At 69.3% G+C, this 54,691-nt stretch carries 63 protein-coding genes and 1 tRNA gene (1 of these 64 running past the window's edge); 50 read left to right on the top strand and 14 right to left on the bottom strand.

Annotation, left to right across the window (positions count from 1 at the left end):
* Positions 1-42 precede the first annotated feature (42 nt).
* From G5B56_RS16870 to miaB, 17 genes are all read left to right on the top strand, one after another.
* Positions 43-2,727, top strand: coding sequence for a VapE domain-containing protein (locus tag G5B56_RS16870; RefSeq protein ID WP_164963968.1), 2,685 nt, complete (start codon positions 43-45; stop codon positions 2,725-2,727).
* Positions 2,728-3,002: 275 nt separating this feature from the next.
* Positions 3,003-3,290, top strand: coding sequence for a hypothetical protein (locus G5B56_RS16865; RefSeq protein ID WP_164963967.1), 288 nt, complete (start codon positions 3,003-3,005; stop codon positions 3,288-3,290).
* Entirely contained in the window at positions 3,287-4,081 is a 795-nt protein-coding gene (locus G5B56_RS16860; RefSeq protein WP_164963966.1) for a hypothetical protein, read from the top strand. Before G5B56_RS16865 ends, G5B56_RS16860 begins: the two co-directional genes overlap by 4 nt.
* A 148-nt stretch (positions 4,082-4,229) precedes the next feature.
* Positions 4,230-4,703 (top strand): terminase small subunit, encoded by a 474-nt coding sequence (locus G5B56_RS16855; RefSeq protein ID WP_164963965.1) that lies wholly within the window; start codon positions 4,230-4,232, stop codon positions 4,701-4,703.
* Between the two features lie 5 nt (positions 4,704-4,708).
* The gene (locus G5B56_RS16850; RefSeq protein ID WP_164963964.1) at positions 4,709-6,847 is read left to right on the top strand and encodes a phage terminase large subunit family protein; all 2,139 of its coding nucleotides are present in this window, start codon (positions 4,709-4,711) and stop codon (positions 6,845-6,847) included.
* The gene (locus G5B56_RS16845) at positions 6,844-7,236 is read left to right on the top strand and encodes a Mor transcription activator family protein (protein ID WP_164963963.1); all 393 of its coding nucleotides are present in this window, start codon (positions 6,844-6,846) and stop codon (positions 7,234-7,236) included. The genes G5B56_RS16850 and G5B56_RS16845 overlap by 4 nt, the downstream gene beginning before the upstream one ends.
* Before the next feature lie 145 nt (positions 7,237-7,381).
* Positions 7,382-7,834, top strand: coding sequence for a hypothetical protein (locus G5B56_RS16840; RefSeq protein WP_164963962.1), 453 nt, complete (start codon positions 7,382-7,384; stop codon positions 7,832-7,834).
* A gap of 13 nt (positions 7,835-7,847) precedes the next feature.
* Positions 7,848-8,948, top strand: a complete 1,101-nt coding sequence (locus tag G5B56_RS16835) for a hypothetical protein (protein WP_164963961.1) — start codon at positions 7,848-7,850, stop codon at positions 8,946-8,948.
* A 12-nt stretch (positions 8,949-8,960) separates the two neighbouring features.
* On the top strand, positions 8,961-9,188 hold the full coding sequence (locus tag G5B56_RS20150) for a helix-turn-helix domain-containing protein (RefSeq protein WP_164963960.1): 228 nt from the start codon (positions 8,961-8,963) through the stop codon (positions 9,186-9,188).
* Between the two features lie 345 nt (positions 9,189-9,533).
* Complete coding sequence (locus tag G5B56_RS16825; protein ID WP_164963959.1) at positions 9,534-9,830, top strand: hypothetical protein; 297 nt, start codon at positions 9,534-9,536, stop codon at positions 9,828-9,830.
* Positions 9,823-10,158, top strand: coding sequence for a hypothetical protein (locus G5B56_RS16820; protein WP_164963958.1), 336 nt, complete (start codon positions 9,823-9,825; stop codon positions 10,156-10,158). Before G5B56_RS16825 ends, G5B56_RS16820 begins: the two co-directional genes overlap by 8 nt.
* A gap of 16 nt (positions 10,159-10,174) precedes the next feature.
* A complete protein-coding gene (locus tag G5B56_RS16815) occupies positions 10,175-12,553 on the top strand; it encodes a hypothetical protein (RefSeq protein ID WP_164963957.1) in 2,379 nt (792 codons plus the stop codon).
* A gap of 140 nt (positions 12,554-12,693) precedes the next feature.
* Entirely contained in the window at positions 12,694-12,861 is a 168-nt protein-coding gene (locus G5B56_RS16810; protein WP_164963956.1) for a hypothetical protein, read from the top strand.
* Positions 12,862-12,952: 91 nt separating this feature from the next.
* Complete coding sequence (locus tag G5B56_RS16805; protein WP_164963955.1) at positions 12,953-13,336, top strand: hypothetical protein; 384 nt, start codon at positions 12,953-12,955, stop codon at positions 13,334-13,336.
* 71 nt (positions 13,337-13,407) lie between these two features.
* On the top strand, positions 13,408-13,752 hold the full coding sequence (locus tag G5B56_RS16800; protein ID WP_164963954.1) for a hypothetical protein: 345 nt from the start codon (positions 13,408-13,410) through the stop codon (positions 13,750-13,752).
* 286 nt (positions 13,753-14,038) lie between these two features.
* A complete protein-coding gene (locus G5B56_RS16795) occupies positions 14,039-14,419 on the top strand; it encodes a hypothetical protein (protein WP_164963953.1) in 381 nt (126 codons plus the stop codon).
* A gap of 1 nt (position 14,420) precedes the next feature.
* The gene (miaB, locus tag G5B56_RS16790) at positions 14,421-15,755 is read left to right on the top strand and encodes a tRNA (N6-isopentenyl adenosine(37)-C2)-methylthiotransferase MiaB (RefSeq protein ID WP_164963952.1); all 1,335 of its coding nucleotides are present in this window, start codon (positions 14,421-14,423) and stop codon (positions 15,753-15,755) included.
* A gap of 12 nt (positions 15,756-15,767) precedes the next feature.
* Here the strand turns inward: miaB and G5B56_RS16785 are convergent, their stop codons facing one another.
* Positions 15,768-16,049: a hypothetical protein gene (locus G5B56_RS16785; protein WP_009857549.1), complete on the bottom strand. Its 282-nt coding sequence runs from the start codon at positions 16,047-16,049 to the stop codon at positions 15,768-15,770.
* Between the two features lie 89 nt (positions 16,050-16,138).
* Between G5B56_RS16785 and hemA the strand changes: the two genes are divergently transcribed.
* From hemA to G5B56_RS16755, 6 genes are all read left to right on the top strand, one after another.
* A complete protein-coding gene (hemA, locus tag G5B56_RS16780) occupies positions 16,139-17,434 on the top strand; it encodes a glutamyl-tRNA reductase (protein WP_029718539.1) in 1,296 nt (431 codons plus the stop codon).
* Between the two features lie 64 nt (positions 17,435-17,498).
* On the top strand, positions 17,499-18,593 hold the full coding sequence (gene prfA, locus G5B56_RS16775; RefSeq protein ID WP_029718540.1) for a peptide chain release factor 1: 1,095 nt from the start codon (positions 17,499-17,501) through the stop codon (positions 18,591-18,593).
* Positions 18,593-19,402, top strand: a complete 810-nt coding sequence (gene prmC / locus G5B56_RS16770; RefSeq protein WP_164963951.1) for a peptide chain release factor N(5)-glutamine methyltransferase — start codon at positions 18,593-18,595, stop codon at positions 19,400-19,402. The genes prfA and prmC overlap by 1 nt, the downstream gene beginning before the upstream one ends.
* 118 nt (positions 19,403-19,520) lie before the next feature.
* Entirely contained in the window at positions 19,521-20,078 is a 558-nt protein-coding gene (locus tag G5B56_RS16765; RefSeq protein WP_230269363.1) for a hypothetical protein, read from the top strand.
* 91 nt (positions 20,079-20,169) lie between these two features.
* On the top strand, positions 20,170-20,484 hold the full coding sequence (grxD, locus tag G5B56_RS16760; protein ID WP_009857544.1) for a Grx4 family monothiol glutaredoxin: 315 nt from the start codon (positions 20,170-20,172) through the stop codon (positions 20,482-20,484).
* On the top strand, positions 20,484-21,050 hold the full coding sequence (locus G5B56_RS16755; protein WP_009857543.1) for a UbiX family flavin prenyltransferase: 567 nt from the start codon (positions 20,484-20,486) through the stop codon (positions 21,048-21,050). Before grxD ends, G5B56_RS16755 begins: the two co-directional genes overlap by 1 nt.
* Position 21,051: 1 nt before the next feature.
* On the opposite strand, the gene G5B56_RS16750 is transcribed toward G5B56_RS16755, so the two are convergent.
* A complete protein-coding gene (locus G5B56_RS16750; protein WP_009857542.1) occupies positions 21,052-21,654 on the bottom strand; it encodes a lytic transglycosylase domain-containing protein in 603 nt (200 codons plus the stop codon).
* Positions 21,651-23,399, bottom strand: a complete 1,749-nt coding sequence (locus tag G5B56_RS16745; protein ID WP_164963950.1) for a proline--tRNA ligase — start codon at positions 23,397-23,399, stop codon at positions 21,651-21,653. The genes G5B56_RS16750 and G5B56_RS16745 overlap by 4 nt, the downstream gene beginning before the upstream one ends.
* 115 nt (positions 23,400-23,514) lie before the next feature.
* Between G5B56_RS16745 and G5B56_RS16740 the strand changes: the two genes are divergently transcribed.
* Positions 23,515-24,081: an RNA pyrophosphohydrolase gene (locus G5B56_RS16740; protein WP_009857540.1), complete on the top strand. Its 567-nt coding sequence runs from the start codon at positions 23,515-23,517 to the stop codon at positions 24,079-24,081.
* 4 nt (positions 24,082-24,085) lie between these two features.
* Here G5B56_RS16740 and proB read toward each other — a convergent pair whose 3' ends face one another.
* From proB to rplU, 4 genes are all read right to left on the bottom strand, one after another.
* Positions 24,086-25,204 carry a glutamate 5-kinase gene (gene proB / locus G5B56_RS16735; protein WP_009857539.1) on the bottom strand — a complete coding sequence of 373 codons (1,119 nt, stop codon included), beginning with the start codon at positions 25,202-25,204 and terminating at the stop codon, positions 24,086-24,088.
* A complete protein-coding gene (cgtA, locus tag G5B56_RS16730) occupies positions 25,201-26,262 on the bottom strand; it encodes an Obg family GTPase CgtA (protein WP_009857538.1) in 1,062 nt (353 codons plus the stop codon). The genes proB and cgtA overlap by 4 nt, the downstream gene beginning before the upstream one ends.
* Positions 26,263-26,328: 66 nt before the next feature.
* The gene (rpmA, locus tag G5B56_RS16725) at positions 26,329-26,586 is read right to left on the bottom strand and encodes a 50S ribosomal protein L27 (RefSeq protein ID WP_009857537.1); all 258 of its coding nucleotides are present in this window, start codon (positions 26,584-26,586) and stop codon (positions 26,329-26,331) included.
* A gap of 14 nt (positions 26,587-26,600) precedes the next feature.
* Positions 26,601-26,912 carry a 50S ribosomal protein L21 gene (rplU, locus tag G5B56_RS16720; RefSeq protein ID WP_009857536.1) on the bottom strand — a complete coding sequence of 104 codons (312 nt, stop codon included), beginning with the start codon at positions 26,910-26,912 and terminating at the stop codon, positions 26,601-26,603.
* Between the two features lie 256 nt (positions 26,913-27,168).
* Between rplU and G5B56_RS16715 the strand changes: the two genes are divergently transcribed.
* The 23 genes from G5B56_RS16715 (at position 27,169) to G5B56_RS16605 (ending at position 45,264) form a co-directional block, all read left to right on the top strand.
* On the top strand, positions 27,169-28,110 hold the full coding sequence (locus tag G5B56_RS16715) for a polyprenyl synthetase family protein (RefSeq protein ID WP_009857535.1): 942 nt from the start codon (positions 27,169-27,171) through the stop codon (positions 28,108-28,110).
* Positions 28,111-28,169: 59 nt separating this feature from the next.
* Positions 28,170-28,246: transfer RNA gene (locus G5B56_RS16710), tRNA-Pro, on the top strand.
* Positions 28,247-29,012: 766 nt separating this feature from the next.
* Positions 29,013-29,534: a hypothetical protein gene (locus G5B56_RS16705; RefSeq protein WP_230246495.1), complete on the top strand. Its 522-nt coding sequence runs from the start codon at positions 29,013-29,015 to the stop codon at positions 29,532-29,534.
* A 65-nt stretch (positions 29,535-29,599) separates the two neighbouring features.
* The gene (locus G5B56_RS16700; protein WP_164963949.1) at positions 29,600-31,147 is read left to right on the top strand and encodes a methyl-accepting chemotaxis protein; all 1,548 of its coding nucleotides are present in this window, start codon (positions 29,600-29,602) and stop codon (positions 31,145-31,147) included.
* Between the two features lie 85 nt (positions 31,148-31,232).
* A complete protein-coding gene (locus G5B56_RS16695) occupies positions 31,233-32,243 on the top strand; it encodes a sulfotransferase (RefSeq protein WP_164963948.1) in 1,011 nt (336 codons plus the stop codon).
* A complete protein-coding gene (chrA, locus tag G5B56_RS16690) occupies positions 32,243-33,460 on the top strand; it encodes a chromate efflux transporter (RefSeq protein WP_164963947.1) in 1,218 nt (405 codons plus the stop codon). The genes G5B56_RS16695 and chrA overlap by 1 nt, the downstream gene beginning before the upstream one ends.
* Positions 33,461-33,566: 106 nt before the next feature.
* On the top strand, positions 33,567-35,288 hold the full coding sequence (pilB, locus tag G5B56_RS16685; protein WP_164963946.1) for a type IV-A pilus assembly ATPase PilB: 1,722 nt from the start codon (positions 33,567-33,569) through the stop codon (positions 35,286-35,288).
* A 16-nt stretch (positions 35,289-35,304) separates the two neighbouring features.
* A complete protein-coding gene (locus G5B56_RS16680; RefSeq protein WP_009857529.1) occupies positions 35,305-36,537 on the top strand; it encodes a type II secretion system F family protein in 1,233 nt (410 codons plus the stop codon).
* The gene (locus G5B56_RS16675) at positions 36,534-37,484 is read left to right on the top strand and encodes an A24 family peptidase (protein WP_009857528.1); all 951 of its coding nucleotides are present in this window, start codon (positions 36,534-36,536) and stop codon (positions 37,482-37,484) included. The genes G5B56_RS16680 and G5B56_RS16675 overlap by 4 nt, the downstream gene beginning before the upstream one ends.
* Entirely contained in the window at positions 37,466-38,092 is a 627-nt protein-coding gene (coaE, locus tag G5B56_RS16670; protein ID WP_164963945.1) for a dephospho-CoA kinase, read from the top strand. Before G5B56_RS16675 ends, coaE begins: the two co-directional genes overlap by 19 nt.
* 24 nt (positions 38,093-38,116) lie before the next feature.
* Positions 38,117-38,872, top strand: a complete 756-nt coding sequence (gene zapD / locus G5B56_RS16665) for a cell division protein ZapD (RefSeq protein WP_009857526.1) — start codon at positions 38,117-38,119, stop codon at positions 38,870-38,872.
* 22 nt (positions 38,873-38,894) lie between these two features.
* Positions 38,895-39,095 (top strand): DNA gyrase inhibitor YacG, encoded by a 201-nt coding sequence (locus tag G5B56_RS16660; RefSeq protein WP_164963944.1) that lies wholly within the window; start codon positions 38,895-38,897, stop codon positions 39,093-39,095.
* 140 nt (positions 39,096-39,235) lie between these two features.
* Positions 39,236-40,810: a nitrogenase cofactor biosynthesis protein NifB gene (gene nifB / locus G5B56_RS16655; RefSeq protein WP_164963943.1), complete on the top strand. Its 1,575-nt coding sequence runs from the start codon at positions 39,236-39,238 to the stop codon at positions 40,808-40,810.
* Positions 40,811-40,845: 35 nt separating this feature from the next.
* Positions 40,846-41,040, top strand: a complete 195-nt coding sequence (locus G5B56_RS16650; RefSeq protein WP_009857523.1) for a 4Fe-4S binding protein — start codon at positions 40,846-40,848, stop codon at positions 41,038-41,040.
* A gap of 2 nt (positions 41,041-41,042) precedes the next feature.
* Positions 41,043-41,429 carry an iron-sulfur cluster assembly accessory protein gene (locus G5B56_RS16645; RefSeq protein WP_164963942.1) on the top strand — a complete coding sequence of 129 codons (387 nt, stop codon included), beginning with the start codon at positions 41,043-41,045 and terminating at the stop codon, positions 41,427-41,429.
* Positions 41,430-41,439: 10 nt separating this feature from the next.
* Positions 41,440-41,775, top strand: a complete 336-nt coding sequence (locus tag G5B56_RS16640; RefSeq protein WP_164963941.1) for a nitrogen fixation protein NifZ — start codon at positions 41,440-41,442, stop codon at positions 41,773-41,775.
* 9 nt (positions 41,776-41,784) lie between these two features.
* Complete coding sequence (locus tag G5B56_RS16635) at positions 41,785-42,042, top strand: nitrogen fixation protein NifZ (protein ID WP_009857520.1); 258 nt, start codon at positions 41,785-41,787, stop codon at positions 42,040-42,042.
* 8 nt (positions 42,043-42,050) lie between these two features.
* The gene (locus G5B56_RS16630; RefSeq protein ID WP_404947963.1) at positions 42,051-42,398 is read left to right on the top strand and encodes a hypothetical protein; all 348 of its coding nucleotides are present in this window, start codon (positions 42,051-42,053) and stop codon (positions 42,396-42,398) included.
* Entirely contained in the window at positions 42,395-43,552 is a 1,158-nt protein-coding gene (locus G5B56_RS16625; protein ID WP_164963939.1) for a cysteine desulfurase family protein, read from the top strand. Before G5B56_RS16630 ends, G5B56_RS16625 begins: the two co-directional genes overlap by 4 nt.
* A gap of 28 nt (positions 43,553-43,580) precedes the next feature.
* Positions 43,581-43,793: a putative nitrogen fixation protein NifT gene (nifT, locus tag G5B56_RS16620; RefSeq protein WP_029718542.1), complete on the top strand. Its 213-nt coding sequence runs from the start codon at positions 43,581-43,583 to the stop codon at positions 43,791-43,793.
* Complete coding sequence (locus G5B56_RS16615) at positions 43,793-44,050, top strand: hypothetical protein (RefSeq protein ID WP_009857516.1); 258 nt, start codon at positions 43,793-43,795, stop codon at positions 44,048-44,050. The genes nifT and G5B56_RS16615 overlap by 1 nt, the downstream gene beginning before the upstream one ends.
* A 14-nt stretch (positions 44,051-44,064) precedes the next feature.
* Complete coding sequence (locus G5B56_RS16610; protein ID WP_164963938.1) at positions 44,065-44,904, top strand: SIR2 family protein; 840 nt, start codon at positions 44,065-44,067, stop codon at positions 44,902-44,904.
* Between the two features lie 3 nt (positions 44,905-44,907).
* Positions 44,908-45,264 (top strand): hypothetical protein, encoded by a 357-nt coding sequence (locus tag G5B56_RS16605; RefSeq protein ID WP_164963937.1) that lies wholly within the window; start codon positions 44,908-44,910, stop codon positions 45,262-45,264.
* Positions 45,265-45,306: 42 nt separating this feature from the next.
* Here G5B56_RS16605 and G5B56_RS16600 read toward each other — a convergent pair whose 3' ends face one another.
* The 7 genes from G5B56_RS16600 to G5B56_RS16570 form a co-directional block, all read right to left on the bottom strand.
* On the bottom strand, positions 45,307-46,665 hold the full coding sequence (locus G5B56_RS16600) for a HipA domain-containing protein (RefSeq protein ID WP_164963936.1): 1,359 nt from the start codon (positions 46,663-46,665) through the stop codon (positions 45,307-45,309).
* Between the two features lie 10 nt (positions 46,666-46,675).
* On the bottom strand, positions 46,676-46,978 hold the full coding sequence (locus tag G5B56_RS16595; protein ID WP_164963935.1) for a helix-turn-helix domain-containing protein: 303 nt from the start codon (positions 46,976-46,978) through the stop codon (positions 46,676-46,678).
* Positions 46,979-47,222: 244 nt separating this feature from the next.
* Positions 47,223-47,459, bottom strand: coding sequence for a zinc ribbon domain-containing protein (locus tag G5B56_RS16590; protein WP_009857511.1), 237 nt, complete (start codon positions 47,457-47,459; stop codon positions 47,223-47,225).
* Positions 47,460-47,473: 14 nt separating this feature from the next.
* Positions 47,474-47,896 carry an ArsC/Spx/MgsR family protein gene (locus tag G5B56_RS16585; protein ID WP_164963934.1) on the bottom strand — a complete coding sequence of 141 codons (423 nt, stop codon included), beginning with the start codon at positions 47,894-47,896 and terminating at the stop codon, positions 47,474-47,476.
* 15 nt (positions 47,897-47,911) lie between these two features.
* Positions 47,912-48,850 (bottom strand): ADP-ribosyl-[dinitrogen reductase] hydrolase, encoded by a 939-nt coding sequence (gene draG / locus G5B56_RS16580; RefSeq protein ID WP_164963933.1) that lies wholly within the window; start codon positions 48,848-48,850, stop codon positions 47,912-47,914.
* Positions 48,843-49,673 carry an NAD(+)--dinitrogen-reductase ADP-D-ribosyltransferase gene (locus G5B56_RS16575; RefSeq protein ID WP_164963932.1) on the bottom strand — a complete coding sequence of 277 codons (831 nt, stop codon included), beginning with the start codon at positions 49,671-49,673 and terminating at the stop codon, positions 48,843-48,845. The genes draG and G5B56_RS16575 overlap by 8 nt, the downstream gene beginning before the upstream one ends.
* Positions 49,674-49,684: 11 nt before the next feature.
* On the bottom strand, positions 49,685-50,278 hold the full coding sequence (locus tag G5B56_RS16570; RefSeq protein WP_164963931.1) for a hypothetical protein: 594 nt from the start codon (positions 50,276-50,278) through the stop codon (positions 49,685-49,687).
* A gap of 445 nt (positions 50,279-50,723) precedes the next feature.
* On the opposite strand from G5B56_RS16570, the gene nifH reads away from it, so the two are divergent.
* The 3 genes from nifH to nifK form a co-directional block, all read left to right on the top strand.
* Positions 50,724-51,605, top strand: a complete 882-nt coding sequence (gene nifH, locus G5B56_RS16565) for a nitrogenase iron protein (protein ID WP_009857506.1) — start codon at positions 50,724-50,726, stop codon at positions 51,603-51,605.
* A gap of 67 nt (positions 51,606-51,672) precedes the next feature.
* Positions 51,673-53,139: a nitrogenase molybdenum-iron protein alpha chain gene (nifD, locus tag G5B56_RS16560; protein ID WP_009857505.1), complete on the top strand. Its 1,467-nt coding sequence runs from the start codon at positions 51,673-51,675 to the stop codon at positions 53,137-53,139.
* A 27-nt stretch (positions 53,140-53,166) separates the two neighbouring features.
* Positions 53,167-54,691, top strand: the 5' portion of a protein-coding gene (gene nifK / locus G5B56_RS16555; RefSeq protein WP_009857504.1) for a nitrogenase molybdenum-iron protein subunit beta. It continues 35 nt past the right edge of the window; 1,525 of the gene's 1,560 nt are visible here — the first part of the coding sequence; its start codon is at positions 53,167-53,169; its stop codon lies off the right edge, out of view.

The following is a 54,691-nucleotide window of genomic DNA, read 5'->3' as shown; positions in this document are numbered from 1 at the left end:
CGCCTGGCGATTCTGGCTAGGCAGGGGAAGCGGTAGCCGCAGATGATCGACTTCGCCGGCCTCTCACGGGCGCTGCTCGAGCGCGCGCACGAGCTCGTGCCGCGCTGGCTGCCCAACGGCGTCGAGCGCAACGGGCGCTGGTACATCGGCGACTTCGACGGTGCCGATGGCGAGAGCGCGAACGTCAACCTGCGCACCGGGCAGTGGATCGACAACGCCGCGCCCGATGACGAGGTCGGTGGTGACCTGGTGAGCCTGTACGCGCGGGTGCGCAACCTGGGCAACCGCGAGGCAGCGCTGGAGCTGATCGAGCAGTTCCGATGGGAGCGCGACTTCCTGCGCGACGAGCGCCGGCGCGAGCCCGAGCAGCGCCAGGCCGCGCAGACGCCTGCACCGACGCCTGACCCCGCCGAGCCGCCGCCGCAGCGGGCCGCCGAGACGGCCAAGCCCGGCGCCGGCGAGCGCTGGCGCTCCATCCTGCCCGTGCCCAAGCACGCGCCGGAGCCCAAGCGCTTCCGCTTCGGCTTCGTGGTCGACCGAAAGACCAACGAACGCATCGAGCTCGATGCCGTGCGAGTGTGGCGTTACGTCTTCGAGGGTGAGCTGCTCGGCTTCGTGGCGCGATTCGAGCGGATCAACAGCAAAGGCAAGCTCGTCAAGGACGCGGTGCCTTTGACCTGGTGCGAAGACACCCAAGACGACAGGCGCGGCGCCAGGTGGCACTGGAAGCAATGGGCGGCCCCGAGACCTCTGTATGTTCCCGCCACGGTCCTGAGCGGCTCACCGGCCGACGTGCCGGTGGTCTTGGTAGAGGGCGAAAAGTGCGCCGAAGCTGGCCACCTGCTGCTGGGCCACGAGTTTGACTTTGTCAGCTGGCCGGGCGGCGGCAAGGCCTGGCCGCTGGCGCGATGGTCGCTGTTGATGGGCCGAACGGTTTACCTGTGGCCTGACGCGGATGCCAAGCGGGTGGGGCTGACGGCGCAAGACCGTGAGCAAGGTGTCAGCGAAGAGAGTAAGCCGATCCTGCCGCTGGAGAAGCAGCCCGGCTATCAGGCGATGGTGGGCATTGGCCAGCAGCTGCAGGCCGACCACGGCTGCACGGTCTACATGGTGGGCATGCTGAAGCCCGGCGAGCGTCCTGACGGCTGGGACATCGCCGACGCGATCGCCGAGGGCTGGGACGCTGCCCGCGTGCGCGACTACATCCGCGGCGCACGGCCGTTCGTCGGGCCCGACGCGGCGCCACGGGCTGCTGCGGGCCAGGCGGGCGGATCTACCCCTCCACCGGCTGGCGCGAGCACGGAGGACGACGGCGAGGACCCGGCACGGCGCTGGGTGCGCTTCCTGCTGACCAGCGCGAAGGGCGCCATCACGGCATGCCGTGAGAACGTCGTCACGGCTCTCGATGGCCGGCCTGACCGCAACGTGCCGGGCATCCCGGAAGTGTCTGGGCTGATCCGCTTCAACGCTTTCACCAACAACGTCGAGAAGACCCGGGCCGCGCCGTGGGGCTCGCCGCCGGGGGATTGGCTGGAGGCCGACGAGCTGATGATGGGCGACTGGCTGGTGCGCGAGCACTGGCTGCCCAGCATGAGTCGCCAGGCGCTGGAAGAGGCCGTGATGATCGTGGCGCGCCGGCATGCGTACCACCCGCTGCGGGAGCGTGTGCTCGCCCTGCGCGGCACCTGGGACGGGCAGCCTCGCCTTGACCGCTGGCTGGAGCGCGTCTGTCTCGAGGAGGACGAGCACGAGGCCGACCTGCAGGAGTACCTACGCCTGGCCGGCCGCTTCTTCCTGATGGCCATGGTGGCCCGCGTGCTGCCTGAGGTGCGCCGCGGCGGCCACGTCGTCATTGGCCCCGGTTGCAAGTTCGACTACATGCTGATCCTCGAAGGTCCGCAGGGCATGGGGAAGTCGACCTTCGCGCGCATCCTCGGCGGCGACTACTTCGCCGACACCGGCCTGGACATCCAGCACAAGGACAGCCTCATGAACATCCAGGGCGTCTGGGTGTACGAGTGGTCCGAGCTGGAGAGCCTGACGAAGCAGGAGGTCGGCGCGGTCAAGCGCTTCATCTCGTCGTGCGAGGACCGTTTCCGCGCCACCTTTGACCGGCGGCCGGCGAAGTACCCGCGTCAGGTCGTGTTCATCGGCACGACGAACGAGGCGCACTACCTGACCGACACGACGGGCAACCGGCGCTTCTGGCCGCTGCGGGTGACGCGGCCGCTGGATACCGACTGGCTGCGCGACCACGTCGAGCAGCTGCTGGCCGAGGCCCTGCACTACGTAGACGCCGGCGAGCGCTTCTATCCCGACCGAGCCGAGCAGGCCCGGTACTTCGACCTCCAGCAGCGCCAGCGCACGGTCGAAAGCTCGATCGAGGCCGCGATTCGGACGTATCTCTATGACCCCCATCAGCGCGTCGCGGTCGGCGAACTGAGCGGCTGGTTGGTCGACGAGATCGGCATGACCGAACTGCTGGGCCGGATCGGCTACTCGGTCGACAAGCAGACCGACGCCGTGGTCAAGCGTGCCGGCTCGGTGCTGAACGCGCTGGGCTGGACGACGAGGCGCCTGAGTGCCGACGACGAAGGTCGTAGGCCTCGGGTGTACGTACGCCCTGCTCAGCGCAGCGCGAAGCCGGCACGGGCCGGCGCGAGCCAATCCACCGGGGTGACGCAGCCCCAATCCGAAACGGAGGCCCTCGATGCCCCGCCGTTCTGACCAGAGAGCGCGTGCGTACGCGGAAAAGGTCGGGCGGGGCGAGGCGCTGACGGCCATGTAGACCACCGCGACCCGGCGCACCGGGATCTGTCCGCGTTGTCCACGTTCGTTTCACTGAGTCCTGGCTTATCGGCAAACCACCGGCCAGGGCTCGCGGGCGGAGCTTTGCGCGGCGGATCCGGGTGCATCCAGATGCGCACGCCGCGTGGCGTGCAGACGCCCGCACGCGGGCGGGCGCAAGCACCCAACCACCTACACCTCTCATCAGAAAGAACATGGACAACTCGGACAAGGGGCAGCAGAAGAGCCGCTGGGACTGGCTCCCGAAGGCCATGCCGAACGTCGCGCGTCTCATGGCCGAGAAGCGCAAGGAGTTCGGCGACGCGCACGTCAACGAGTGCTGGAAGCGCGGCGTCGTCCAGCAGGAACCGGGCTGGCTGTTCGCGCGCGAAGGCGGCATCTCCATCGGCATGCCCTGGGACGCGATGGCCGACATCGCGCTGTGGCAGATCACCAGGACGCAGGGCCTGCTCGTCATGCGCCCGCCGGAGGCCAAGCCGTGATCGCCATCCGCGTGCGCTCCGACATGTCGGCCGCGCTGTCGGCGCTGCAGGACGTCGACCGCCAGGCCGATTACGCGCTGGCCAGGGCGATGACCAAGACCGGCGTGGACGTCAAGGCTGCCGAGGTCGAGCTGATCAAGAAGGCGATCGACAAGCCGACGCCGTACAGCCTGAACGCGGTCTTCCTGCAGCCGGCGACCAAGAGCCGCCTGCAGGCCCGCGTCTGGCTGAAGGACACGCCATCGGGCAAGGACAACCACATGCTGCCCCTGATCGAAGGCGGCGGCCGTCCGCTCAAGCGCTTCGAGCAGCGCCTGCGCATGACGGGCTACATGGCTGCAGACGAGCGCGCCGTGCCGGGCACTGCGGCCCAGCTCGACGCCTACGGGAACATGAGCCGCGGGCAGATCACCAAGATCCTGTCGCAGCTGCGGACCGCCGTCGTGCAGGGCGACTTCTCGAACGCGAGCTGGAGCAAGCGCTCGATGGCCAAGCGCTCGACGGTCGCCTACTTCTGCACTCGCGCCGCAGACGGGCAGCGCTCTGGCGTCGCTGGCCGCGGCCGGGCGCAGTACCCCCAGCACCTGCCCCGTGGCGTCTGGGAGCGCCGGCAGCACGCATGGGGCTCGTCGGTGCGGCCGGTGCTCTTCTTCGTGAAGTCGACGCGCTACTCCAAGGCGCTTGACTTCTTCGGCGTGGGCGAGCGCTTGGTGCGCGATCGCTTCCCGCAGCACCTGGACGACAGCGTGCGCGCCATCAACGCCGCCTTCTTCCTGCGGGGCAGCCGATGACCCGCGCGATCGACCGTGCGGACGTCTGCACGCCCCAGGCAGGGGTGCCTGCCCATGTGGTCAACGGGTCCTCCCGGGGACCTGCCCGCAGGGGTAATTCGAGGCCCGCACTCAGCCTAGTCACAGGGCTCTATAGGGGGGTTATGTCGTGCTAGACCAAGTTCTGACCCAGTCTCAGTTCGCCGAGCTAGTCGGTATCACGCAACCTGCAGTCAGCGACCTGCAGAAGCGCGGCGTGCTGAAGGCAAACGCCACCGGCCGCACCTGGCTGCTCGCGTACTGCGGGCAGCTGCGCGAGGAAGCGGCAGGCCGTGCCGGCCGCCTGGCCGAAGCTCGCGCTGCGCTGGACGAAGAGCGCCGGCGCGAGATCGCGATGCGCAACGCCGTGAAGGCGAAAGAGTACGCGCCTGTCGGCCTGATCGAGCAGGTGATCGCGAAGGTCGGCCGCCAGGCTGCCGGCGTGCTCGAAGGCATCGTGCCGGCTCTGGTGCTGCGCTGGCCGGAGATCACCGCCGAGCAGCGCCAGCTGGTCGAGAAGGCTGTCAATTCCGCGAGGAACATGGCTGCTGCGATGTCGCTGGCCGACCTGGTCGACGCGGAAGACGAGGCCGACGACCAATGAGCCGTATGCCGCCCGCCCTGACGCTAGAACTGCAGGCCGCGATCGGGTTGGCAGCGCGCCGCGGCCTCGAAGCGCTTGCGGCGCCCGAGCCGATGCGCGTCAGCGAGTGGGCGGCAAAGCACTATTACCTGTCGGCCGAGAGCAGCTACGTCGAGCAGCGCTGGCAGGCCTGGCCGTTCCAGACGGCCATCCTCGACTGCATGGGCCACGACGACATCCGCAGCGTCACGGTCCGCAAGAGCGCGCGTATCGGCTACACCAAGATGCTCGGCGCCGCGCTGGGGTACTTCGCCCAGCACAAGCGCCGCAACCAGGTCGTCTACCAGCCGACGGACGAGGACGCCGAGGACTGGTGCAAGACCGAGCTCGACACGATGCTGCGCGACGTCGGCGTCATGTCGAAGATCTTCCCGGCTTTCATGCGCCGGTCGAAGGACAACACCCTTCGGCAGAAGACCTTCCTTGGCTCGAAGCTCTACATCCGCGGCGGCAAGGCCGCCAAGAACTACCGCCGCCTGACGGTCGACGTCGTCGTGCTGGACGAGGTCGACGGCTTCGACCGCGACATCGAGCGCGAGGGCTCGCCGACGCGTCTGTCCGCCAAGCGCCTCGAAGGCGCGCTGTTCCCCAAGCACATCAAGGGCAGCACGCCCAAGCTCGCCGGCCACAGCCTGACCGACGAGGAGCACGACGCCGCCGCGCTGCAGATGCGCTTCTGCGTGCCGTGCCCGACCTGCAGCCACGAGCAGCCGCTGGAGTGGGGCGGCAAGGACGTGCGCTTCGGCTTCAAGTGGTCGGTCGGCGACGCCTCCACCGTCGTGCACATGTGCTCGGGCTGCGGCGTCGGCTTCACCCAGGGCGAGTACCTGGCGGTGTGGCACCGGGGCCGCTGGGTCTCGCGCGACGGCGGCGTGTACATCGACGCTGAATGCCGCTTCCGCCGCACCGTCGACGACGTCGAGGTGCCGGCGCCGGTGTCGATCGGCTTCTCGATCTGGACGGCGTACTCGCCCCAGGCGACCTGGCAGGCCATCGTCGAGGAGTTCCTCGCCGCGCGCGAGCTGCAGAAGCGCGGCGACCACACGGCGATGAAGACCTGGACGAACACCACGCTCGGCCAGAGCTTCAAGTTCGAGGGCGCGAAGACCAGCGCCGACGTGCTGATCGCCCGTGCCAAGGGCGAGACCTACCGGCTCCGCCTAGTGCCGCGTGCGGGCCTGGTGCTGGCCGCCGGCGTGGACGTGCAGGACAACCGGCTGGAGGCCGTCGTCTGGGCCGCCGGCCGCGACGACGAACGCTGGTGCATCGACTACCGCGTCATCTGGGGCAGCCCGGGCCTGTGGACCACGTGGATGGGGCTCGACGCCTACCTGGCCACCCGGTGGCCCCACGAGGGCGGCCAGTCGCTGGCGCTGGACGGTGTCGGCATCGACACGCAGGGCCACTTCACACACCAGGTCTACCGCTACTGCATGCTGCGCCAGGCTCGGCGCGTGTACGCCACCCGTGGCTCGACGCTCGACGGCCAGCCCATCGTGGCGGGCGCGCCGCGTGCGATGGACGTCAACGTCGACGACCGCATCGTGAAGGCCGGTGTGAAGCTGTGGCACATCGGCACCGGCACCGCCAAGGACCTGATCCACAGCCGGCTGCAGATCATCGCGCCGGGCCCGGGCTACATGCACATGTGCGCCGAGCTGCCCGACGTCTTCTTTGGCCAGCTGACGTCCGAAGAGCGCGTCCAGCAGCGCACCGCGCGCGGCCTGGTCTGGCGCTGGCAGAAGCCGACCGAGGCGACCCGCAACGAGGTGCTCGACTGCACCGTCGGCGCTGAGTTCGTCTTCGCGCGCATGAAGCTGCACCAGTACACCGACGCCGAATGGTCGCGCCTGGAGCGCGCGCTGTGCCCGCCGGCCGACCTCTTCAGCGGCGCGGCGCCGGTTGTCGAGCCGCTGCCGCCACCGGCTGAGATGCCGGAACCACCCCCAAGGCTCGAGGACATCCGTGTCGCGAGCGAAGAAGACACGATGCAGGCGTCTGCACCACGCGCTGGCGCAACGCCGATCCATACCCAATCGGTTCCCGCGTCGTCGCCGTTGTGGGCGATGCCGCGACCCCGCCGCGTCAGGGGCTCCATCACATGACAAGGCAAATTGCTGCAGACGACAGCCCACGCGCCGTTATCGCTCGTGTCCTGAGTCGCGCCGGTCTTCCGGAAGACATCGCCGCCGGCTATGCCGAAATGATCTGCACCGAGTTCGCGGGCGAGGATGTCTATTTCGCACTACGTCGCTGGCAGACGCTGGAGGACCGTAACGCCGAGATCCGGGCCGCCGTGCGCGCCGGCCGCAGCCTCCGCCTGGTCGCGCGCGAACACTCGCTGAGTAAGAGCCAGGTGCAGCGCATCGTGGGCTCTGGGTCCGCGTCGAGCAATCCGAACTCGGAATCGACAGCCAAGAAGCACGGGCCGGAAGACGCGGATAAGCCCACAGGGTTATCGCCGGCTTGGTGGACGACTTCAAGTAGCACCTGAGTTTTCGATGTTGCCGCCGCCTGCCGTGCCGGTTCGTGAGACTGCATTGAACGCGTGTCCCGCCATTTCCTAGAAGCGGGACACCCATAAAGCGCACCGTGTGGCTCCATTCACTCAGGAAGGCCTCCTCGGCACAGCAACACCGATGGCCACAACTCTGTTTCGCGGCGCACCTGCGCGCCGCTCGCTGACGCCTGCTGAGCAGGAGATCAAACGTCTGCAACAGCAGATGGGCTATGACCCCATCGCGGCTCACAACGCTTGGCTTGCGCAGCAGACCAACGAGGCTCGCCTGACTCGCCTCCGGGTAGGCAGTCAGAACGCCAAAGCGCGGCAAGCACTCGTTACATCGAAGTCCTTGGATCTTCGAGGCCTGCTTGCAGAAGCGAAGGCGCTCGGGGTGCCTTTGAGCATGTCGGAGGCCGAATGCCTCGTGTTCCCGGCTCGCAGGGCGTCACTGAGCTTCGCGAACCGGAGCGCGCTCGACGCCAGGGAAAGCGCACTTCGCATCGCTCGCGAGAGGCGCCGCGCCGCCGGCCTGGGCGTCACCCTTCACCACGACTTGGCCCATGCCATGACCCGCAACTCCCAACGCTGACCGTACTACCACGATGAACCAGATCCTCAAGTTCCTCGGCATCGGCGAGAAGTCGACCGACCCGGACCACACCCTTCGAACGATCGCCGATCGTGTGCTGCCAGCCGGCATGCCTGGTCACCTTGCAACGGCGGATGCGGCGAGCAAGACCGACATCGCGCTGCAGGAGCGCGAAGACTCGCTGCCGCTGAGTGGCCCGGAAAAGGCGACGCTGCGCCAGCACCGCCAGATCGTCCGGGACTGCATCAGCCGGCACATGCTGCGCGAGAGCATCGCGCGCGCTCTCTCCGTTCAGGCCTCCGACTTGGCCGACGCGGAAACCGAACGCAAGGCCGCGGGTAAGGCGATCGAGCGACTGCAGGGCGAGGCCACGAAGGTGCAGGCCGAGCTCACCAAGACGCGCGACCGCCTGGAAGCCCTCGAGCAGGCGCGGGCCAGTGCTGATGCCACCCTCGATGCCCAGATCTCGGCAGCGCAGGGCGCGCTGCGCGAGGTCATTGCGCGCGGCGGCAGCGAAGCAGAGGAGGACGCTGCGGCGGAGCAAGTGCAAAGGCTCGCCGACGAACGGGTCGCCAGCAAGGGCCGCAACGAAGCCGAGACGTTGCGTCTGCAGCAGTATCGGGAACTCGTCGAGGCCGCGCAGGCGAAGATCGATCAGTTGCAAGCGCAGCTGGTCGAGCAGGAACAGCGCTTGGCGAAGGCCATCACGACCATGCACGAGGTCGAGATCGACCGAGCTGCGGGCGACTACCTGATGCGACTTGCCGAGATGGCCTTCGCCGCCGGCAATGGGCATGCGGCGGCGTCGAGTCTGCTGCAGGCGGTCGGGAACCTGAATGTGGCCGTCGGCGATGCGCGGCGCCTGTGGGTGATGGTCGGCAAGAGTGGCCAGCCGGGACAGCCCGGGCTCATGTCCGTCGGACGTCACCTGGTTGAAGCGGTGCGCCTGCTGTGCACTGCTCCTCCTTCCGTCGAGACGCTGCGGTCTGTGCCGAAGCCGGACGCCTGGGGCCTCGTGCCCCTCGTTGCGTCCCTCTCGGCCGCCGCGCAACCGGCCATGCCGGAGGCCACGCAGCTCGCTCCGGACCGCAAGGTTCTCGGCCGCACCAACTGACCTGGGGGAACCATGCACCAATCTGCACAGTCCTCGATCGCGCCTGTTCTGCTCACTTGGCCGGAAGTTCTGAAGGCCACACGTTTGAGCGAGCGCATGGCACGCCGCCTGATCGCGGATGGCAAGTTTCCAGCCCCTCTCCGCATCGGGGAGCGCCGTGTCCGGTTCCGCGCGGAAGACGTACAGGCATGGGCGCGCTCGTACCCAACCGCCGCAACGGGTGGGGGCAATGCGAGCTGACGCGGCCCCTGTTCCGCCGACACCGACGGCCGTACACCAAGCGTTCGCGCCGGCCTGCGCTGGCCACGCTGGGGCAGTGCTGTTCCCGACCACGCCAGTCGAGAGCCTCTCCCCGTTCCTCTACACCCTGACGCCGTACCAGCAGCGGATCTACTGGTCGATCCTCGTGACGCGCGTCCGTTTCCAGAGTGCGCCTCTTCCCATTCCGTTCGGGGCGCATGCCGCTGGACGCGAAGCATCGGCTCGACTGTCTTGGGCCCGCCCGCCCAGTCTTGCCCTCGACGCATCGATCCTCGGCAAGTGCCGCGGTCATTGAACAACCGACCACAGGAAAGGAAGCAAACCATGCTTCGAAATCTTCGCTCCGACCCGTCGCAACTGAAAGAACGGCTCGGCCCCCTGATGACTCAGGTCGCCGACAACATCGCCAAGGAGGCGGCGCGCCTGGGCGCCACGCTGGCGCAGGCGCAGAACGACATGCAAGCGCACGGTCGCCGCATGTTGTCGGAACTCGAGCAGACTCAGCGCGCCGGCGGCGAGACGATGGCCGCGGCCACAGAGAAACTGCGTACCCACCTCGTCGCGAGCGGCGTCGACGTGCCGGAACTCGACGAGGTGAGCGAGGAGGTCCGCCATGCCTGAGCGCCAGAGCATCAACTTCGGCGGTCGGGAGTTCGCCATCCAGGCACTGCCGCTGAAACGCGTCACCAAGCTGGTGAGCCACTTCAACCGCGTCGTAGCGGCGATGGAGGGCGGACGGATGACTGACGCCTCTCTCGACGCGATGATCGACGCGATCTCGGTAGGCCTCGATGTCCCGCGCGAGGGACTCGATGAACTGCCGACGACCATTCCCGAGATCGCCGAGGCGCTCGCTGTTCTGGTGCGGGTCTCCGGCTACGACGAGGCGATGAGGCAGGAGCTGTCCGGCGTCGCGGCGGCCTCGGTCGCGGCGGCAACCTCGACGTGAGCAGGCGGGCTGAACGATGAACGCTCCCAGAGCTCAGATCGTCCTGGATGGCGATGTCGGCCCACTGCGGCAGAAGCTTCGTGAGGCGACGGCGCATATCACGAACTTCGGCAGGGACAGTTCCAGCGCGCTGGGCGACACCCTCGCCCCTGCCGCTGCATTCCAGACCAAGATCGCCGGCCTGGTGGCGGCGCTGAGTAGCGGAGCATTCGCGGCTTTCTTGAAAAGTTCGATCGACATGCAGGACAGCATGTCGAAGGCCGCCCAGCGCGCCGGCGTGACCACCGAGCAGTTCTCCAGCATGGCCTACGCGGCCAAGCTGGCAGATGTCGACGTCACTGATCTGGGCAAGGCCTACGCAAAGTTGGGCGTGCTGCTGACCGAAGCGCAGCGCGGACAGAAGGAAGCAGTCGCGACGCTCTCGCGGCTGAAGATCGATCCCAAGGGCATTGCCGACGCCGACGAACTGCTGCTGCAGCTGGCCGATCGATTCGCGTCGATGGACGACGGCGCCCGCAAGACGGCTCTGGCCGTCGACGTCTTCGGCGAGAAGGCCGGCCCCAAGCTGCTGCCGTTGCTCAATGCCGGCCGTGCGGGCATTGAAGAGCTGCGCGAAGAAGCCGCACGCCTAGGAGTCGTCATCAGTACCGAAGCCGGTCGCCAGGCGGAAGAGTTCAACGACCAGATGACGAAAGTGCAGACGGCTGTACAGGGCGCCGGCCTGCGGATCGCGACGTCACTGGTTCCCTACCTTGAGTCTGCATCCTCCTACTTCGTGCAGGCCACGAAAGACGCCGGCCTCCTGGAAGGCACGCTGATTTCGATTGGCGCCCTAATGGCCAAAGCTCTGGGCATCGACGAAGTCGGAAGGGCCGAGAGTCGCTACAAGGGCCTGCAGGCCGAAGTCGAACGACTTCAGAACATCATTGTTGGTGTCGAGAACACCCTGCGCATGGACCCCGACAACGCGATGGCGTTGCGCCGGCTACATACTCTGCAGGCCAAGTTGGTCGACGTCCAGCGTCAGGCGGCCGAGGCTGGCGCTGAACTGGATCGCATCACCTCGAATGGCAGTAAGGCCGGCGATGGCACCCGAGGCAAGCCTGGTCGCGGCATCCCGGATCGGGATCCGCCGCTTCCCGTCACCGAGAAAAGCCAGATGGCCGCGCTCGAAGGCCGGCTCGCCGAAGAACGCCGCGTCGCCGCGATCCTCGACCAGGGCCGCGAGTACAGCAAGGAGCGGGAGCTGGCCTTCTGGCGCGACATCCTCGCGACCGTGAAGCTGTCCAGCGCCGACCGCGTGGCGGTGATGCGCAAGACGGCGACGCTGGAAGTCGACATCGCACAGAAGGTGGCCAACGACCAGAAGGCGCTGACCGAGGAACAGCTGGCCGGCAGCGAGCGCCTGGCGCTGGCCAAGGTGGATGCCGAGCAAGCCGCGGCCAAGCAGCTGGAGGACCTGGGCCAGATCAGCACTCTGCAGCTCCTGCAGCTTGAACAGCAGTACGAAACGCAGCGCTACGAGATCCAGCGCGCCGCCCTGGCCCAGCGCCTGCAGCTTCTGGCCGATGACCCGACCACGACGCCCGCGGCCAAGGAGCGGCTGAACATGCAGCTGCTTCTGCTCGAGCAGCAGCACCAGCAGCGCATGGCTGAGTTGCAAGGCAAGCAGGCCGCGAAAGGGGCCGGCTCGACGATCTTCGGCGGCGATGCGGCAAACATCTTCGGGTCGTTCCAGAACAGCCTCGACCAAAACATGAACGCCATGCTCACCCGCACGCAGAGCTGGGGCCAGGCGGTTCAAGGGATCTACCGACAGACGGGTGCCGTCTTCCTGGCGGAAATGGTCACTAAGCCGATGGCGCAGTACCTCGCCGCGATGGCTCGACAGTTCGCGGCCAAGATGGGATTCCTGTCGGCAGAGACCACCGCGCAGACCACGGCCAGCACGGCGATCACCGGCGCCAAGGGCGTCGAGACCGAGGCCGTCACGATGATGAACGCCACGCAAGCCGGCACCGGCGCCGCGGCGGCAGTAGCGCCCACGCCTTTCGTCGGCCCGATGATGGCCTTGGCCGCGATGGCCGCCATCTTCGCCGCCGTGTCGGCCATGGGCCGCAAGTCCGCCGCCCGCGGCTACGACATCCCCAGCGGCGTCAACCCCATGACGCAGCTGCACGAAGAGGAGATGGTGCTGCCCGCGCACATCGCCAACCCGCTGCGGGCCGCGCTCGCGGGCGGCGGGTTCGGCGGCGGTGACCAGGCGGCCGGCGGCGCCGAACCGATGGTCATCAAGGCCCGCAGCATGAACGACCTGATCACCGTGCACGACTTGGTCAAGACGATGCGCAAGGCCAAGCGCGACTTCGTCATCACGCGCGGCGACCTCCGGTGAGATCCGCACACAAACGTCCAGGCGGAGCAACCAGCACGGACGTCTGCGCAAAGCGTGTGGTCGGCGCGCGCGCCAAGTGGATGGCACGTTGACTTGAACATGGGGGTTGACGGCTCTATTTTTTGATTGACAATAAATACATGGAGAAACAGCCCCGTGGTCGTCCAAAGCTGCCGACGGAGAAAAGCCTGTCCAAGCCTGTAATGGTCAGGCTCTCGCTTGAGCTGCTGCACAAGTACCGCGAACTCGGCGGTGCGCGCTGGATTCGCGAGCAGATCCGCGAAGCGGTTCTGCCTACAAAGAAGTGACACCGGCGCCGCAGCGGCCCTGCGGTGGAGCCTGTTGCATCACGCTGCAACGTGATGCAACAGCCACTTGATTCGTGAAGGGAAACAAGTCATGGAGAGTGAAGATAAGGGTCCAAAGCCCCTGTTTAGAGCGTTCTCCTGGCACAACGACGACGGTGCGCCTGTCTGTTGGAGTGTCGATGGGCGCGACGCACGCAATCTTGCTGAAGAGGTTCGTGACGTGGCCGCGGGCGCCAAGGTGGTTATGGAGATCGTCGAGCAGGACGCGCTAGACGAGACGTTCGTTGACGAGCGGGGCGAACCGCTGCCGAAGCTTCTGAGCACTCAGGATCTGGCAGCTCTCCAGCGGCTCTCCATCCTCGCCCTGAAGCAGCTTACGGAGAAGGCGGAGAAGCTCGCGGGGCGCTGGGACGACCAGAAGCACCCGCAGCAACCCCAGGCCGGTATCGGCAGGCGAACTCGGGGAGTGCATTAGTAGGCGGCCGGCGCCGTGCTGCAACACGACGACCGGCCTAACACCCACATCGATTCGTGAAGGGAATCAACATGAGTGCTCAATCCACTGTAACGCGGCTGCGCAAGGAACGCGTGCACACCCCCTTGCCCCAGACCAAGGCCAAGGACAGGGGGCCGCGGGAACTGGCGGACGAGCTCCGAACCTCGATCATGACCCTGCTACACCTGATCGACGCGGCATTCCATGAAACCGCTGGCGACGATCCCCGTACATCGGCGCTACTGCTCGCGGCGAGGTCACACAGCGAGCTGATGGGGCTCACGGTCGACAAGCTCTCCGAGCAAGTGGGTGACACGCCTTTCTACGGCAGCATCGAAGGCTGGCAGGGCTTTCTTGACGAGGAGTACGCCCACAAGACCCGCTCGGCCGCCTAGCTGACGCACAGGCTAACGGCCCGCCGCGATCGCCCCTCTCAGGGGTGCTCCGGCGGGCCTTTTCACATCCAGACGTCTGCACTGATGCCGCCGAGCCAAGCGCGTCACTCGTGCACTCCTCCGCTTTGGCATGGTGCCTGATGGTGTACGATGCGCGGTTGAAGGTGTTTCGTGGGGAATCATAATCCGCAGGTCCGGGGTTCAAGTCCCTGAAGCGCCACCAGATACCGGCCCGAGGTTCACCGCCTCGGGCCGTTTTACGTTTCACGGCCACTGGATCCACACCATGCTCCGCTGTGTCACGCTGGCAACGCTGGTCGCTGCCGTCTCCCTGCCCGCCAGCGCGCAGATCGTCGTGCAGCGCAAGCTGGCACCGAACTCGCTGCGCGGCGAGCTCGTGGTCACCCAGGCCCCCGCGGTGCTGCTCAACGGGCAGCCAGCGCTGCTCGCGCCGGGCGCGCGCATCCGCGGCGAGAACAACCTGATCGTGCTGTCGGCCAGCCTCACCGGCCAGAAGCTCGTCGTGAACTACACGCGGGAGCTGCACGGCCAGCTGCTCGACGTCTGGATCCTCAACGCCAGCGAACGCGCCAAGCGCTGGCCGAAGACCGCCGAGGAAGCCGCCAAGTGGCGCTTCGAGCCCCAGTCCCAGACCTGGACCCAGTGACATGAAAAAGGTCTACATCCGCACCTTCGGCTGCCAGATGAACGAGTACGACTCGGCCAAGATGGCCGACGTGCTCAACGCCGCCGGCGGCTACGAGCCCACCGACGACCCCGAGCAGGCCGACCTCGTGCTGTTCAACACCTGCTCGGTGCGCGAGAAGGCGCAGGAGAAGGTCTTCAGCGACCTCGGCCGCGTCAAGCACCTGAAGAAGAAAGGCGTGCTGATCGGCGTCGGCGGCTGCGTCGCCAGCCAGGAAGGCGCGGCGATCATCGAGCGCGCGCCCTACGTCGACATGGTCTTCGGCCCGCAGACGCTGCACCGGCTGCCGCAGATGATCGCCGCGCGCAGCAACGAGCGCCGGCCGCAGGTCGACATCAGCTTCCCGGAGATCGAGAAGTTCGACCACCTGCCGCCGCCGCGCATCGAAGGTGCCAGCGCCTTCGTCTCGATCATGGAAGGCTGCTCCAAGTACTGCACCTACTGCGTCGTGCCCTACACGCGCGGCGAGGAAGTGAGCCGGCCGTTCGAGGACGTGCTGACCGAAGTCGCCGACCTCGCCGACCGCGGCGTCAAGGAAGTGACGCTGCTGGGCCAGAACGTCAACGCCTACCGCGGCGCGATGGGCGGCTCCGGCGAGATCGCCGACCTGGCGCTGCTGCTGGAGTACGTGGCCGAGGTGCCGGGCATCGAGCGCATCCGCTTCACGACCAGCCACCCGAACGAGTTCACGCAGCGCCTGATCGAGGCCTACGGCCGCATCCCGAAGCTGGTCTCGCACCTGCACCTGCCGGTGCAGCACGGCAGCGACCGCATCCTCTCGGCGATGAAACGCGGCTACACCGCGCTCGAATACAAGAGCACGATCCGCAAGCTGCGCGAGCAGCGCCCCGGCATCAGCCTGTCGTCGGACTTCATCGTCGGCTTCCCCGGCGAGACCGAGGACGACTTCGCGAAGACGATGAAGCTGATCGACGACGTCGGCTACGACGCCAGCTTCAGCTTCGTCTACAGCCAGCGCCCGGGCACGCCGGCCGCGGCGCTGGACGACGACACGCCGCAGGAACTCAAGCTCGCGCGGCTGCAGACGCTGCAGGCGGCGATCGAGGCCAACGTGCGCCGCATCAGCGCCTCGCGTGTCGGCACGCGCCAGACCATCCTCGTCGAAGGCCCGTCGAAGAAGAACCCGCAGGAGCTGATGGGCCGCACCGAGTGCAACCGCATCGTCAACTTCGACGGCGGCCCGACCCCGTCGCGACTGATCGGCCAGATGCTGGACGTGACGATCACCGAGGCGCTGCCGCACTCGCTGCGCGGCACGCCGGTGCTGGCGGACTGAGCGCGATGCGGCTCAGCGGCGCCCCGGGCCGAAACCGCGCCACCACAGCGTGGCGGCGCAGGCCAGCACCATCGCGCCGTAGGTCAGCATGCGCCCGTCGTGCCGCGTGAGCAGCAGGCCGGCCAAGAGCACGGCGAGGTTGGCGAGCGAGGCGTCGCGCGCCAGCCGGGCCCAGGACACTGTGTTCAGTTCGCGACGCCAGAGCAGTTTTGCCGCGCCGGCCGCCAACGAGGCGACGGCCAGCGCCGGCAGAACGAAGTTGAGCACGTGCCAGAAAGCGTCCAGGGGTCCCATCGGACTCGATTCTGCCCCGGACGCTCGCTTTGACCCTGCTCAAGCCTGACCCCTCGCTTCCTGTCGGCCGCCTCCTACAATCCTGCTCCGTGAGCGTCTTCACCCTCGGCCTCAATCACCACTCCGCCCCGCTGGATCTTCGCGGGCGGCTCGCATTCGCGCCGGAACAGATGCCGTCGGCGTTGCGTGCTCTGCGTGAACGCCTGCACATCGCGACGCCCGAAGCCGCGCTGGTGTCGACGTGCAACCGCACCGAGCTGTACGTCGCAGCCGATCCGAAGACCGTGCACGAGCTGGTGCGGCCGACGATGGACTGGCTGGCCGAACAAGGCGGCGTCAGCGGCGGCCACCTGCAGTCGCACACCTACGTGCGCGAGAACCGTGACGCCGCGCGCCACGCCTTCCGCGTCGCCTCCGGCCTGGACTCGATGGTGCTGGGCGAGCCCCAGATCCTCGGCCAGATGAAGCAGGCCGTGCGCCAGGCCGACGAAGCCGGCACGCTGGGCACGACGCTGCACCAGCTGTTCCAGCGCTCGTTCTCGGTCGCCAAGGAAGTGCGCACCGCCACCGAGATCGGCTCGCACTCGATCAGCATGGCCGCCGCGGCCGTGCGCCTGGCCTCGCAGATCTTCGAGGACCTGGCCGACATCCATGTGCTGTTCGTCGGCGCCGGCGAGATGATCGAGCTGGTGGCCACGCACTTCTCGGCGCGCACGCCGCGCAGCATGGCGATCGCCAACCGCACGCTGGAACGCGGCGAGCATCTCGCCAGCCGCTTCGGCGCCCAGGCGCTGCGCCTGGCCGACCTGCCGCAGCGCCTGCACGAGTTCGACGCCGTCATCTCCTGCACCGCCAGTTCGCTGCCGATCATCGGCCTGGGCGCGGTCGAGAGCGCGCTGAAGCAGCGCCGCCATCGCCCGATGTTCATGGTCGACCTGGCCGTGCCGCGCGACATCGAGCCCGAGGTCGCCAAGCTGCGCGACGTCTACATGTACACGGTCGACGACCTGTCGGCCGTCGTCCAGTCCGCCGGCGAGAAGCGCCAGGCCGCCGTCCAGCAGGCCGAGGCCATCATCGACGCCGGCGTGCAGAGCTTCGCGCACTGGCTGGACCAGCGCGCCGCGGTGCCGCTGATCCAGGCCCTGAACCGCCAGGCCGAGGACTGGACCGCCATCGAGATGCAGCGTGCGCGCCGCCTGCTGGCGCGCGGCGAGCCGATCGACAGCGTGCTCGAAGCGCTGTCGCGCGGCCTGACGCACAAGATGCTGCACGGCACGCTGGCCGAGTTGCACGCCGCCGACGGCAGCGAGCGTGAGCATCTCGCCGAGACCGTCTCGCGCCTGTTCCTGCGCCAGAGTTCGCGCGCCACCAGCGCCGAACGCTAGAGCCCCCTCCCCGTCGCCCGGGCCCGCTGTCCGCGGGCCCGGGCGTTTTCACGTTGGAACGACGATGAACGATTCGCTTCGGCAACGGTTCGAGCGCCTGGGGATGCGTCTCGCCGAACTCGACGCCCTGCTGGCCGACCCGCAGGTCGCCGCCGACGTCAAGCGGCTGCGCACGCTGTCGCGCGAGCAGTCCGAGGTCGCCGACGTCGTCGGCCGCTGGCGGCGCTACCTGCAGCGCGAACAGGATCTGGCTGCGGCGCGCGAGATGCTCGTCGCCGAAAGCGACGCCGAGATGGCGGCGATGGCCGAGCAGGAAGTCGTCGACGCCGAAGCCGACCTCGCGCGCCTGGAGCACGAGCTGCAACTGGCGCTGATCCCGCGCGACCCCGACGACGCACGCAACGCCTTCGTCGAGATCCGCGCCGGCACCGGCGGCGACGAGTCGGCGCTGTTCGCCGGCGACCTGGCGCGCATGTACCTGCGTTATTTCGAGCGCCAGGGCTGGCGTGTCGAGGTGATGAGCGCCAGCGAATCCGAGCTCGGCGGCTACAAGGAGCTGGTGCTGAAAGTCGACGGCACCGACGTCTTCGGCACCCTGCGTTTCGAGTCCGGCGGCCACCGCGTGCAGCGTGTGCCGGCCACCGAGGCCCAGGGCCGCATCCACACCAGCGCCTGCACGGTGGCCGTGATGCCCGAGCCCGACGAGGCCGAGGAGGTTCAGCTGAACCCGGCCGAGCTGCGCATCGACACCTTCCGCGCCAGCGGCGCCGGCGGCCAGCACGTCAACAAGACCGACAGCGCGATCCGCATCACCCACCTGCCCACCGGCATCGTCGCCGAGTGCCAGGACGACCGCTCGCAGCACCGCAACAAGGCCAAGGCGATGGCGGTGCTGGCCGCGCGCCTGCGCGAGAAGGACCGCGCCGAACGCGCCGCCAAGGAAGCCGCGACGCGCAAGAGCCTGGTCGGCAGCGGCGACCGCAGCGACCGCATCCGCACCTACAACTTCCCGCAAGGGCGGCTGACCGACCACCGCATCAACCTGACGCTGTACAAGCTCGGCCAGATCATGGACGGCGAGCTCGACGACGTCGTCGCGGCGCTGAAGGCCGCCCGCGCGGCCGAGCAGCTCGCGCAGCTCGAGACCGGGGAGCGCTGATGCGCATCGCCGACGCGCTGGCCGCCGGACGTGAACTCGGCGTCGACCGGCTGGACACCCAGCTGCTGCTGGCGCACCGCCTCGGGCGCTCTCGCGCCTGGCTGCTGGCCCACGACGAAGACCTGCTGAGCGCAGCGACGGCAACCGCCTTCACCGCGGACCTCGCCCGACGTGCCGCCGGCGTGCCGTTCGCCTATCTCGTCGGCGAACGCGAGTTCCACGGCCTGACCTTGCGCGTCACGCCCGACGTGCTGGTGCCGCGGCCGGACACCGAGGTGCTGGTCGACTGGGCGCTGGAGCTGCTGCCGCCCGGCGCGCCGGCACGCGTGGCCGACCTGGGCACCGGCAGCGGCGCGATCGCGCTGGCGGTGAAAAACGCGCGTCCGCAGGCCAGCCTGACCGCCACCGACCGCAGCGCCGAGGCGCTGGCCGTCGCCGCAGACAATGCCGGCCGCCTCGGTCTGGAAATCGAGTTCGTGCATGGCGAATGGTGGTCGCCGCTGGCCGGCCGGCGCTTCGACCTCGTGCTGTCCAACCCGCCCTACATCGCCGGCGCCGACCCGCACCTGACGGCGCTTCAGCACGAGCCGCGTGGCGCGCTGACGCCGGAGGGCGACGGGCTGGACGCGCTGCGCGCGATCGTCAGCGCTGCGCAGGCGCATCTGGAGCCCGGCGGCTGGCTGCTGCTGGAACACGGTTACGACCAGGCCGACGCGGTGCAGGCGTTGCTCGCCGAAGCGGGTTTCACCCAGGTGTCGACACGCCGCGACCTCGGCGACCAGCCGCGCTGCACCGGCGGGCGTCGCTGAAACGCCGCACCGCGCGCGGCACACGGCGCGCATGTCACGATTCGTCGCGTGGATTCCTGCTGCGGCGGGCGCATCGGAGCATGATGAAGTCTTCTGCACGAGGAGTCCTGCCATGCGCATGCGATCCGCTCCCGTGACGGTCGCGGGCTTTGCCCTCGCCGGTTTCGCCGTGGCCGCCGACGGCCTGAACCCACCCGACAGCGACCAGGTGTGGCCCCGCTGGCAGGCCCGTGCGCAACTCGGCGCGACGACGCTGGCCCCGGTGACGCTCGCCGGAGGCATGCGCGAGGCGGGCTCGCTGCTCGGCGACTACTACTTCGACACGCCCGGCCTGCGCATCCGGTCCTGGACCGGCGGGCTGCGCGCCACGGGCGGCGTGGCCTTCAGCGGCCGCGGGCTGCCGCTCGGGCCGCCGTCGACGCCTCGGCTCGGGTTGGCGGCTCCGCCGCCGGGGCTGGCCGACGATACCGAGACGATGCCCTACCTCGGGCTCGGCTACAGCGCCGGCCCGCGCGACGGCGCCTGGGCCTTCAGTGCCGACATCGGGCTTGTCGCCGACCGGCCCGGCAGCCTGCGCCCCGGGCGTGTGCTGCTCGGCGAGCAGGCGCTGGACGGCGCGCTGCGCGAGATGCAGCTCGCGCCGGTGCTCCAGCTGGGGCTGCGCTACTCGTTCTGAGTCGCGTGCGGGCTTCGCGGGGCCGGCCCGAGGCCGGCGCCGTGATCGCTTATCCTTGCCGCCTTTCCAAGACAGACGGCGGCAGACAGCCATGAGCGACGTTCAACAACGCATCGACGAACTGGTCAAGGGCAACCGCGTGATGCTCTTCATGAAGGGCACGGCCCAGTTCCCGATGTGCGGCTTCTCGGGCCGCGCGGTGCAGGTGCTGAAGGCCTGCGGCGTGGAAGAGTTCAAGACCTTCAACGTCCTCGAGGACGAGGAAGTGCGCCAGGGCATCAAGGACTATGCCCAGTGGCCGACGATCCCGCAGCTCTACGTCGACGGCGAGTTCGTCGGCGGCTCGGACATCATGATGGAGATGTACCAGTCGGGCGAGCTGCAGCAGCTGCTGGCCAAGGCCTGATGCCGCACCAGCGGCTCGTCGTCGGCATCACCGGCGCCAGCGGCGCCGTCTACGGCGTGCGGCTGCTGGAGCGCGCGCGGGCGCTGGGCGTCGAGACCCACCTGGTGGCGACGCCGGCCGGCGTGCTCAACGCCCACCACGAGCTGGGCCTGTCGCGCGGCGACCTCGAGGCGCTGGCCGACCACTCGTACGCGCCCGGCGACGTCGGCGCCTGTGTCGCCAGCGGCAGCTTCGGCACCTCGGCGATGGTCGTCGCGCCGTGCTCGATGAAGACGCTGGCCGCGGTCGCCCACGGCCTGGCCGACAACCTGCTGACACGTGCCGCCGACGTCGCGCTGAAGGAGCGCCGGCGCCTCGTGCTGATGGTGCGCGAGACGCCGCTGAACCTGGCGCACCTGCGCAACATGACGGCCGCCACCGAGATGGGCGCGATCGTCTTCCCGCCGCTGCCGGCCTTCTACCACCGGCCGCAGACGGTGGCCGAGATCGTCGACGACGGCGTCGAGCGCGTGCTCTCGCTGCTGCAGCTCGACGGCGCGACACCGCGCGAGTGGCGCGGCCTGTAGATCAGGCCTTGATGTCCCAGGCGCGGCGCGCGCCGAACACCATGTTCGGGTACTCGGCCCGGCCACGGCTGCCGTTGTAGCGGCCCAGCGCCATGAACAGGTCGCCACGCTCGACGTCGAGGTAGTGGCGCAGGATCACGCAGCCGAAACGCAGGTTGGTCTGCATGTGGAACAGCCGGCTGGCGTCGCCGTCGCCGATCAGGCGCGCCCAGAACGGCATCACCTGCATGTAGCCGCGTGCGCCGGCGCGGCTGATCGCGTACTTGCGGAAGCCGCTCTCGACCTGCACCAGGCCGAGCACCAGCGAGGTCTCCAGCCCGGCGCGCCGGCTCTCGTACCAGACGGTCTCGAGGAACTCGACACGCGTGCGGTTCTCGCTCTTGCGGCGCTTGAGCTTCTCGCTCGCCGCGCTCAGCCAGCGCAGGTAGGCGAGTCGGTCCTCGACGCGGGCGAAACTCGGCTTGGGCGGGGCACCGTCGGCCACGGCCGCGGCCAGCGCGCTGCGCACCGAGTCGGCCAGCGGCTCCTCGACCTGCGCGCCGGCCCGCGCCGCGCCGCAGGCCGCCGCCAGCGGCAGGGCCAGCAGCGCGCGGCGGCCGATCATGCCTTCAGGCGGCCCTTCACGAACGCGACGGCCTCGGCCAGCGGCACCGTGTGGGCCGCCGTCTCGCGCCGGCCCTGGACCTCGACCGTGCCGGCCTTCAGGCCGCGGTCGGAGACGACGACGCGGTGCGGCACGCCGATCAGCTCCCAGTCGGCGAACATCGCGCCGGGGCGCTCGCCACGGTCGTCGAGCACGACGTCGATGCCCAGCGCCGCGAGCTCGTCGTGCAACTGGTCGGCAGCGGCCTTCACGTCGGCGCTGCGGTCGTAGCCGATCGGGCAGACGGCCACCGTGAACGGCGCGATCGCGTCCGGCCAGATGATCCCGCGCTCGTCGTGGTTCTGCTCGATCGCGGCACCCAGGATGCGCGTCACGCCGATGCCGTAGCAGCCCATCTCGAAGGGCTGCGGCTTGCCGTTCTCGTCGAGATAGGTCGCGCCCATCGGCTCGCTGTACTTCTTCGTGCCGAGGTAGAAGACGTGGCCGACCTCGATGCCGCGCTGGATCGCGAGCACACCCTGGCCGTCCGGCGACGGATCGCCGGCCACGACGTTGCGGATGTCGGCGACGAGGTCCGGCTCGGGCAGGTCGCGGCCCCAGTTGACGCCAGCGATGTGGAAGTCGGGCTCGTTGGCGCCGCAGACGAAGTCGCTCATGTTCGCGACGGTTCGGTCGGCAACCACCTTGACCGGCTTCTTCAGCCCGATCGGGCCGAGGTAACCCGGCTTGCAGCCGAAGTGGTCCTCGATCTCGGCGACGGTGGCAAAGCGGAAGCCGGCCTTCAGGCCCGGCAGCTTGCCGGCCTTGATCTCGTTGAGCGCGTGGTCGCCACGGACGAGCAGCAGCCAGACCGTCGTCTTGACGATGTCGCCGGCCTCGTCCTTCTCGTCGGTGGCCAGCACCAGCGACTTGACGGTGTTCTGCAGCGCAATGCCGAGCAGCGCCGCGACGTCCTCGCAGGTGCTCTTGCCCGGTGTCGGCGTCTTGGCCATCGTTTGCGTCGGCGCCGCGCGTTCGGCGATCAGCGAAACCGCCTCGGCGAGCTCGATGTTGGCGGCGTAGTCGCTGGTCGGGCAGTAGACGATCGCGTCCTCGCCGGTGTCGGCGATGACCTGGAACTCGTGCGAGGCGTCGCCGCCGATGGCGCCGGTGTCGGCCGCCACCGCGCGGTAGGTCAGGCCGAAGCGGTCGAAGATCGCGCAGTAGGCGCGGTACATCGTGTCGTAGCTCTTCAGCGCCGAAGCCTTGTCGCGGTCGAAGGAGTAGGCGTCCTTCATCGTGAACTCGCGGCCGCGCATGACGCCGAAGCGCGGACGGCGCTCGTCGCGGAACTTGGTCTGCACGTGATAGAAGGTGCGTGGCAGCTGCTTGTAGCTGCGCAGCTCCTGGCGCGCGATGTCGGTGATGACCTCTTCGCTCGTCGGCTGGATGACGAAGTCGCGGTCGTGGCGGTCCTTCACGCGCAGCAGCTCGGGGCCGTAGGCCTGGAAGCGGCCGGTCTCCATCCAGAGCTCGGCCGGCTGCACCACCGGCATCAGCAGCTCGACGGCGCCGGCGCGGTTCATCTCCTCGCGGATGATGGCCTCGACCTTGCGGATGACCCGCAAGCCCATCGGCATGTAGTTGTAGATGCCGGCGCCGAGGCGCTTGATCATGCCCGCGCGCATCATCAGCTTGTGGCTGACGATTTCCGCGTCGGCGGGAGCTTCCTTGAGGGTGGAGATGAAGGTCTGGGAGGCTTTCATGGGCGCGGCCCGGACCGTGCGGTTCGGCTGCCGCCCGCGTGCGGGAAACCGAGAGCCTTTGTGCCGCACCTGCCCGGTGCAATAATGATCTGAGTCACAGATTCGGGGTCCGATTATGCTCGACCGGGAGGGCTTCCGGCCCAACGTCGGCATCGTGCTGCTGAATGCGAAAAACCAGGTTTTCTGGGGCAAGCGCTTGCGCACCCACTCCTGGCAGTTTCCGCAGGGCGGCATCAAGCACGGGGAGTCGCCCGAGCAGGCGATGTTCCGTGAGTTGCATGAAGAGGTGGGCCTCAAGCCCGAGCACGTGCAGATCATGGGTCGCACGCGCGACTGGCTGCGCTACGAGGTGCCCGAGCACTACATCCGCCGCGACGCGCGCGGCCACTACCGCGGCCAGAAGCAGATCTGGTTCCTGCTGCGCCTGGTCGGGCGCGACAGCGACATGAACCTGCGCGCCACCGATCACCCGGAGTTCGACGCCTGGCGCTGGAACGACTACTGGGTGCCGCTGGACGTCGTCATCGAGTTCAAGCGCGGCGTCTACGAGATGGCGTTGACCGAGCTCGCGCGCTACCTACCGCGCCAGAACACGCACAACCGCTACCTGCGCGCCGGGCTGCGCACGCACCGCGACGACGAGGCGCCGCGCGCGGCGCCGGAGCCGGCCGCCCCGCGCTGAACGATCAGACCAGGACCAGGTTGGTCCGGTGGATCATCTCGGGCTCGTTGGCGTAGCCCAGCAGAGACTCGATCTGCGACGACGCATGGCGCGCGATGAGCCGCGCCTCGGCTGACGAGTAGTTGGCCAGACCGCGCGCGATCACCTCGCCGGCAGGCGCCAGCACCGCGATGACGTCGCCACGCGCGAACTCGCCCTGGACCTCGACGACGCCGATCGGCAGCAGGCTCTTGCCGTCCTCGCGCAGCTTCAGCGCCGCGCCGGCGTCGACGACGACCGCACCGCGCAGTTGCAGGTGGTCGATCATCCACTGCTTGCGCGCCGCGAACTTCGGCGTCCCGGCGACCAGCGCGCTGCCGATCGCCTCGCCGCGCGCCAGGCGCAGCAGCACCTCGGGCTCGCGGCCCCAGGCGATGACGGTGGAGGCGCCACTGCCGGCAGCGCGTTTGGCTGCCAGCACCTTGGTGATCATGCCGCCGCGGCCGATGCTCGAACCGGCGCCGCCGGCCATCTGCTCCAGCGCCGGGTCGCCGGCAGTGGCGACGTCGATGAAACGCGCCTCGGGGTCCTTGCGCGGGTCGGCCGAGTACAGGCCGCGCTGGTCGGTCAGGATGACCAGCGCGTCGGCTTCGATCAGGTTGGCGACCAGCGCACCCAGCGTGTCGTTGTCGCCGAACTTGATCTCGTCGGTGACGACGGTGTCGTTCTCGTTGATCACCGGCACGACGCCCAGCGCGAGCAGCGTCAGCAGCGTCGAACGTGCGTTGAGGTAACGCTCGCGGTCGGCCAGGTCGGCATGCGTCAGCAGCACCTGGGCGCTGCGCAGGCCCTGCTCGGACAGCCGCGTCTCGTACATCTGAGCCAGGCCCATCTGGCCGACGGCGGCGGCGGCCTGAAGCTCGTTGAGCTCCTTGGGACGCGTCGTCCAGCCCAGGCGCTTCATGCCCTCGGCGATCGCGCCGCTGGACACCATCACGACCTCGCGGCCGTCGCGCGCCAGGGCGGCGAGCTGCCGCGACCAGTTGCCGATCGCCTCGGCGTCGACGCCCCGCCCCTCGTTGGTGACGAGGCTGGAGCCGACCTTGACGACGATGCGGCGGGCGGTCGCGAGAACGGTGCTCATTCGGCAGGCGGGTTGTCGAAGCGCGGGTCGGGCAGCGGGGCTTCCTGCTGGTAGCTGGCGACGTGTTTCCAGATGCCCTCGACCAGCGGCTCCAGCCCCTCGCGCGCCAGCGCCGAGATCACGTAGACCGGCCCCTTGTAGCGCAGCCGCTTGACGAAGTCCTTCACGCGCGCTTCGCGTTCCTCGGCCGGCAGCATGTCGACCTTGTTCAGCACCAGCCAGCGCGGCTTGGCGTGCAGCTCGGGGTCGTACTTCTTCAGCTCGGCGACGATGGCCTTGGCCTGCTGCACCGGGTCGACGCCTTCGTCGAACGGCGCGATGTCGACGATGTGCAGCAAGAGCCGCGTGCGCTGCAGGTGGCGCAGGAAGCGGTGGCCGAGGCCGGCGCCTTCGCTCGCCCCCTCGATCAGGCCCGGGATGTCGGCGACGACGAAGCTGCGCTCCGGGCCGACGCGCACGACACCCAGGTTCGGGTGCAGCGTCGTGAACGGGTAGTCGGCGATCTTCGGTCGGGCGTTGGAGATCGCCGAGATCAGCGTGCTCTTGCCTGCGTTGGGCATGCCCAGCAGGCCGACGTCGGCCAGCACGCGCAGCTCGAGCTTGACCTTGCGCGCCTCGCCGGGCCAGCCGGGCGTCTTCTGCCGCGGGGCGCGGTTGGTGCTGGTCTTGAAGTGCAGGTTGCCGAAGCCGCCGTCACCGCCCTTGGCGAGCAGCACGCGCTGGTCGTGCTCGAGCAGCTCGCACAGCACCTCGCCGCTGTCCAGGTCGGTGACGATGGTGCCGACCGGCATGCGCAGCACGATGTCCTCGCCGGCGGCACCGAACTGGTCCGCGCCGCGGCCGGACTCGCCGTTGCGCGCCTCGTGGCGGCGCGCGTAGCGGTAGTCGATCAGCGTGTTGATGTTGCGGTCGGCGTGCGCCCAGACGCTGCCGCCGCGCCCGCCGTCGCCGCCGTTGGGGCCGCCGAACGGGATGAACTTCTCGCGCCGGAAGCTGACGCAGCCGGCGCCGCCGTTGCCCGCGGCGATGTCGATGGTGGCTTCGTCTACGAACTTCATGGTGCGCGATTCTAAAAAGACAAAGCCCCGGCGGGCCGGGGCTTCGGGTTCACGGTGACGTCGGCCTCAGACCGGCGTGACGTTGACCGTGTGACGGTTCTTCTCGCCCTTGACGGCAAACGAGACGTTGCCATCGACGAGCGCGAACAGCGTGTGGTCGCGGCCCATGCCGACGTTGACGCCGGCGTGGAAGCGCGTGCCGCGCTGGCGAACGATGATCGAGCCGGCCGAGATGACCTGGCCGCCGAACACCTTCACGCCGAGCATCTTCGGCTTGGAGTCGCGACCGTTGCGGGTTGAGCCGCCGCCCTTTTTCTGTGCCATGGTTTACTGCTCCTTCAGACGTTCACGGAGCCGATTTCCAGCTCGGTGTAGTTCTGGCGGTGGCCGCCGTGCTTCTGGTAGTGCTTGCGGCGACGCATCTTGAAGATGCGCACCTTGTCGTGCCGGCCGTGCGCCACGACCGTGGCCTTCACGCTTGCACCCGCGACCCAGGGAGCCCCGATCTGCAGGTCAGCGCCGTTGCCGACGGCCAGCACCTGCTCGATCACGATTTCCTGGCCCACGTCCGCAGCAATCTGTTCTACCTTGATCTTTTCGCCAGCAGCAACCTTGTATTGCTTGCCACCGGTTTTTATGACCGCGTACATGTGTGCCTTCCTTCTGTTGAACCTTCGTGTGCTTGACGCCCTGTGACAGACCACAAACAGCACGAAGCCTTTCAGTATAGCATGGCCGGCCCCGTCGATCGGCACCCGCCCGTGCAGGACGACACGGCGCCCGCCGCCCCGACGGTGTCCGCCCTCCGACGGACAGCGAACAGGGCGCCTTCCTATAATCCGGCCGAATCAACCGGCGCGTTCCGTGCTCCAGACCACCGATTCCCTCTCTCACGTCGACGACCCGATGGACGCCGCCATGCGCCAGGTCGACGCCGTCCTGCGCGCCCGGCTGTCGTCGAAGGTGGCGCTGATCGACCAGATCGCCAGCTACATCATCAGCGCCGGCGGCAAGCGCATGCGTCCCCGCCTGCTGCTGCTGTTCTCGGAGGCCCTGGGCTTTCGCGGGCCGGAGCGCTACGAGCTGGCTGCCGTCGTCGAGCTGATCCACACCTCGACGCTGCTGCACGACGACGTCGTCGACGAGTCCTCGCTGCGCCGCGGCCGCGCAACCGCGAACTCGATGTTCGGCAACGCTGCCGCGGTGCTGGTCGGCGACTTCCTGTACTCGCGCTCGTTCCAGATGATGGTCTCGGTCAAGAGCATGCGCGTGCTCGAGGTGCTGGCCGAGGCGACCAACGTCATCGCCGAGGGCGAGGTCCTGCAGCTGATGAACATGCACGACGCCGACCTCGCGGTCGACGAGTATCTGCGTGTCATCCGCTTCAAGACCGCCAAGCTGTTCGAGGCCAGCGCCCGCCTGGGCGCGGTGCTGGCCGGCGCCTCGGCGGAAGTCGAGGAAGCCTGCGCCGACTACGGCCGCTCGCTGGGCACCGCGTTCCAGCTGGTCGACGACCTGCTGGACTACGAAGGCAACGCCAGCGAACTCGGCAAGAACGTCGGCGACGACCTTCGCGAAGGCAAGCCGACGCTGCCGCTGCTGATCGCGATGGAACGCGGCACGGCCGAGGAGCGCGAGCTGATCCGCCACGCGATCGAGCACGGCGAGCTCGAACGCCTGCAGCAGATCATCGACATCGTGCGCCGCACGGGTGCGCTGGAGGCCACGCGAGAGGCCGCCCAGGCCCAGGCCGACATCGCCCGCGCAACGCTCGAGCTGCTGCCTGTTTCCAAAGCCCGCGAAGCTCTGCTAGAATTCTGTTTTCGCGCTGTTCACCGGTCTTCGTGACCTGAGCAGCCGAGACGAGAGGCCCGACGCAAGACAAGCTCTTGCAGCCGGTGCCGAATCGGGGTGTAGCTTAGCCTGGTAGAGCGCTACGTTCGGGACGTAGAGGCCGGAGGTTCGAATCCTCTCACCCCGACCAGACTTCTTTCTTCTTCGTCTCCGGGCGACACGGTCGCCCACAGCGCAGCAGACGCGCTGACACGAAGAACCCCATCCTCGATGCCCCAGCGCCTCACGGCGGCTGGGGCATTGTTCTTTCCGGCGTCCGCGACCACGGACCGCACGGATCACAGCGTCGCGGCACCCGGCTCGTCGCCCACGCGCCAGCGCAATTACCCCCTCTTTCGCGCCGCCCGACCGCCGCTGCGCCAGGCAGCACGCCGGCACGGCCCCGGCCGCCGTAAGCGCCGCATCGACCCATGCCGAAGGCATTCGCTCATCATCTGAATTGATGATGCGATGATGACCGAACTCCATGGCGAACAACCATCGAATTCATCACGAATTCACGACTCGCGAGTTGAACGCCTCCATAGGGAACAAGACAGCGAATGGACGGCAATTTGTCACGCCGTCTTGCTGCACCGACGGCGACCTCCATGGCCTCTGCCATCTCCGGCGTGAACCTGTTCTCACCTTGAAGAAGGCCGCTCGCCCTCGACACGCCCCTGACATGCAACGTCCAACGACGTTCCCAACAGAGCTCCGATGACATCGCCGTAGGGCGTCCGCCCATCACACCAGATGATCTGAAACAAGAACCTAATGAACCGGCATATCGACATGCGGAAACTACTTAATTCGCGCGGACGTCTGCCGATGACGTGAACTCAATGCCTGCCCGAACCGGGCCCGCCGTCCACAGGAGCTCTGCCATGCATCGTTTTCGTCCCGCACGCCGTCTCGTGATCACCGCCGCCCTGCTGGCCTGCGGCACCGGCTTCGTCGCCGCCGCCGAACTGCCCGCCGACGTGCAGGCCAAGGTCGAGCGCGCCAAGAAGCGCCTCGTGGAGATGGCGGCGGACCCGGTGGTGATCGCCACCGTGCGCGAGGCCAACACCCGCGACGCCTCGGGCATGAACAACGGCAAGTGGGTCGACCTGCCCGACAGCGACCCGCTCGTCAAGGCGATGCTGGGCGGCAAGGCCAGCCAGCTGATCGTCAAGTGGGAACAGGCCGACCCGACGATCAACAAGATCCTGCTGCGCGACCAGAAGGGCAACATCGTCGCCGGCAGCACCAAGCCGCTGATCTACAACAACGCGACCCGCCCGGTGTTCGCCAACGCGCTGAAGGGCCAGCCCTGGGCGGCCGACGAGATCAAGCCGGACACGACGACGCAGATCCCCAGCGTGCACGTCTCCGCCCCGGTGCTCGACGGCGGCAAGCCGATCGGCGTCATCCACGCCGGCCTGACGGCCAAGTGAAGGCAGGGCCGGCCGCCCAGGCCGGCCCGCCTCGGCACCGCACTTCACCCCAGGGAGTCGTTTCGATGTTCAAGAACATGAAGGTCGGTGTCCGGCTCGCGCTCGGATTCGCCACCGTGCTGGCGCTGATGGCGCTGATCAGCACGATCTCGCTGACCCGGCTGTCGGCGATCAAGGCCGACCTGGCCGCCGTCACCGGCGAGGCGCCCGAACGCCTGGCCGGCAACCTCCGCGACCTGGCGCGTTTCCAGGGCATGGCGATCCGCGACGTCGTGCTGCAGGACGACATGGCCTTCAAGAAGAAGGAGATCGACCTGATGCGCAAGGCGCGCGAGGACTACGACCGCACCGCCAAGGCGCTGGACGAGCTGCTCGCCGACGAACCCCAGATCAAGGCCGCGTTCGACAAGGCCCAGCTGGCCATGGCCGCGACACGCGCCCCGGCCGAGAAGGCGGTCGAGCGCTCGATGTCCGACGATCTCGCCGGCGCCGCCGAAGTCGTGCGCGCCGAACTCCGCCCGGCCCAGCTCGCCCACATCGGCGCGCTCGGCGAGGTGGTCGAGGCGATCAAGGAATCCTCGCGCCAGCGCAATCTGGCCGCCGACGAGGCCTACCAGCGCGCCGTGGCGCTGATCGTCGGCCTTGCGGCGACGGCGCTGGTGTTCGGCGCCGTGGTCGCCTGGCGCATCCAGCGCAGCATCACCCGCCCGCTCGAGCGTGCCGTCGAGGTGGCCCAGGCCGTCGCCGCCGGCGACCTGACGCGCCGCGTCGAGGTCGACGCGAACGACGAGGTCGGCCGCGTGCTGCATGCGCTGGAGACGGTCAACGCCAATCTCAGCCGGACGATGAACCAGGTGCGCGAGGCCGCCGAGACGCTGCAGACCGCGTCCGCCGAGATCGCCACCGGCACGGCCGACCTCAGCAGCCGCACCGAGCAGCAGGCCTCCAGCCTGCAGCAGACGGCGGCGTCGATGGAGCAGCTGAACTCGACGGTGCGCAACAACACCGACACCGCGCGCGCCGCGGCCCAGATGGCCGGTTCGGCCAGCGCCGCGGCCACGCGCGGCGGCGAGGTCGTGACCGAGGTCGTCAGCACGATGCAGGAGATCACCGCGAGCTCGCGCAAGATCGCCGACATCATCGGCGTCATCGACGGCATCGCGTTCCAGACCAACATCCTGGCGCTCAATGCCGCGGTCGAGGCCGCCCGCGCCGGCGAGCAGGGCCGCGGCTTCGCGGTCGTCGCCGGCGAGGTGCGCTCGCTGGCCCAGCGCAGCGCCGAGGCGGCACGCGAGATCAAGGGCCTGATCGGCGCCAGCGTCGAGCGCGTCGAGGTCGGCGCCCGCCTCGTCGGCGAGGCCGGCACGACGATGACCGACATCGTCACCCAGGTGCAGCGCGTGTCGCAACTGATCCAGGAGATCAGCCAGGCCACCGTCGAGCAGACGGGCGGCATCGGCCAGGTCAACGACGCGGTGACGCAGCTCGACCAGGTCACGCAACAGAACGCCGCACTGGTCGAGCAGACGACCGCGGCCACCGAGAGCCTGAAACAACAGGCCCAGACGCTGGTCGACGCGGTGCGCGTCTTCCGCGTCGCCACGACTGCCTGACACCAGGGGGCGGTCTTTCCGTCGGGCGCGGCCGCGGCGCGGGCCGCGCCCGCCCGACTTTGCGCCGTCATCGGAGAGCCCCCTCGTGAAGATCTTCATGGTCGGAACCCAGCGTTCCGGATCCAACCTGCTGCGCCTGATGCTCAACCAGGCGCCCAGCCTCGCGGCACCGCATCCGCCGCACGTGCTCGAACGTTTCGCGCCGCTGCTGTCGCTGTACGGCAACCTCCAGGGCGACGCCGCGTTCGCGACCCTGGTCGACGACGTCGCCCGTCTCGTCGAAGCCAATCCGGTGCCCTGGCCGGTGACGCTGGAGCGTGCCGACCTGCATCGCCGCTGCCGCGAACGCAGCCTGGTTGCCGTCTTCGGCGCCGTGATGGACCGCATGGCCGAGGCCGCCGGCAAGCCCGACTGGGTGTGCAAGTCGCTGGCCAACGTGCACTTCCTGCCCGAGATCGAACGCTACTTCGGCGACGACGCGCGCTACCTCTACCTGTACCGCGACGGGCGCGACGTCTGCCTGTCGTTCATGAAGGCCGTCGTCGGCGAGAAGACCGCCTTCCACGTCGCGCGCCAGTGGCATGCCGAACAGCAGCTGGCGCTGGCCTGCGGCCGGCGCGTGCCGGCCGACCGCTTCCTGGCGCTGTCCTACGAGTCGCTGACCACCGCGCCGGAGCCGTCGCTGCGCCGCCTGTGCGCCTGGCTGGGCATCGAGTTCCACGCCTCGATGCTCGACTACCACGGCTCCGAGGAGGCCGACCGCACGGCCTCGTCGGGCCGGATGTGGGAGAACGTGCGCAAGCCGGTGATGGCCGGCAACAGCCGCAAATGGCTGGCCGAGATGCGCACCGACGACATCGTCGACTTCGAGTCGGTGGCCGGCGCCTCGCTCGCCGAGCTCGGCTACGAGTTGCACTTCGTCGGCCAGGACCGCGAGGCCCGGCGCTACGATGAAGCGGCGCTGGCCGCGCTGGACGCCGAGAACCGCCGGCGCAAGGCGCTGGCCCGCGAGACGCTGCCGCCGGCCGACGCCGCGGCACGCAAGCCGCAGGAGGACCTGCTGGCCGAGATCCGCAGCCGCGCCGTGACCGCCTGATGCCCGACACCCGCCCAGCCTCCGTCCCGGCCGCGCCGCCGGGATACAGCGCGCTGCGCCTGTTCGCCGACTGCGCCGTGCTCGGCCTCACCGCCTGGGGCGGCTTCATGGCGCTGCTCGCCCAGGCGCAGCAGCGTTTCGTGAACCGCCGCGGCTGGATCGCCGAGAAGGACTTCCTCGACCTGATCGCGCTGGTCGCGATGCTGCCCGGGCCGCAGGCCGTCAACGCGCTGGCGGTGATGGGCCACCGGCTCGGCGGCTGGACGGGCTTCGCCGCGGCGCTGGCCGGCATCGTGCTGCCGAGCTTCGTGATCCTGGTCGCGCTGTGGGCCGGCTACGCGGCGCTGGCCGGGCATCCGGCGCTGCTGCAGGCGGTGATCGTCGGCGTGCTGCCGCCGCTGGCGATGATCCTCGCGCAGACCGCCTGGAACCAGTCGAAGAAGGCGACGCCGGCGCCACGCGACAAGGCGCTGGCGGTGGCCGCCGCGGTGGCGCTGCTGGCGCTGCCGTTCTGGTCGGCGTCGATCCTGGTGCTGGCCGCCGGCGGGCTGATCAGCCGCCTGTTCTGGCCGGCCCCCAAGGCCGCACCCGCACCCAGCAGCCCGCCGATGGCGCCGTCGCGCATCCTGCTGTGCCTGGCGCCGGCGGCGCTGGCGCTGTTCCAGCTGATGCCGGCGCTGCTGCCGCAGGACACGGTGGCACGGCTGGCGCTGGCCTTCGGCGGCATCGCGACGACGCTGTTCGGCGGCGCGCTGGTGATGGTGCCGCTGCTCGAAGGCCTGATCGTCGATCGCCTGGGCTGGCTGGACCACGCCGGCTTCACCGCCGGGCTGGCCGCCAGCCAGCTGACGCCGGGGCCCATCGTCGGCATCGCGACCTTCACCGGCATGGAGATCGCCGGCCTGGCCGGCGCGCTGGCGGCGACGATCGGCGTCTACACGCCGACGGCCATCATCGCCGTCGGCGTCGACGGCGCGGCCGACCGGCTGCGCGGCCTGCGCGGCTTCCAGCACACGATGATCGGCGTGCGCTGCGCCGTCGTCGGGCTGATCGCCGGCGCCGCCGCGACGCTGTGGTGGAAGCTGCCGCTGGCCGCCCAGCCGCTGGGCTGCGCGGCACTGACGCTGGCCGCGGCGCTGCTGGTGCTGCGCTGGCGCCAGCCGCCTTACGTTTCGATACCGGTCGGGGTGCTGCTGGCCGCGTTGTTCATGGGCTGAGCGGAAGCGGTCACAGACGGTCGCGCGCGGCCGTCCTTCGGCGTTTACACGGGGGGGCGGTATCGGCGATGATCGACCGGTTATGCCCCGCACGCACTGACTGCACATGCCGCCAGACACCACCGTCGAGCCCCAGCAGACCGCCTTGTCCGGTGTCGCCCGGGTGCTGGTGCATGCCGGCAAGCTCAACGCGCGCACCGCGGAAGACCTGGCGCGCAGCGCGCGCGAGCGCAAGACCGGCTTCGTCTCGGCGGTCGTCGCCGCCGGCGCGCTCAAGCCCGACGAGCTGGCGCATGCGCTGTCGGGCGCGCTGGCGCTGCCGCTGCTGGACCTGAACGCCGTCGACACGCAGAAGCTGCCGCGCAACCTGCTCGACGCCAAGACCGCCGCGCAGTACCAGGTCATCGTGCTCGGCAAACGCGGCAACCGGCTGTTCATCGGCGCCGCCGACCCCACCGACCAGGAAGCGGTCGAGCGCATCAAGTTCGCGACCCAGCTGACCCCGGAGTGGGTCATCGTCGAGTACGACAAGCTGATGCGCCAGCTCGAAGCCCAGGGCCAGAGCGCCACCGAGGTGCTCGAGTCGCTGGCCGGCGAGGACTTCGACTTCGACGTCAGCGACGACACGACGGCCAGCCCCGAGGCCGAGATCTCCACCGAGGTCGAGGACGCGCCGGTCGTGCGCTTCCTGCAGAAGATGCTGATCGACGCGATCAACGCGCGCGCCTCCGACCTGCACTTCGAGCCCTACGAGTACAACTACCGGGTGCGTTTCCGCATCGACGGCGAGCTGCGCGAGATCACCCAGCCGCCGATCGCCATCAAGGACAAGCTCGCCTCGCGCATCAAGGTCATCTCGCGCATGGACATCGCCGAGAAGCGGGTCCCGCAGGACGGCCGGATGAAGCTGAAGTTCGGCAGCAAGGCGATCGACTTCCGCGTCAGCACGCTGCCCACGCTGTTCGGCGAGAAGGTCGTGATCCGGATCCTCGACCCGTCGTCGGCGCGCCTGGGCATCGAGGCCCTGGGCTACGAGAAGGTCGAGAAGGACCGCCTGCTCGCCGCGATCCAGCGGCCCTACGGGATGATCCTGGTCACCGGGCCGACCGGCAGCGGCAAGACGGTGTCGCTCTACACCTGCCTGAACATCCTCAACCAGCCGGGCGTGAACATCGCCACCGTCGAGGACCCGGCCGAAATCAACCTGCCGGGCATCAACCAGGTCAACGTCAACGACAAGGCGGGCCTGACCTTCTCCGCGGCGCTGAAGGCCTTCCTGCGCCAGGACCCGGACATCATCATGGTCGGCGAAATCCGCGACCTGGAAACCGCCGACATCGCGATCAAGGCGGCGCAGACCGGCCACCTGGTGATGAGCACGCTGCACACCAACGACGCGCCGACGACGCTGACGCGGCTGCTGAACATGGGCGTGGCGCCGTTCAACATCGCCGCCAGCGTGCTGCTGATCACCGCGCAACGCCTGGCTCGGCGTTTGTGTGAAGTCTGCAAGAAACCGGCGGACTATCCGCGCGAGGCGCTGCTCAAGGCGGGGTATACCGACGCCGATCTGGACGGAAGCTGGAAGCCGTATCGTGCGGTCGGCTGCTCCGCCTGCAACAACGGCTACAAGGGCCGCGTCGGCATCTATCAGGTGATGCCGATCACCGAGGCCATCCAGCGTGTCATCCTGTCCGAGGGCACGGCGCTGGACATCGCCGAGCAGGCGCAGCGCGAGGGCGTGCGCGACCTGCGACAGTCCGGTCTCGTGAAGGTGCGCCTGGGCGTCACCTCGCTCGAAGAAGTCATCACCGTCACCAACGAATAACTCCCTCCCGACACCCATGGCCACAGCAGCATCCGCAGCGCGCGCCAAGAGCGCCGCCAAGGAACAGATCTTCGAGTGGGAGGGCAAGGACAAGAACGGCAAGCTGGTGCGCGGCGAGATCCGCGCCGGCGGCGAGGCCGTCGTCAACGCCAGCCTGCGCCGTCAGGGCATCCTGGTCACCAAGGTCAAGAAGCGCCGCACCAGCGGCGGCCGCTCGATCAAGCAGAAGGACATCGCGATCTTCACGCGCCAGCTGGCGACGATGATGAAGGCCGGCGTGCCGCTCTTGCAGGCCTTCGACATCGTCGCGCGCGGGGCGTCCAACCCGCGCATGACCAAGCTGCTCAACGACATCCGCTCCGACGTCGAGACCGGCACCAGCCTGTCGGCCGCGTTCCGCAAGCACCCGCAGCACTTCGACTCGCTGTACTGCAACCTGATCGAAGCCGGCGAGGCCGGCGGCATCCTGGAGGCCCTGCTCGAACGCCTGGCCATCTACCAGGAGAAGACGATGGCGCTGAAGCAGAAGATCAAGTCGGCGCTGATGTACCCGATCGCCGTGATGGTCGTCGCCTTCGTCGTGCTGACGGTCATCATGATCTGGGTGATCCCGGCGTTCAAGGAGGTCTTCCGCTCCTTCGGCGCCGACCTGCCGGCGCCGACGCTGTTCGTCATCGCGCTGTCCGAGTTCTTCGTGAACTGGTGGTACGTGATCTTCGGCACCCTGTTCGGCGGCGCCTACTTCTTCTTCCAGTCCTGGAAGCGCTCCGAGAAGATGCAGATGGTCATGGACCGGCTGCTGCTGCGCATTCCGGTGTTCGGCTCGCTGATCGAGAAGTCGGTCATCGCGCGCTGGACACGCACGCTGTCGACGATGTTCGCCGCCGGCGTGCCGCTGGTCGAGGCCCTCGACTCCGTCGGCGGCGCCTCCGGCAATGCCGTCTACGCCCAGGCCACCGAGCAGATCCAGAAGGACGTCTCCACCGGCTCGGCGCTGACGACCTCGATGACCGCGACCTCGGTCTTCCCGACGATGGTGCTGCAGATGTCGGCCATCGGCGAGGAGTCCGGCTCGCTCGACCACATGCTGGGCAAGGCCGCCGAGTTCTACGAGGAAGAGGTCGACGACATGGTCAAGGGTCTGTCCAGCCTGATGGAGCCCTTCATCATCGTCATCCTGGGCGTGCTGATCGGCGGCATCGTGGTCTCGATGTACCTGCCGATCTTCAAGCTGGGCGCCGTCGTTTGATCCCCGCCGACTGGAGCGCGGCGCTGCCGCTGGACCTGCTGTTGAGCCCCTGGCTGCTGGCCCTGTTCGGGCTGGCCGTCGGCAGCTTCCTCAACGTCGTCATCCACCGCGTGCCGCTGATGCTGGAGCGCCAGTGGTGGGCCGACGTCGCCGGCCAGCTGACCGACCGCGACTCGTTCCGCCGCGTCTTCGGCGCCGACGCGCCGGCCGGGCTGGCGCAGGCCGGGCTGGGGCTGGACAAGAAACTGGAGGCACTGGCGCCGCTGGGCATCGTCCGGCCCCGCTCGCGCTGCCCGTCCTGCGGCCATGCGATCCGCTGGTACGAGAACGTGCCGCTCGTGAGCTGGCTGGCCTTGCGCGGCCGCTGCTCGGCCTGCAAGACGCGCATCCCGGTGCGTTACCCGCTGGTCGAGCTGGCGACCGCGGCGCTGTTCGGCCTCGTCGCCTGGCGCCTGGGCGCGCAGCCGGCGGTGCTGCTGTGGTGCGGCGCCGTCGCCGTGCTGCTGGCGCTGGCGCTGATCGACTGGGACACGACGGTGCTGCCCGACGGGATGACGCTGCCGCTGCTGTGGGCCGGCCTCGTCGCCGCCGCGCTGGGCTGGCTGCCGGGGCAGACGCTGGCCGACGCGATCGCCGGCGCGGCGGTCGGCTACCTGTCGCTGTGGTCGGTCTACTGGCTGTTCAAGCTCGCCACCGGCAAGGAAGGCATGGGCTACGGCGACTTCAAGCTGCTCGCTGCGCTCGGCGCCTGGCTGGGCTGGCAGGCCATCGTGCCGATCGTGCTGATGGCCTCGGTCATCGGCGCCGTCGTCGGCCTCGGCATGAAGGCCACCGGTTCGCTGCGCGAAGGCCGCTTCGTGCCCTTCGGGCCCTTCCTGGCCGGCGGCGGCCTCGTCGTGCTGCTGGCCGGCCGCGAGACCGTGCTCTCGTGGATCGGCTGGGCCTGACGCCCCGGCCGCGCCGCTTCGGCCTGACCGGCGGCATCGGCAGCGGCAAGAGCACCGTCGCCGCGCTGCTGGCCGAACTCGGCGCCGTCGTCGTCGACACCGACGCGATCGCGCGTGAACTCACCGCGCCCGGCGGCGCCGCGCTGCCGGCGCTGGCCGCGGCCTTCGGGCCGGAGATCGTCGGCGCCGACGGCGCGATGGACCGCGAGCGCATGCGCGCGCTGGCCTTCGCCGACCCCGGCGCGAAACGCCGGCTCGAAGCCGTGCTGCACCCGATGATCGGCGCCGAGGCGCTGGCGCGCGCCGCCGCGGCCGGCGACGCGCCGGTGGTGTTCGACGTGCCGCTGCTCGCCGAGTCGGCGCACTGGCGCGCACGCTGCCAGCGCATCCTCGTCGTCGACTGCCGCGAAGCCACCCAGGTCGAGCGCGTGACACGGCGCTCGGGCTGGAGCGATGACGCCGTGCGCCGCGTCATCGCCCAGCAGGCGAGCCGCGCCACGCGCCGGCGCATCGCCGACGCGGTGATCTTCAATGACGGGATCACCCCCGGGGAACTGGCCGCCGAGGTCCGGGCGCTGTGGGCGCTGTGGAACAATGGTCCTCACTGAGCATTCCCCCGAAGAGCGCCGACTTTGGTCCTGTACGAGTACCCGTTCAACGAGGGCATCCGCACGATGCTGCGGCTCGAGCACCTGTTCGACCGGCTCGGGCAGCTCGTCGCACGCGACGCGCCGGTGGACCACCACTTCGCGCTGGCGACGATCTTCGAGATCATGGACGTCGCCTCGCGCGCCGATCTGAAGAGCGACCTGCTGAAGGAGCTGGAGCGCCACCGCGCCCAGCTGCAGTCCTACCGCGGCAACCCGCACATCTCCGAGGCCGCGCTCGACCAGATCGTCGGCCGCATCGACACCGCCTTCAGCGGCCTCAACCAGCTCCAGGGCAAGGCCGGCCAGGCGCTGCAGGGCAACGACTGGCTGATGGGCATCCGCAGCCGCATCGGCATCCCCGGCGGCACCTGCGAGTTCGACCTGCCCTCGTACTACGCCTGGCAGCAGCTCGACCCGGCCAGGCGCCGCGCCGACCTGATGGGCTGGATCGCGACGCTGTCGCCGCTGGCCGAGGCGCTGCAGGTGCTGCTGGGCCTGCTGCGCGACAGCGGCGTGGCCCAGCGGGTCGTCGCCGCCGGCGGCCAGTACCAGCAGAGCCTGCCGGCCGGGCGCACCTACCAGCTGATGCGCGTGCGCCTGGACGCCGCCGACGGCCTGGTGCCCGAGATGACCGGCCACCGGCTGATGGTCGGCGTGCGCCTGATGCGCCCCGACGCCGACGGCCGGCTGCGCCTGGCCGCCGAAGACCGCGACTTCGAGCTGACGCTCTGCGCCTGACCTGTCTCCCCTTCGTTTCCCCGTGACCGCTGCCCGCCTCGTCCCCTGCCCGGCCTGCAAGACGCCGACGCCGTATTCGCCGCAGAACCGCTGGCGCCCGTTCTGCAGCGAACGCTGCCGCAGCCTGGACCTGGGCGCCTGGGCCAGCGAGAGCTACCGCGTCGCCGCCGAGGCGCCGCCCGACGCCGGCGACGACACGCCGAGCCCGCCGACACGCCAATAACGCCCCGGCCGCTGTCGGCTTTGTCGCGAAGAGCACAGCCGGCCGACGCCCGACACCTTCCGCAAGTCCTTGATCCATAAGGGATCGAGGCATGGCACGGCTCTCGCAGTGCGGGCTCGTCCTCAACCGACGGGCCCGCCATGAGCCACACAGCCTTCATCTCGATCGGTGACCTGCGCCGCAGCCGGCCCGCCCTCGGCGACGCCGCGCCCGCCAGTGCTGGCGGCTGCAGCAGCAGCGGCGGTGCCGGCAAGTCCGGCTGCGGCTCCTCGGCCGGCCCCGAGGACATGCCGGCGGAGATCTGGGAGAAGGTCAAGAACCATCCCTGCTACTCCGAGGAAGCGCACCACCACTTCGCGCGCATGCACGTCGCGGTCGCCCCGGCCTGCAACATCCAGTGCCACTACTGCAACCGCAAGTACGACTGCAGCAACGAGAGCCGCCCCGGCGTCGTCAGCCAGAAGCTGACGCCCGAGCAGGCGGTGAAGAAGGTGCTGGCGGTGGCCAGCGCGATCCCGCAGATGACGGTGCTGGGCATCGCCGGCCCCGGCGACTCGCTGGCCAATCCGCAGAAGACCTTCGAGACCATGCGCCTGCTGCAGCAGCACGCGCCGGACATCAAGCTCTGCCTGTCGACCAACGGCCTGGCGCTGCCCGACTGGGTCGACGAGATCGTCAAGTACAACGTCGACCACGTCACGATCACGATCAACATGGTCGACCCGGCCGTGGGCGAGAAGATCTATCCCTGGATCTTCCATGACCACCGCCGCGTCACCGGCCTGGAAGCGGCGCGCATCCTGCACGAGCGGCAGATGCTGGGCCTGGAGATGCTCACCGCACGCGGCGTGCTGGTGAAGGTGAACTCGGTGCTGATCCCGGGCGTCAACGACGAGCACCTGATCGAGGTGAACAAGGCCGTCAAGGCACGCGGCGCCTTCCTGCACAACATCATGCCGCTGATCTCGGAGGCCGAGCACGGCACCTTCTACGGCCTCAACGGCCAGCGCGGCCCGACGGCGCAGGAGCTGAAGGCCGTGCAGGACGCCTGCGCCGGCGGCGCCAACCTGATGCGCCACTGCCGCCAGTGCCGCGCCGACGCCGTCGGCATGCTCGGCGAAGACCGCAGCGACGAGTTCACGCTCGAGAAGATCGAGGACCTGGCCGTCGTCTACGACCTGGACAAGCGCCGCGCCTACCAGCAGCAGGTCGAGCTGCAGCGCCAGGCCCAGCACCAGGCCAAGGTCGACGCGCTGGCCGCGGCTTTCGACACGCGCCTCGCCGACGACGGGCTGAAGGTGCTGGTCGCCGTGGCCAGCGAGAGCCAGGGCCGGGTCAACCAGCACTTCGGCCACGCCACCGAGTTCCAGATCTACGAGGTCGGCGCCGGCGCCGCGAGCTTCGTCGGCCACCGCCGCGTCGACCTGTACTGCCAGGGCGGCTACGGCGAGGACGAGCAGCTGCCGTCCATCGTCCAGGCGCTGGCCGACTGCCACGCGGTGCTGGTCGCCAAGATCGGCGCCTGCCCGCGCGACGAGCTGCAACGCGCCGGCATCGAGCCGGTGGACCGCTACGCCCACGAGTTCATCGAGAAGGCCGCGCTGGCCTGGTTCGCCGACTACCGCGAACGCATCGCCAGCGGCGCCGTCGTCCACCAGCCGCGCGGCGACGCGCGCCTGCGCCTGGGGGCCTTCACCGGCACCGCGGCGGCCTGATCCCGTCCCCTTCCCTGCCCCACGAGGAGAACCCCATGGCCCTGAAGATCATCGCCTCCATGTGCTCCGGCTGCTCGGCCTGCGAAGCCGAATGCCCGAACAACGCCATCCGCGAAAAGGGCGGCAGCTTCATCATCGATCCGGCCAAGTGCACCGAGTGCGAAGGCCACTTCGACGCCCCGCAGTGCATCGCCGTCTGCCCCGTCGACAACTGCATCAAGAAGGTCTGACGATGGGCGCGGCGAACGTCGTCGTCACCCCCGCCGCCGAGAAGTTCATGCGGCGATTGCTGCGCTTGTCGGAGCACCCGGCCGGCGGGTTCCGGCTGACGGTGACGCCGGGCGGCTGCTCGGGGCTGTCGAGCAGTTTCAGCCTCGACGCCGAGCCGCAGGATGGCGACGCCGTGCTCGACGTCAACGGCCTGCGTGTCTTCCTGCCCGCGGCCAGCGCCGCGCTGCTGGACGGCGTGACGGTCGACTTCGCCGACACGCCGACCTCCAGCGGCCTGCGTTTCCACGACCCGAGGCAGGCCGCCTGCGGCTGCTCCAGCGCCGGTGCGGCGCCGCCGGCGCAGGCCAGCGTGTCGCTGGACTCGCTGCGCCGCATCAGCCGCGCCTAGCGAGGCCGACATGGCGGACATCGTGCGCGACGACGACGAGGTCGAACTCGCGGGCCCGCCGCGTTTCGAGATCGGCGAACGCGTCGCCGCCCGCATCAAGGTGCGCAACGACGGCACTTTCGGCGGCCGCGACATCGGCGACGTGCTGGTCGAACGCGGCGACGTCGGCTACGTGCGCTCGGTCGGCAGCTTCCTGCAGCAGTACTACATCTACACCGTCGAGTTCGTCGCCAGCGGCCGCCAGGTCGGCATGCGCGCCAAGGAGCTGTGCACGCTCGACCATCTGCCGCCCGAGGTGCTGGCCCGGCTGGGCGAGCGCGCCGGCCAACTCGACGACCTGCGCTGAGGACCCACGATGCTCGACCCCCGCCTGCCGCGCTACCCCTGGGGCCTGGAAGTCCGGGCCGCCGTCGACCTCTACAACGACGGCTCGGTGCCCGACGCCGAAGAAGACCAGTTGCTGATCGTGCGTGGCGGCCCGGGCGAGATCGTCCAGGTCGGCCACCACGCCGAGGCCAACGTGCCGCTGTACATGGTCGACTTCGGCCTGTGCGTGCTCGGCTGCCTCGAGGAGGAGATCGTGCCGGCCACAGAAGCCGGGGCCGGCGGATGAACGCCGCCGTGCGCCGCCCGCCCGTCGACCGTGGCCCGCGGGCCGCCGTCGTCGCGCTGGACGCGGCGCGCATCGAGCGTGCGCTGGCTGCACGCAGCCGCTACCGCTACGTGCGCCCGCGCCTGGCGGCCGAAGGCGCGGGCTGGAAGATCCTCAGCGCCAACTGCTCGCGCAATGTCGACCCCGACGGCGGCGAGATCGCCATCGCCTGGTTCGAGCCCGACGGTTCCGGCCGCTGGCGGCTGCACGCGCGCGACCACGCCGAAGGCCGCTGGACGCTGGTCGGCGAGGGCCTGACGCTGGACGCCGCGCTGGCCCAGGTCTGCCACGACGAGACGCGGATCTTCTGGCCGTGAGCGTCTACCTCGACCACAACGCGACCACCGCGCCGGCGCCCGAAGCGGTGGCGGCGATGCTGCACGCGCTCGAAGTCGCCTGGGCCAACCCCTCGTCGACGCACGAGCCCGGCCAGCAGGCGCGGCGGCTGCTGGCCGACGCCCGCGCCCGCGTCGCCGCGTTCCTGGGCTGCCAGCCGGCGGAGCTGGTCTTCACCAGCGGCGCCACCGAAGCCAACCACAGCGCCGTGCACGCCGCGCTGGCGGCGACCCGCGGCACCGGGCGCCAGCGCCTCGTGCTGAGCAGCGTCGAACACCCGGGCCTGATGGCGCTGGCCGCGCGGCTGGAGGCCGAAGGCGTGCCGGTGACGCGCCTGCCGGTCGACGCCGACGGCCGCGTCGACCTGGACGCGGCGCGCGAAGCGATCGCCGCCGACGCCGCGCTGGTCAGCGTCATGGGCGCCAACAACGAGACCGGCGTGCGCATGCCGGTGGCCGAACTCGCCGAGCTGGCGCACGCCGCCGGCGCCCGGCTGCACGTCGACGCGACGCAGCTCGCCGGCAAGGCGGCGCTGGATTTCGCCGCGCTGGGCGCCGACCTGCTGAGCGTCTCGGCGCACAAGCTGCACGGGCCCAAGGGCGTCGGCGCACTCGTCGTGCGCAAAGGCTTCGCGCTGGCGCCGCTGCTGCCCGGGCGCCAGGAGCGCCACCGCCGCGGCGGCACCGAGAACCTGCCCGGCATCGCCGGCTTCGCCGCCGCCTGCGACCGCGCCGCGGCGACGCTGGCCGACGACCTGCCGCGCATCGCCGCGCTGCGCGACCGGCTCGAAGCCGGCTGCGCCACCCTGCCCGGCGTGCAGGTCTACGGCCGCCGCGCCGTGCGCGTGGTCAACACCTGCTGCCTGCGTTTCGGCACGCTGGACGCCGAACTCGTGCTCGGCCGGCTGGAGCGCGCCGGCGTCGTCGCCTCCTCGGGCGCGGCCTGCGCTGCTGGCGGCACGCAGCCATCGCACGTGCTGCTGGCGATGGGCGAGCCGGCCTTGCATGCGCGCGCCGCGCTGCGCTTCTCGCTCGGCCGCGACAGCACCGAAGCCGACGTGCAGCAGGCGCTGGACGCCGTGCACGCCGCCATCGCCCCCTTGCTGCAGGACGCCGTGGCGGCGGCCTGCCCCTGAATCCACGATTCCACGACTGGAGCCGACGATGAAAGTGATGATGCGCCGCAATTCCGCCGGGGTTCTCTCGGCCTACGTGCCGAAGAAGGACCTGGAGGAGCCCGTGGTCGCGCAGGAGAAGCCGGGCCTGTGGGGCGGCACCGTGACGCTGGCCAACGGCTGGGTGCTGTCGCTGCCCGAGATGGCCGAGACGACGACGCTGCCGATCACCGTCGAAGCCAAGAAGCTGGCGGAGGACTGATGGACGCTGCCACGCTCGCCGACGCGCTGGCGCTGGCCGAGGCGGCGCCCGACCTGCGGGCCGCCGCCACGCGGCTGCGCGAGCGCCTGGCGCCGCTGCGGGTCGTCGTCGTCGACGCCGTCGACCTGCGCGACGAGACGCCGGCCGCCGCCGGCGAACGCTGCGCGCTGTTTCTCGGCGCCTCCGACGGCCACTGCTGGCAGGTCACCGCCGACCCGGCGCAGGCCGCCGCCGTCTTCGTCGCCGCACGGCGCTGAACCGGAGAACCGCGATGAGTCACACGACGATCGACACGCTGCCCGAGGCCGTCGCCGCCGGCCTGGCCGCCGGCACGCTGTGCCCCTATCTCGGCCCCGGGCTGCTGGCGCTGTGCGACGGCCCGCGGCCGCCGGCCGACGCGCTGGCGCTGGCGGCGGTGCTGACGGCGCGCGTCTCGGTGCCAGCCAAGATCCGCAACCGGCTCACCGCCGCAGCGCAGTTCATCGAGAACTTCAAGCACCGCAAGACCCTGGTCAACACGATGGACCAGGCCTTCGCCGCGCCGGCCGCGCCGTCGGCGCTGCACCGCTGGCTGGCGGCGCTGCCGGCGCCGCTGATCGTCGACTGCTGGTACGACGACACGCTGCGCCGCGCGCTCGCCGCTCGGGACGACTGGGCCGAGGTGCAGGGCCTGTCGCAGAGCGAACACTTCGGCACCTGGACCGGCTGGTACGGCGCCGACGGCCACGCCGCCGACGCGCCGCTGGCGCCGCGCACCGTGTTCTACAAACCCTGGGGCGGACGCTCGCCGGCGTCCAACTACCTGATCTCGGACTCCGACTTCGTCGAGGTGCTGACCGAGATCGACATCCAGACGCCGATCCCGGCCGTCGTGCAGCAGCGCCGCGCGGCGCTGGGTTTCGTCTTCCTCGGCTGCCGCTTCGACGACCAGCTGCCGCGCGCCTTCGCGCGCCAGGTGATGAAGCGCAGCGCCGGGCCGCACTACGCCGTGCTGCCCGAGACGCCGACGCGCATGGAGCAGCGTTTCCTGGACGAGCAGGGCATCGTGCGCATCGCGCTGCCGCTGGCCGAGGTGGCCGAAGCGCTGACCGGCGTGCCGCAACCGGCCTGAGCCGTGTACCACCAGGCGCTGTACGCCATCGTGATGGACGCCGGCGCCGCCGTCGGCGACCTGACGCGGGCGATGCAGGGCGAAGACGAACTCTTCGCCAGCCCGCGCACGCTGGCCGCCGTCGAGGCCCAGTTGCTGACGATGGCCCACACGCTGGGCAACCTGACGCCGGTGCTGCGCGACAAGCTGGCGCTGGCCGACTGGGCCGGCTGGCAGGCGCTGCACGCGGCGCTGCGCGAAGGCCACGAGCCGCGCCGCGAAGCCGTCTGGTACGCGGTCAGCGCGCTGGTGCCGCAGACGATGGGGCTGCTGGCGGAGCTGCGGCGGCGGGAGCCGGTGTGGTTCGAGAACGGGTATTGAGGCGGGGCGCTTCGTCAGCGGCGGGGCCGCTTCTCGCGGCTCTCAGAGGTACTCGTCCTTCAGGCCCGCGGCGTCCGCCACCAACAACGTGAGCCGCCGGGCCTGTTCCGCCACGAAGCGGGCGATGCGCTGGACGAAGGCACGCTCGGCCGCGCCTTCGTAGGCGAGGTCTTCCGCCTGGGCCGCCGCCGCGGCTTCGGCCAGCCTGGCCAGCCGCTGGCCTTCCCGCCGCATCAGCTTGCGGTCGACGCCGCAGCGGGCGGCGAAGTCCGCCAACGCGAAGGGCGACAGCTCGGCGTGGTTGAACACGTCGCCGTAGGCCATGGCCAGCTCGGTGTCGAGCCCGTCGTACTGCAGCACGCTCACCAGGTCGTACCAGGGCGTCGGTTCCAGCAGGCCGCCCGGGCGCACGAAGAACGAGAAGTTCTTGCCGTGGGCGTCGCTGTTGCCGATCAGGAACTGGAACAGCGCCCAACGCAGCATGGCCAGCCGGGCGGCCGCCTTGTTGGCCGTGAGCTCGGCGCAGCCGAACAGGCGCTCGAAGCTGACGCCGTCGCGGATGTGGCGCACCGCCTCGGCGCTGCCCAGGTTGCGCTCGTACTTGTAGGCGACCGGCAGGTCGCAGGCCTGGCAGGCGTCGATGATGTGCCGGCGTCGAACCCGGGGTTGGCCGCCAGCGTTGTCGAGCTCGCGGTCGAAGCGCCGCACCACCAGCACCGGCCGGGGCGTGCGCAGCAGCCCGGCCTCGGCCGCCGGCAGGCCCATGCGGCGGGCCAGCGACAGGCAGAAGTGTTCATTGGCCGCCAGGTGCGGCGTCTTCGGGTTGCCGGTGTCGGGCTTGAGGATGTGCGTCGAAGCCAGGCGCGGCCCGTCCACCAGGAAGATCCGCCCGCCGTCGCCGAGCGGCCGGTCGAGATAGACCAGCAGCTTGTCCTGCAGGCCGGCCACCGACATGCGGACCTTGCCGTCCCACACCGTCAGCGGCACGTGCTCGCGTTCGGCGATGCGCCGGTCGAGTTCCTGGCGGGAGACTTCTCGCAGCACGGCATCGCCCGCCGGCTGCGCCGCCGCAGCGTCACCCGTGAAGCGCAGCGCGCCCGCCGTCTCGGTGCCCAGGGCCCAGATGAGACCGAAGACGTTGGTCCTGGCCAGGCCGTTGTAGGCGACCGCCACGTCCAGCGCCCGGCCTTCGGGCAGCAGGTGCTCGATGAAACGTTTGATGGACGCGGACGGGTAGTCGGCCGGCGGACGCGTCAACGGCAGCGCCGGTGACAGCGGGTAGGACCGGGCGTCGGCGACCCAAGGCTCGGCATAACTCAGGCTCCAGCGGTCGTCGCGTCCCTCGTGTTCGACGGTGGCCACCCGGGTCTCGTCCGCCCAGACGTGCAGTGCGTGGGTCATGCTGACGGCCTCACGGCTTGCTGTCGCGGGCGGGCGCGGACGGGCTGTGGCTGGCCGCCTCCCGGGCCCAGGGGTGCTCCTTGGGCAGCACCATCAGCGCCAGGCCCAGACCGTCGAGCACGGCCAGCGCCTTGTCCAGGCGCACCGAGCCTTGGCCGTTCTCGAGCCGGGACATCAGGTCCACCGAGACGCCCAACAGACCGGCGGCATCGTCGATGCGCAGCGACTGCGACTTGCGGCGCTCGCGCACGACCGGGCCCAGCTCGGGAGCGGAGTTCAGGAGGACCGGGCTGCGACTGGAGGTGTCGGTCATTTCGGAGTTCCAGTGGGGAGCCCCGGCGAGCGGGCCTCCGTGACGGAATTTCTGCTACTCCGAAATCTTAGCGGTCCTGCGGCCGCTCATCCACCACAGTTTCGGCAAATCAGAAACCGTTGGTCCGGATGGCGCACCAGGTGACATGTTTCTGTTATTCCGAAGCACGTTTCCATCGGGAGACAGCCCTCCCGCCTGTCTTCTCACTGTCCGCGAACACAGCGGTCCCGCGTCCACCGCCTCTTCACTTCAACACCTTCGCCCTCTCCCCCGCGCTGTAGTGGCTGAAGTGCCCCTCCTTCGCCGCCGCCCGGCGCGCCAGCGCCAGCTTGCCGGCGGTCTGGCCGTGCGGCGCGATGCGCGACACCAGGCGTTCGGGTTCGCCGGCGCCGCATTGCGGGCACGACGGCACGGTGCTGCTGCGCACCAGCAGTTCAAACTCGTGGCTGCAGGCGGGGCAGCGGTATTCGTAGATCGGCATCGCGGTCTCCAGGATCAGGATTCGGGGCTCGCGCAGTGGCCGCTGGGCGAGACACAGACGTCCAGCCGGCCGGGCGGTGCGTCGGGCAGGCCGACGAAGGCGTGCACCTCGGCGGTGTCGAAGCCGACCAGCGTCGCGCCGTCTTCGCGGCGCAGCAGCGGGCGGCGGATCAGCAGCGGCTCGGCCAGCAGCAGCGCCAGCGCGGCCTCGGCGTTCACCGCGTCGGGGTCGAGTTCGCCGCTCTTGATGCGCGGCGCCGAGCGGTTGAACCACGCCGCCGGCGGCAGCGGCGCCAGGAAGGCGAGCAGCGTCTCGCGTGTCCAGGGCTCGGCCAGCAGGTTGCGCCGCTCCAGCGTGTGGCCGGCGGCTTCCAGCGCGGCGCGCTGGCGCGCATTGCCGCCGCAGCCCGGTTTCTCGAAGAAGGTGATGTGGGCCATCGTTCGGTCCTCGTGTCAGCGCGGCGGGTCCAGCGCCAGCGCCGTGAGCGCGCTGGCCTGTTCGACGACCGCGTGGCGGATGTCGGGTTTCAGACGTGTCAGCCACTCGCGTGGCAAGCGGCTGGCGCCGCAGCGGGCGCCGGCCAGCATGCCGACCAGCGCGCCGTTGGTGTCGGCGTCCTCGCCCTGGTTGACGCAGTCGACCAGCGCGTCCTCGAAGCCTTCACGCGTGCTGAAGTAGTGCAGCACGGTCTGCATCGTGTCGACGACGTAGGCGCTGGCACGGCCGCGGTAGGGCGTGAAGCGGAACTTGGGGTGCGCATCGACGATCGCGGCGATGCGTTCGGCGCTCTGCGCCGGGCCATCGCCGAGCAGCAGGCCCTGCAGCAGCCGGCCCAGCGCCAGCGTCGCGGCGTCGGACAGCGCGTGGTGGTGGGTGACCCGCGCCTGGGCCAGCGAGACACGCTCGAACAAGGCCTCGTCGCCCAGCGTCGCCAGCGCCACCGGCAGGTTGCGCATCGCCGCGCCGTTGCCGCCGTCGCCTTCGTTGTACGGGCCTTCGAGCGAACCGTCGGCCAGATAACGCTGGATGCCGCGGCGGCAGGTGTTGCCGCAGTCCACCGGCTTGGAACGCAGCCAGCCGACGAAGGCCTCGGCGACCAGCCGCGTGTCCCAGGGCCGGCCTTCGGCGGCGCCGCGCAGCAGCGCCGCGCCGAGTGCCAGGCTCATCGTCGTGTCGTCGGTGACGTCGCCGGGTTTCAGCTTGAGCCAGCCGCCGCCGACGATGCGCCGGTGCACGCCCCAGCGGTGCACGATCTCGCGCGGTGTCATGAACTCGACCGTCGCGCCCAGCGCGTCGCCCAGCGCCAGCCCGAGGTAGGCGCCGAGCGCACGGTCGGCCACCGCGGCGAGGCCGCCGGCCGCGGCGATGCGCCCGGCCAGGTCCTCACTCATAACTCACCTTCAGGTCGTAGAGGCCGCCGATGGCCAGCACCTCGCCTTCAGCCTGCAGCGAGCGTGTGCTCAGCACGCCGGGTGCCAGCAGCAGCTTGCACAAGGGCACCCGCGCCTCGAACACCCAGTCGCCGAAGCAGCCCGCCTGCTCGCGCGAACGCGTGAACGAGACGATGTTGTTCAGCCGCACCGTGCAGCGGCGCTCGCGCAGCGAGCCGGCGACGATCTGCTCCTCGACGTTGGAACTGCCGCGCCACAGCGTGACGTGCGGGCCTGCGCCCATCAGCTCGAAGCGCGCCAGCATCCACTGGCAGTACTCGAACACCAGGTCCAGTTGCTGCCAGATGCAGTTGTTGTGGAAGCGGCTGCCGGCCTTCTCCTCGAGGTAGCGCATCCAGGCCGGCGACGGGTAGCGCGCCAGCGCCTCGCGGTGGTAGGTGGGCGCCAGCCCGAAGCGGCTCTCGACCCAGCCCTTCAGCACCGCGCCGGCCGGGCTGTTGCTGTCCAGCACCCAGCCCTGCATCAGCTTCAGGTAGCTGGTGCGCCAGCGGCGGCGCTCGGCCTCGCCGGCGTCGGCCGCCGGCGTGCCGAGGCCGAAGCCCAGGCTCATGTAGTGCTGGAAGACCTCGCGCGCCTGCTCGGCGTCGGGGCAGCGGCCGAGCAGCGCGAACAGCCCCGGCTGCGTCTCGCGCGCACCCGCGATGCGCAACGGCTGCGGGTGCGCGTTGAAGGCGAGACTGGCCAGCACCGGCGCCGGGATGCCGACCAGGTTGGTCGTGTACCAGCGCTCCGGATGCGGGTCGTGGGCGTCGGCGGCGGCCACCGAACGCAGGCTCAGACCGGGCGGTTCTCGTACGGGTTGCGCACCGGGCCCATCAGCGCCAGGCCTTCCTCGTAGCTGATCTTCGGGAAGCTGTCCTTGAAGGCCAGCGCACGTTCGGTGACGGCGTCGGTCTTGCCGGCGGTGTCCAGGCGCTTGAGCTCGGTCTTCTCGAGGTACAGCAGCTCGAGCATCTCGTTGTAGACCGTGGCCTCGTCGATCGGCAGCACGTAGAAGGTGGCGCCGCCGTACTCGACCTGGTAGCGCTTGGACAGGTCGATGTTGTCGCAGAACAGGAAGTACTTGCCCTGGGGCGACAGCGTCTCGCCCAGCACCTCGGCCAGCAGCTTCAGGTATTCGAAGGACAGCAGGAAGCCGCAGAGGAAACCGATCTGCGACTCGCCGGCGTTGGCCGCGGCGATGACCTGCTCGCAGGCGATCTCGGGCGGGCGCGCCTCGTCGGCCAGCTTGGCCTGGAACTTCAGCGCCAGGTCACCGCGAAAGCCGAAACGGCCGGCCTTGTGCGTCGGCGCCTTCAGCACGCTGTTGAAGAGGCGGCCTTCGGCTTCGAGGCGGGCGAAAGCGGTGTCTTGGATCGAGAGGGTCATCGGGATCTCCGCAATTGGAAAGGTCGAACGGGAACCGGTGGGCACCGCCTACGGCGGCCTGGACATCGACCACAAGACAGCAACACCCGTACCACGCCATTGCAGGCCCGGTTTCGTCGTGAACCTCACGCGGCGGACGCCATTTCGCCCCCGACGAATGCCACGCGCGTCCCGGCTTTGTCGTGTTTCGGACATTCGACACCGGGGCCACGAAGAGCCGCCAATCGAGATGTTTTTCCTTTCACGACAAGCACTTAGGCGATTTGCACGGGGTTGGCACGGCGGTTGCGATGCGCTGGCTGCGCTTCAATGCCCGCCGGCCCGAAGGCACCTCCTAGAAGAAAACCCAGCAGTCGAAGGCGGCAAGGAATTCGCGAACAGGCTTTCGCAGCCACTCGTTGATTCGTCTCGACCCCAAAGCTCACTACCTAACGGAGTTCAACCCATGAGCAAGCTTCGGCAGATCGCCTTCTACGGCAAGGGTGGCATCGGCAAGTCCACCACCTCGCAGAACACCCTCGCGGCGCTGGCCGAGATGGGCCAGAAGATCCTCATCGTCGGCTGCGACCCCAAGGCCGACTCGACCCGCCTGATCCTGCACGCCAAGGCGCAGGACACGGTGCTGTCGCTGGCCGCCGAGGCCGGCTCGGTGGAGGACCTCGAACTCGAGGACGTCCTCAAGATCGGTTTCCGCGGCATCAAGTGCGTGGAGTCCGGCGGCCCGGAACCGGGCGTCGGCTGCGCCGGCCGCGGCGTCATCACCTCGATCAACTTCCTCGAGGAGAACGGCGCCTATGACGACGTCGACTACGTCAGCTACGACGTGCTGGGCGACGTGGTCTGCGGCGGCTTCGCGATGCCGATCCGCGAGAACAAGGCGCAGGAGATCTACATCGTCATGTCCGGCGAGATGATGGCCATGTACGCGGCCAACAACATCTCCAAGGGCATCCTGAAGTACGCCAACTCGGGCGGCGTGCGCCTGGGCGGCCTGATCTGCAACGAGCGCAAGACCGACAAGGAATACGAGCTCGCCGAAGCGCTGGCCAAGCGCCTGGGCACCAAGCTCATCCACTTCGTGCCGCGCAACAACGTCGTGCAGCACGCCGAGCTGCGCCGCATGACGGTCGTCGAGTACGACCCGAACTGCGCCCAGGCCCAGGAGTACCGCACCCTGGCCAACAAGGTGCACGCCAACGCCGGCAACGGCGTCATCCCGACCCCGATCACGATGGACGAGCTCGAAGACCTGCTGATGGAGTTCGGGATCATGAGCAAGGAAGACGAGTCCATCGTCGGCAAGACCGCGGCCCAAGCAGCGGCCTGATACAGGCCCTGCGGCACCGGGCACGCCCCGGTGCCGGGCCGCCCACCCTGCCCACGGAGAACGACCCATGACCATGACCGCTGAAGAGCGCAAGGCCGCCAACAAGGCCTTGATCGACGAAGTGCTGAAGGCCTATCCGGACAAGATGGCCAAGAAGCGCGCCAAGCACCTGAACGCCTACGAAGAGGGCCGTCCCGACTGCGGGGTGAAGTCCAACATCAAGTCGCTGCCCGGCGTGATGACGATCCGCGGCTGCGCCTACGCCGGCTCCAAGGGCGTGGTGTGGGGCCCGATCAAGGACATGGTGCACATCAGCCACGGCCCGGTGGGCTGCGGCCAGTACTCCTGGGCCTCGCGCCGCAACTACTACGTCGGCATCACCGGGGTCGACAGCTTCGGCACGATGCAGTTCACGTCCGACTTCCAGGAGAAGGACATCGTCTTCGGCGGCGACAAGAAGCTCGAGAAGATCATCGACGAGATCGAGGAGCTGTTCCCGCTGAACAAGGGCATCTCGATCCAGAGCGAGTGCCCGATCGGCCTGATCGGCGACGACATCGAGGCCGTCAGCAAGAAGAAGAGCAAGGAGATGGACGGCAAGACCATCATCCCGGTGCGCTGCGAAGGCTTCCGCGGCGTCAGCCAGTCGCTGGGCCACCACATCGCCAACGACGCGATCCGCGACTGGGTCTTCGACAAGACCGACCCGGGCAAGTACGCCGAGTTCGTCTCCACGCCCTACGACGTGGCGATCATCGGCGACTACAACATCGGCGGCGACGCCTGGTCCAGCCGCATCCTGCTGGAGGAGATCGGCCTGCGCGTCATCGCCCAGTGGTCCGGCGACGGCACGATCGCCGAGCTGGAGAACACGCCCAAGGCCAAGCTCAACGTCCTGCACTGCTACCGGTCGATGAACTACATCAGCCGGCACATGGAGGAGAAGTACGGCGTGCCCTGGGTCGAATACAACTTCTTCGGCCCGACGCAGATCGAGAAGAGCCTGCGCGAGATCGCCAGCCACTTCGACGACACGATCAAGGCCAACGCCGAGCGCGTGATCGCCAAGTACCGGCCGATGGTCGACGCCGTCATCGCCAAGTACAAGCCGCGCCTGGACGGCAAGAAGGTGATGCTCTACGTCGGCGGCCTGCGTCCGCGCCACGTCATCGGGGCCTACGAGGACCTGGGCATGGAGATCTGCGGCACCGGCTACGAGTTCGCCCACAACGACGACTACCAGCGCACCACCCACTACATCAAGGACGGCACGCTGATCTACGACGACGTGACGGGCTACGAGTTCGAGAAGTTCGTCGAGCGCGTGCAGCCGGACCTGATCGGCTCGGGCATCAAGGAGAAGTACGTCTTCCAGAAGATGGGCCTGCCGTTCCGGCAGATGCACAGCTGGGACTACTCCGGCCCCTACCACGGCTACGACGGCTTCGCCATCTTCGCCCGTGACATGGACATCGCGATCAGCTCGCCGGTCTGGGGTCTCGCCAAGGGCGCGCCCTGGAAGAAAGCGGCCTGAGCCCGCCACCGCATCAAGGAGCACACCATGCCGCAAAACGCCGACAAGATCATCGACCACGAGCTGCTGTTCCGCGAGCCGGAGTACCAGAAGCTCTTCGCCGACAAGAAGGCGAACTTCGAATACAAGCACGCCGACGTCAAGATCGACGAGATCCGCAACTGGACCAAGACGCCGGAGTACCGCGAGAAGAACTTCGCCCGCGAAGCGCTGACCGTCAACCCGGCCAAGGCCTGCCAGCCGCTGGGCGCCGTCTTCGTCGCCAACGGCTTCGCCAGGACGCTGCCGTTCGTGCACGGCTCGCAGGGCTGCGTCGCCTACTACCGCAGCCACTTCAGCCGCCACTTCAAGGAGCCGACGTCCTGCGTCAGCTCGTCGATGACCGAGGACGCCGCGGTCTTCGGCGGCCTGACCAACATGGTCGACGGCCTGGCCAACAGCTTCAACCTCTACAAGCCCGACATGATCGCGGTGTCGACGACCTGCATGGCGGAAGTCATCGGCGACGACCTGAACGCGTTCATCAAGACGGCCAAGGAGAAGGGCAGCATCCCGGCCGACTTCGACGTGCCGTTCGCGCACACCCCGGCCTTCGTCGGCAGCCACGTCACCGGCTACGACAACGCGCTGCTGGGCGTGCTGCAGCACTTCTGGGAAGGCAAGGCCGGCGTCACGGCGCCGCTGGAGCGCGTGCCCGACGAGAGCATCAACTTCATCGGCGGCTTCGACGGTTTCGTCGTCGGCAACCTGAAGGAGATCAAGCGCATCTTCGCGCTGTTCGGCGTCGAGGCGACGATCCTCTGCGACCCGTCCGAGGTCTGGAACACCCCGACCGACGGCGAGTTCCGCATGTTCTCCGGCGGCACGACCAAGGCCGAGGTCGAGCGTGCGCTGCACGCCAAGGCGACCATCGTCTTCCAGGAATACAGCTGCGAGAAGACCGCCAAGTACCTGCGCGAGAAGGGCCACGAGGTCGTCGTGCTGAACGCGCCGGTGGGCGTGGGCGGCACCGACGAGCTGCTGATGGCCATCAGCCGCCTGACCGGCAAGCCGGTGCCGGCCGAGCTGGAACTCGAACGCGGCCAGCTCGTCGACGCCATCGCCGACAGCCAGGCCCATCTGCACGGCAAGAAGTACGCGCTCTACGGTGATCCCGACCAGCTGATCGGCTACACGAAGTTCCTGCTCGAGCTGGGCGCCGAGCCGACCCACGTGCTGTCGACCAACGGCAACGAGGACTGGGCCGAGAAGGTGCGTGCGGTGCTCGCCGCCTCGCCCTACGGCCAGGACTGCAAGGTCTACCCGAAGCGCGACCTCTGGCACCTGCGCAGCCTGCTGTTCACCGAGCCGGTGGACTTCCTGATCGGCAACACCTACGGCAAGTACCTCGAGCGCGACGCCGGCACGCCGCTGGTGCGCCTGGTGTTCCCGATCTTCGACCGCCACCACTACCACCGTTACCCCACCTGGGGCTACGAGGGCGGCATGCGGCTGCTGACGATGCTGCTCGACGAGTACTTCGAGAAGCTGGACGCCAACACCAACATCGCCG

It is taken from the genome of Rubrivivax sp. JA1026 (genome assembly GCF_011065555.1).
Classification (GTDB): domain Bacteria; phylum Pseudomonadota; class Gammaproteobacteria; order Burkholderiales; family Burkholderiaceae_C; genus Rubrivivax; species Rubrivivax benzoatilyticus.
This window is presented reverse-complemented; position numbering and strand designations above follow the sequence as displayed.

Bases quoted from the DNA above. Each gene is read 5' to 3' on its own strand.
- G5B56_RS16840 (WP_164963962.1), top strand. From the start codon at position 7,382: ATGGCCACAACTCTGTTTCGCGGCGCACCTGCGCGCCGCTCGCTGACG.
- G5B56_RS16585 (WP_164963934.1), bottom strand. From the start codon at position 47,896: ATGGCCCACATCACCTTCTTCGAGAAACCGGGCTGCGGCGGCAATGCG.
- G5B56_RS16590 (WP_009857511.1), bottom strand. From the start codon at position 47,459: ATGCCGATCTACGAATACCGCTGCCCCGCCTGCAGCCACGAGTTTGAA.
- proB (WP_009857539.1), bottom strand. From the start codon at position 25,204: ATGAGCACCGTTCTCGCGACCGCCCGCCGCATCGTCGTCAAGGTCGGC.
- G5B56_RS16595 (WP_164963935.1), bottom strand. From the start codon at position 46,978: ATGACCGACACCTCCAGTCGCAGCCCGGTCCTCCTGAACTCCGCTCCC.
- G5B56_RS16845 (WP_164963963.1), top strand. From the start codon at position 6,844: ATGACAAGGCAAATTGCTGCAGACGACAGCCCACGCGCCGTTATCGCT.
- nifD (WP_009857505.1), top strand. From the start codon at position 51,673: ATGACCATGACCGCTGAAGAGCGCAAGGCCGCCAACAAGGCCTTGATC.
- G5B56_RS16815 (WP_164963957.1), top strand. From the start codon at position 10,175: ATGAACGCTCCCAGAGCTCAGATCGTCCTGGATGGCGATGTCGGCCCA.
- nifT (WP_029718542.1), top strand. From the start codon at position 43,581: ATGAAAGTGATGATGCGCCGCAATTCCGCCGGGGTTCTCTCGGCCTAC.
- G5B56_RS16755 (WP_009857543.1), top strand. From the start codon at position 20,484: ATGCCGCACCAGCGGCTCGTCGTCGGCATCACCGGCGCCAGCGGCGCC.
- G5B56_RS16700 (WP_164963949.1), top strand. From the start codon at position 29,600: ATGTTCAAGAACATGAAGGTCGGTGTCCGGCTCGCGCTCGGATTCGCC.
- G5B56_RS16740 (WP_009857540.1), top strand. From the start codon at position 23,515: ATGCTCGACCGGGAGGGCTTCCGGCCCAACGTCGGCATCGTGCTGCTG.
- rpmA (WP_009857537.1), bottom strand. From the start codon at position 26,586: ATGGCACAGAAAAAGGGCGGCGGCTCAACCCGCAACGGTCGCGACTCC.
- pilB (WP_164963946.1), top strand. From the start codon at position 33,567: ATGCCGCCAGACACCACCGTCGAGCCCCAGCAGACCGCCTTGTCCGGT.
- G5B56_RS16850 (WP_164963964.1), top strand. From the start codon at position 4,709: ATGCCGCCCGCCCTGACGCTAGAACTGCAGGCCGCGATCGGGTTGGCA.
- G5B56_RS16600 (WP_164963936.1), bottom strand. From the start codon at position 46,665: ATGACCCACGCACTGCACGTCTGGGCGGACGAGACCCGGGTGGCCACC.
- G5B56_RS16810 (WP_164963956.1), top strand. From the start codon at position 12,694: ATGGAGAAACAGCCCCGTGGTCGTCCAAAGCTGCCGACGGAGAAAAGC.
- cgtA (WP_009857538.1), bottom strand. From the start codon at position 26,262: ATGAAGTTCGTAGACGAAGCCACCATCGACATCGCCGCGGGCAACGGC.
- G5B56_RS20150 (WP_164963960.1), top strand. From the start codon at position 8,961: ATGCACCAATCTGCACAGTCCTCGATCGCGCCTGTTCTGCTCACTTGG.
- G5B56_RS16865 (WP_164963967.1), top strand. From the start codon at position 3,003: ATGGACAACTCGGACAAGGGGCAGCAGAAGAGCCGCTGGGACTGGCTC.
- G5B56_RS16870 (WP_164963968.1), top strand. From the start codon at position 43: ATGATCGACTTCGCCGGCCTCTCACGGGCGCTGCTCGAGCGCGCGCAC.
- G5B56_RS16745 (WP_164963950.1), bottom strand. From the start codon at position 23,399: ATGAAAGCCTCCCAGACCTTCATCTCCACCCTCAAGGAAGCTCCCGCC.
- G5B56_RS16640 (WP_164963941.1), top strand. From the start codon at position 41,440: ATGGCGGACATCGTGCGCGACGACGACGAGGTCGAACTCGCGGGCCCG.
- G5B56_RS16805 (WP_164963955.1), top strand. From the start codon at position 12,953: ATGGAGAGTGAAGATAAGGGTCCAAAGCCCCTGTTTAGAGCGTTCTCC.
- G5B56_RS16800 (WP_164963954.1), top strand. From the start codon at position 13,408: ATGAGTGCTCAATCCACTGTAACGCGGCTGCGCAAGGAACGCGTGCAC.
- G5B56_RS16635 (WP_009857520.1), top strand. From the start codon at position 41,785: ATGCTCGACCCCCGCCTGCCGCGCTACCCCTGGGGCCTGGAAGTCCGG.
- G5B56_RS16645 (WP_164963942.1), top strand. From the start codon at position 41,043: ATGGGCGCGGCGAACGTCGTCGTCACCCCCGCCGCCGAGAAGTTCATG.
- G5B56_RS16610 (WP_164963938.1), top strand. From the start codon at position 44,065: ATGAGTCACACGACGATCGACACGCTGCCCGAGGCCGTCGCCGCCGGC.
- G5B56_RS16680 (WP_009857529.1), top strand. From the start codon at position 35,305: ATGGCCACAGCAGCATCCGCAGCGCGCGCCAAGAGCGCCGCCAAGGAA.
- G5B56_RS16615 (WP_009857516.1), top strand. From the start codon at position 43,793: ATGGACGCTGCCACGCTCGCCGACGCGCTGGCGCTGGCCGAGGCGGCG.
- G5B56_RS16820 (WP_164963958.1), top strand. From the start codon at position 9,823: ATGCCTGAGCGCCAGAGCATCAACTTCGGCGGTCGGGAGTTCGCCATC.
- prmC (WP_164963951.1), top strand. From the start codon at position 18,593: ATGCGCATCGCCGACGCGCTGGCCGCCGGACGTGAACTCGGCGTCGAC.
- G5B56_RS16835 (WP_164963961.1), top strand. From the start codon at position 7,848: ATGAACCAGATCCTCAAGTTCCTCGGCATCGGCGAGAAGTCGACCGAC.
- G5B56_RS16650 (WP_009857523.1), top strand. From the start codon at position 40,846: ATGGCCCTGAAGATCATCGCCTCCATGTGCTCCGGCTGCTCGGCCTGC.
- G5B56_RS16785 (WP_009857549.1), bottom strand. From the start codon at position 16,049: ATGGGACCCCTGGACGCTTTCTGGCACGTGCTCAACTTCGTTCTGCCG.
- grxD (WP_009857544.1), top strand. From the start codon at position 20,170: ATGAGCGACGTTCAACAACGCATCGACGAACTGGTCAAGGGCAACCGC.
- chrA (WP_164963947.1), top strand. From the start codon at position 32,243: ATGCCCGACACCCGCCCAGCCTCCGTCCCGGCCGCGCCGCCGGGATAC.
- G5B56_RS16765 (WP_230269363.1), top strand. From the start codon at position 19,521: ATGCGATCCGCTCCCGTGACGGTCGCGGGCTTTGCCCTCGCCGGTTTC.
- G5B56_RS16715 (WP_009857535.1), top strand. From the start codon at position 27,169: ATGGACGCCGCCATGCGCCAGGTCGACGCCGTCCTGCGCGCCCGGCTG.
- rplU (WP_009857536.1), bottom strand. From the start codon at position 26,912: ATGTACGCGGTCATAAAAACCGGTGGCAAGCAATACAAGGTTGCTGCT.
- nifH (WP_009857506.1), top strand. From the start codon at position 50,724: ATGAGCAAGCTTCGGCAGATCGCCTTCTACGGCAAGGGTGGCATCGGC.
- G5B56_RS16750 (WP_009857542.1), bottom strand. From the start codon at position 21,654: ATGATCGGCCGCCGCGCGCTGCTGGCCCTGCCGCTGGCGGCGGCCTGC.
- miaB (WP_164963952.1), top strand. From the start codon at position 14,421: ATGAAAAAGGTCTACATCCGCACCTTCGGCTGCCAGATGAACGAGTAC.
- draG (WP_164963933.1), bottom strand. From the start codon at position 48,850: ATGAGTGAGGACCTGGCCGGGCGCATCGCCGCGGCCGGCGGCCTCGCC.
- G5B56_RS16570 (WP_164963931.1), bottom strand. From the start codon at position 50,278: ATGACCCTCTCGATCCAAGACACCGCTTTCGCCCGCCTCGAAGCCGAA.
- prfA (WP_029718540.1), top strand. From the start codon at position 17,499: ATGAACGATTCGCTTCGGCAACGGTTCGAGCGCCTGGGGATGCGTCTC.
- nifB (WP_164963943.1), top strand. From the start codon at position 39,236: ATGAGCCACACAGCCTTCATCTCGATCGGTGACCTGCGCCGCAGCCGG.
- G5B56_RS16795 (WP_164963953.1), top strand. From the start codon at position 14,039: ATGCTCCGCTGTGTCACGCTGGCAACGCTGGTCGCTGCCGTCTCCCTG.
- G5B56_RS16825 (WP_164963959.1), top strand. From the start codon at position 9,534: ATGCTTCGAAATCTTCGCTCCGACCCGTCGCAACTGAAAGAACGGCTC.